The sequence below is a fragment of the Hymenobacter sp. 5317J-9 genome, from assembly GCF_022921075.1.
Lineage (GTDB): Bacteria > Bacteroidota > Bacteroidia > Cytophagales > Hymenobacteraceae > Hymenobacter.
In genome coordinates, this window is the sequence record NZ_CP095050.1 from 5,037,100 (window position 1) to 5,094,770 (window position 57,671).

Below are 57,671 nucleotides of genomic sequence, written 5' to 3' on the forward strand. Positions count from 1 at the left end.
GGCGGGCAGCGGCGCCGCGGCGGCCGCGCTGCTCGGGCACATCGCCCAAAGCCGGTGTGGGGTTGTCGGCATCGCCGGGGCCGGGGCTGGTCATTTGCTCGGGCGGGCGGGGGCCGCCGGGGGCCGCGCCGGCAGGCCGGCGGCCGTCGCGGGGCGCCCGGCCTTCGCGCGGCTCACGGGGCGGACGGGCCTCGCGGCCTTCGCGGGGCTCGGCGCCAGGCTCACGAGCGGCGCGGGGTTCACGGGGCTCGCGTGGGGCGCGGGTTTCGGCCGCGTCGGTGGCGGCGCCTTCGCGGGCCTCGGGCTTGCCTTTTTTGCGCTTCGAGCGCTTACTGCTCGACTTGATTTTGTCGTCGAGACGGTCGAGCGAACCTTCCACAATGGCCGACACTTCGGGCTCGGGGGCTTCTTCGCGGGGCGGCAGCAGGCTTTCGATGATTTCGCCGCGCTTATTCAGGTCCAGCAGTTCGCGAACGCGAGCCGTGTCCAGCATCACCCAGTTGTTGTCGCCTTTGAAGGCAAACCACATGCGGCGGCGGAAGATGTCGGTTTTCTGCAGGTAGGCTTCGCCCTTGCTGGTTTTCAGCGGGCGCTGCACCTGCGGAATGTCCTTCAGAGCGTCGAGATAGGCGTCGAGCTCGTAGTTGAGGCAGCACTTGAGGCGGCCGCACTGGCCGGCCAGCTTCTGCGGGTTCAGACTCAGGTTTTGGTAGCGGGCGGCCGTGGTGCTCACGGTTTTGAAATCCTGCAGCCAGGTAGAGCAGCACAGCTCACGGCCGCACACGCCGATGCCGCCGATGCGGCCGGCTTCTTGGCGCAGCGAAATCTGGCGCATCTCAACGCGCACCCGGAACTCATCGGCCAGGCGGCGAATGAGCTCGCGGAAATCGACCCGGTCTTCGGCCGAGTAGTAGAACAGGGCACGGGTGCGGTCGGCCTGGTATTCCACGTCGCTCAGCTTCATGCGGAGGCGCAGCTCGCTCACCACGGCACGGGCCCGGAACATGGTGCCGTTTTCGAGGTCGCGCACGGCTTCCCAGCGCTCCACGTCGTCGGGGGTGGCGATGCGCAGCACGTTGCGGATTTCCTTGGCGTCGGTCGCAATCTTCTTTTTGCGCATCTGCAGGCGCACCAGCTCGCCCTTCAGGCTCACGTGGCCCAGGTGCCAGCCGGAGCCGGCCGCCTCCACCACCACGGCGTCGCCGGTGACGAGCGGCAAGCGCTGCTCGTTGCGCATAAACTCTTTGCGACCGCCTTTGAAGCGGATTTCTACGATATCAAAGCCCGCAAACGAGTCGGGCATTTCCACATCCTGGAGCCAGTCGAAGACATTGAGGCGGGTGCAGCCGCCGGAGCTGCAGCCTCCTTTGGAGCCGCAGCCGCCGACTTTGGTGCCGCAGCCACCGCCGGAAGAACATGAAGTACAAGCCACTAGTCAGAAAGTATATAGTTGAGCGGAAACAGGTTTTCCGCGGAAATTCGGTTCCTAGCAAAGATACGTATTTCGGCAAGGGCACCCCGGAAGTGCAGGACTGGCAAGGAAAAAGGGCCCTGCCAATATTGAAAATGCACTTGGACTTTGCAGGATTCAACTCTATCTTGCTTTTAGCACTTTACGCATAAACGTGTAAGATTTTGGCAAAGCAACCAGCGTGGTAAAATCATAAAGTGAGGATTCGATGAATAGAGGCGGTTTTTTGCAATTATTCCATTTTTCAGAATTGAATCCCATTGGCATTTACAATTATTCTGCTCTTATTTGGCCCATCCTTCAACCATTTTTCACAACTACCAACCCCGTTTACCCTATGAAACTACAAAACGTACTCTCCGCCGCTGCCATTTGCGTCGCTTCGACGTTGGCACTTTCCTCCTGCTCCAAAGAAAAAGAGCAGGCCGTTGCCACCCCCGCCGCCGTTTCGCAAGAGACGCTAGGCCAAATAAAAGCCTTGGGCTTTGGCACCCAAGACGTGCGCGCCGTCGACGGTGGCTACGTGGTGGAAGGCGACATGCTGCTGACGCCGGAACTACTGGCCAGCGCCCCCGGCTACTCTACCCTGCGCGTGGGCGACGAAGAGCAGTACCGCACCACCAACCTGGTGACCGGCCTGCCCCGCGTACTCACCGTGAGCATCAGCAGCTCGTTCAACACCTACTATGTGCAGGCCATCGACGAGGCCATCCGTCGCTACAACGCCGCCAACCTGCGGGTGCAGTTTCGTCGCGTGAGCTCGGGTGCCCAGATGCCGGTGAAATACTCTTCGAACTTAGGCACGGGTGTGCTGGGCCAGTCGGGCGGCTTCCCCAGCGGCGGCAATCCCGCCCCCGGCTTCACGCTGGTGCCCAACGTCATCAACAGCACCAACGTGAACTACATCGCCACCATCATGGCGCACGAGATGGGCCACTGCATCGGCATGCGCCACACCGACTACTACAACCGCGCCTACAGCTGCGGCGGCAGCGCTTCCAACGAAGGCGCCAGCACGGTGGGCGCCATCCTGATTCCGGGCACGCCCTCCACGGCCGAGCCCAACTCCTGGATGCTGGCCTGCGTGGGCAACGGCGTCAACCGCCCCTTCACGGCCAACGACCTCACCGCCCTCAACTACATCTACTAGCCGCAGGCAGGTAGGTCATTTCCAACACATTTAATTGAAGAGCCTCGACTCTTATAGGTCGGGGCTCTTTTGTTAAATCAAAGGGGATAACCATCAATTTTTCGAATAATTACTGCTTTCGTCTTCAAACTTTCCACCACCATTTCCAACAAACTTATGCTGACAAAAAACCTGTTTGCTGCCGCCCTTTGCCTCACTTCGGTGTTCGCATTTTCCTCCTGCTCGAAAGAGAAAGAGTCGACTCCCAAAACCGAAGCCCTCTCTGCGGAAGTAATGGGCCAAATCAAAGCGTTGGGCTTTAGTGCCGACGATGTGCGCGCCGTGGACAAAGGCTACGTAGTGGAAGGCGACATGCTGCTGACGCCGGAGCTGCTGGCCAGTGCCCCCGGCTACGGCACGCTGCGCGTGGGCGACGAGGAGCAGTACCGCACCACCAACCTGGTGGGCAGCCTGCCCCGCACGCTGACCGTGAGCCTGGCCAGCGGCTTCCCGGCCGCCTACAGCACGGCTATCGACGAAGCCATTGCTCGCTACAACGCGGCCAACCTGCAGCTTCACTTCACCCGCGTTTCGAGCGGCGGCGACTTGCCGGTGAAGTATTCGGCTGACCTGGGTCCGGGCGTGCTGGGCCAGTCGGGTGGCTTCCCCAGCGGCGGCAACCCCGCCCCCGGCTTCACGCTGGTGCCCAACGTCATTAACAGCACCAACGTGAACTACATCGCCACCATCATGGCCCACGAGATGGGCCACTGCATCGGCATGCGCCACACCGACTACTACAACCGTCAGTATAGCTGCGGCGGGCGCAAAGCAAATGAAGGGGCCAGCACGGTGGGCGCCATCCTGATTCCGGGCACGCCCTCCACGGCCGAGCCCAACTCCTGGATGCTGGCCTGCGTGGGCAACGGCGTCAACCGCCCCTTCACCGCCAACGACCTCACCGCCCTCAACTACATCTACTAGCCTCAAGCAAGTAGCAGATACAAAAAGCCCCGACTCATTGCTGAGTCGGGGCTTTTTGCTGTGGGTCCGCCGCCGGTTTTGGCGGGTCTACTGAATGACCACCCGCAGGGTTTGCCTGGGCGAGTTCTCTTGCTGCATCTGCAGCAGGTAGAGTCCGGGCTTCAGCCCCTCGGTTTCAATTTGGTTAATCAGGCCCTCGGCCGTGGCCGTGCGTTGGTAACGGCCCAGCATGTCGTAGAGGCGAATGAGCACGGGGGTGGCGCTGTTGGCCACCACGGTGAGCGGCGCGCCAGCCGGCACGGGGTTGGGGTAGGCCTGCAGCTGGCCCGCGCCCAGCAAGTAGGCTTCTTCGGTGCCGCTATAGAACTGCTGGCCGGCCACGTTGTCGAGGCGCACGCGGTAGAGGTAGCGTCCCGCGGCCGGCGGCACGTCGGTGAAGGTGAAACGGGGGCTAGTGAGCGGGGCGATGGTTTGCACGGCTTCGTAGCCCCCCGAGCCCATGCGCTCCAGCGTGGCCGAGCGCAGCCGGAATACGGTGCCCAGCTCCACATCGAAGCGAAGCGACGCATCGACCAGCTGCCGGGGCAGAAACGAGCGAAAGTAGCATGCCGTGCCCTGGGTGGCAAAGTCGATGGTGGAACCGGGCTGCGCTATTGCGCCGCGCAATAGTGGCGCCACGGCGTAGTAGCGCGTTTGCGCCATCTGGGTGCGGCTGAGGACCAGCGCGGTATCGGTGCTTAGCTGCGCCAGGGGCACCAGCGTGGTGGCGCCCAGTTGGTACACCTGGTAGCCGGTGGCCCCGGGCACGCGGCGCCATTGCAACAAGGTTTCATCGGGGCAGGTGTAGCCTACCTGCACCGCGGGGGGCTGCACAATGGCGAAGGTATCGGAGGCAAAATCATGGTTTCCAACTACAAATCGCAGTTGCGCCAACGTGGTGGTATCGGGTACGGCCCAGGTGTAGCGGTTGGGCGCGAGGGGCACTGCAGCGCCCACGGCCCGCCACTGCGCGCGGCCAACCGGGCGATATTCAAGGCGGCCGGTGGCGGTGGTTGAGCCATTCCAGTACCAGAGCAGCGTGGCAGCTGCGCCGGGCCTCACATTGAGGGCGCGCTGCGGGCTGCGCCATTCCAGCGCCGTCGGGGTGGCTTCGTAAGCCAGGCTGAAGGCCTGCGGACCCTGCGGCACGGCAAAGCCGCGCACGTGCAGCTCGTAGGTGCCGGCCGTGGGCACAGTCAAGGTGATTTGCTCGGCGTTGTTGAGGTGGTCAGCCCGGCGGCGGGCCGGGAGTGTCAGCGAGTCGAGTCGCGGGAAACTGCTGAGGGCCCACGGCAGCCAGCGCTGGCCCGTGCTGGTTGAGACCAGCTCCAGGTCGAGGTCGTTCACCAACGCTTTGGCGGCGTTGGCAGCGGCTTCGGGGTCGTTCCAGACTAGGGTGGCTTTGAACTGCTGGCCGGCGGGCACCGACACGGTGAACACCTGCTCGGCGCCCTGGGCCACGCTGCCACTGAAAAACTGGTTGCCGCGCATGGTGGTCAGCGCGCCCAGCGCATCGGCCTGCCCGTAGCCGCTCACAAAATCGACTTCGGGCCGGCCCAGGTCGTCGGCGCTGTTCAGGAGCACGGCTTTCACGAGGGCGGCGGGGGGCAGCGCGCCGCTGTGCTGGTCGCGGTAGGCCTGCTGGAGTAGCACGCCGATGCCCGACACCAGCGCGGCGGCCTCGGAGGAGCCGCCTTCGCCGTAGGCCACCAGTTCGGGCTTGAGGCGGCCGTCGTAGGCCGGACCGCGCGAACTGAGGTTGGCCACCTGCCCGCCGGGGTCGGTGGCGCCCACGGTGAGGGTGTTTTTCGACATCTTGAACTGCCCCGTGACGTTGGCCACGCCCGCCAGCCCGGCGTAGGGGCCGCTGGGGCTGGCGGCCGTGCCCACGTTGCCCGACGAAAACACGTGCAGCAGCGTGGGATATTGCCGCACCTGCCGGTCGTATTCCAGCGACTCGATGCCGTAGTAGTTCTCAATGGCCACGCCGTAGGAATGGTTTTGCACCGACACGCCGGCCGCCGCCAGCTGGGCGCCGTCGTCGGGCAGCAGGCGCGCAAAATCGGAAGTGGTGAGGCGCACCTGCCGGGCCACACCGCGGCCCAACGGGCTGGAGTTGCCGGCGCCGCCGATGAGCGTGGCCATTGCCGTGGCGTGGTCGGAAAAAGGGGCCGGAAACGCAGTTGGGTTGATGACCCGACCACTAAAATCAATGTCGTTGGGGTCGAAGGGCAACTCTTTCACCGATACGGCCAAGCCCTGGCCGGCCAGCTGCGGAAAGCGCGAATGCACAGCCGCAATGGCATTTACCGATAAGTCGGAATTATTGAGCTGGCGCTCCTCGTGGGCCGGGCGGTCGGCCACGTCCACAAATTCCACGAAGGGGCTGGCGGCCAGCTGCTGCACGGCGGCCGGGCTGAGGCCGCTCACGGCCAGCGTACGGGGCGAGGCGCCGGGTTGCGATACCTGGGCCGTGAGCCGAGACTGGCGCAGCCACTCCCGAAAAGCGGCGGGGTCGGTGACGCGCACGCGCACCGCGACTTGGGCTTGGCCGGTTTGGCGCCCGGCGGGTACCAGCAGCCCGGGGGCGAGTTTGGCGCGGCCGGGAGCAGGCGCTGGCTTTTGGGCCAGCAGCAGCTGAGGCGGCAACAGCAAGGCCAGCAACACGTGCCAGCCGCGGCGGCGCCACCTGGGCAACGGCATAAAAACCCGGGCTGGCCGGTGGTTAGCTTGCCTCATGCACTTGACTGAATTGGGTAGAGAATGCAGCTACAAACGCTTCCGTTCAAAGGTAAACGCTAATGCCTGGACTGTGTTGGCGGGCAGCTTTGGGCCCGACAGCACACCGCCTATTTCACCACCCGCACCGTGGGGCCATCGGTGATGAACAGAGTGCCGCCGGCATCTACGGCAATGCCATACGGGCCGCTGAACCGTGCTTCCGGGCCGGGGCCGTCGAGGTGGCCGGCCCGCAGGACCGAACCCGCCAGCGTCGACACTTCGCCCGAAGGCGAGATGTTGCGAATGGTGGCATTCAGGTGGTCGGCCACGTACACGTTGCCGCTGTTGTCGACGGCCAGCCCGGTGGGAAACAGAAAGCGGGCGCTGCTGCCCGGCCCATCGGCGGCGCCGTGCTTGCGGGCCACGCCGGCCAGGGTGCTCACGGCGCCATCGGGCGTGATTTTGCGGATGGTGTGATTGCCGTTGTCGGCCACGTACACATTGCCCGCGGCATCGACGGCGACGCCCGCCGGATGGAAAAACCGGGCGCTGGGCCCTGCCCCGTCGGTACTGCCTTTTTGCCGGGCCGCCCCGGCCAGGGTGGTCACGCCGCCAAGTGGGGATATTTTGCGAATGGTGTGGTTGTCCGTATCGGCCACGTACACATTGCCTGCGGCATCGGCGGCCACGCCGTGGGGCAAGTTGAACCGGGCCGCAGCCGCGCCATCGACGGCGCCTTTAACGCCCGCCGTGCCAGCCAGGGTACTCACCTCCCCTGCCGGAGAAATCCTGCGGATGGTGTGGTTGTCGGCATCGGCCACGTACAGGTTGCCGCCGGCGTCCAGCGCCAGGCCCACCGGGTGGAAGAAGCGGGCCGAAGCTGCGGGGCCGTCGGCGCGGCCTTGGTTTCCGGCGGCGCCAGCCACCGTGGTCACGGCACCCGCCGGCGTGATTTTGCGCACGGTCATGTTTTCCGCGTCGGCCACAAACAGGGTACCGTCGGGGGCCACGGCCAGGCCCATGGGGGCAGCAAACCGTGCCTCAGCACCCACTGCGTCCACGCTGCCTTTGCTGGCGGGCGCGCCGGCCAGGGTGCTTACCACGGCCCGCGACGAATAGGGCACCTCTTTAACGGGCACAAATACCACGCGTTGGGCCCGGGCACCAGCAACCGGGAAAGCCAGCAACACCACCCATCCCCAACGTAACCAACAAGGCAGCATGAAAAGGCAGAAATGCACGTGAGTCTCAAAGGTATGGCTTATACCAAAAACGCCCCGACCGGTTTGGTCGGGGCGTTTTTGGCAAAGAATCGCAGCGCGCCGCTTATGCGCCCGGCTTCAGCACCACTTTGGTGCAGTTGTCCTTTTTGTGGCGGAAGATGTCGTAGCCGTGGGGGGCTTCCGAAAGCGGCAGGCGGTGCGAGATGATGTCGTCGAGCCGCACGTCGCCATCCGACACGTGCTTCAGCAGCTTGTCGATGTGCTTGTGGGCGGGCGCCTGACCGGCCTGGATGATGATGCCCTTGTCGAAAATCTGGTGGATAGGGAAGTTGTCGTAGGGCGAGGAGTACACGCCCAGGATGGACACGAACCCGCCGCGGCGCACGGCGCTGAAGCAGGCTAGCATCACCTTATCCGAGCCTTTTTCAAGGTTGATGACGGCCTTGGCGCGGTCGCCGAGGCTGCGGTCGGGCTCGAAGCCCACGGCTTCCACCACCACGTCGGCGCCGTAGCCGCGCGTTTTGCTCCGGATTTCGTCCACCACCTGGTCGTGGCTTTCCCAGAGGATGCCTTCGGCGCGGGCGGCCTTGGCGGCCAGGTTGAGGCGGTACTGCTGGGTGTCCACAATCATGACGCGCGAGGCACCGCGCAGCCAGGCCGACTTAGCGGCCATGATGCCCACCGGGCCGGCACCGAAAATGGCCACCGTTTCGCCGCCTTTCACGTTGGCCCAGTCGATGCCGGAATAGCCCGTGGGGAAGATGTCGGTGAGGAAAAGTACCTGTTCGTCGGTCAGGTTGTCGGGCACTTTGCGGGGGCCGTAGTCGGCGTAGGGCACGCGGGCGTACTCGGCTTGGCCGCCGTCGTAGCCGCCGTACAAATCCGTGTAGCCAAACAACGCGCCGCCTTTTTCGGTCATCAGGCCGCCTTCGGGGCCGTAGTGCTCGGGGTTGGAATTTTCGCAGTGGCCGGGCAGGTCGTGGTTGCAAAACAGGCAGTGGCCGCAGGCAATGGGAAACGGCACCACCACCCGGTCGCCGCGCTTGAGGTTGGTCACGCCCTTGCCCACTTCCTCCACAATGCCCATGAACTCGTGGCCCAGCACCATGGGCCGGGGCTGCGGAATGCTGCCGTTGTAGATGTGCAGGTCGGAGCCACAAATGGCCGTGCTGGTAACGCGAATGATGGCGTCGCGCGAGTCCTGAATTTCGGGGTCGTCAACGTTGTCGACCCGCACGTCGCGGGCACCGTGAATGCGTAGCGCTTTCATGAAAAGGGATTTGGAAGTGGAAAGGAAGAACTCCTGTTCCTAACGGCCTCGTTTTCGTGGGGTTGCTCCCTCCCCCGTCGGAAGACAGGTTAGCCTCGGCCATGCTGCGGCTACTGCACCTGATATACTGCCACTCCCGCCGCCGTGAAAATATAAGCGTACGTTTCGCCCACCAGCACCTGGCGCACGGCGGCCGGGTCGAGGCCGGCGGGCAGGGCCACGCGGCGCTCGGCTAGGGTGTAGAGGTTGAAAAAGTGTAGCGCCCCGGCGTCGAGGTAGTACAGCTCATCGCCTCTGAAGCCTATCATGCTCAGGCCGGTAAAGGGCAGCTTTTTCTTGTAGCTGCCGAAATTATCGAACACGTAGATGCCCGTGCTGCGGTCCACGAGGTAGAGATTGTTCTGGTACTGGCGCAGGAAGCGGAAGTCGGGCCGTGAGCGCCCAATCAGCAAATCGAGCGGAGTATTCTGCAGCAGGCGCAGGGAATTGGGGTCGAATTGGCGCAGCACGAGGTTGCTCTCATCGAGCAGCCAGATGCGGTTATCGGGTGCCAGCGTGGCCGCCCGAATGGTGCCGTCCACGTAGTCGGCCAGCCGCACTTCGGCAATGGGCGCCAGAAACCGGTCGAGCAAAACGAGCTGCTGCCGGTCGTCGTTGAAGACGAGGGTAGTGGTCACGTTCCAGGCTTCTACCTGGGCGGCGTGGCCGGGCTGGGCAGGGGCGTAGGTGTTCAGCAGCAGGCCTTCGGGGCCGAACTGGCGCAGGTTGTTGTCGGCATCGGCCACGTAGAGGGCGCCGCGCCGGTCGAGCGAGGCCGCGCCGGGGGTGGGCAGTTTGATGTCGCGCAGCAACTTCCAGGGAGTGCCGGCGGAGGCGACTCCCACCACCGGGGCCGGCGCTGGGACCGGCTGCACTGGGGAGACCACCTGTTTGGAAGCCGGAGCCGTGGAAGCGGCAGATGGCACGGTGACCTGGGCATGGGTGGAAAAGGCACAAAGCACTAGGAGCATTAAAATCCCCCCGCTACCAGAACGGTCATGCTGAGCTTGCCGAAGCATCTCTACCGCGCGAGTAATGTAGTTACTGCTGCGGGAGAGATGCTTCGGCAAGCTCAGCATGACGTTCTCATTATTCTTCATTCCCTACTGCTCAAAATGCCGCAAAGCCAATTCGTTGCCGTCATACACGCCATAGCTGCAATAATTGACCCATTCGCCCAGGTTGACGTAGCGGCTGCCCGCGGCCACTGCCACATCGAGCGGCAGGTGCCGGTGGCCGAACACGTAGTAGTCGTGGTGCAAACGCGTTTCGACCTCGCGGCAGTATTGCAGCAGCCACTCCTCGTCGCCGAAGTATTTGGTGTCGTCCTTGCCGGCCTGCATGCGGCTGCGGCGGCTCCAGCGGTTGGCCATGCCAATGCCGAAATTGGGGTGCAGCCGCGCAAACAGCCACTGCGCCAGCGAAGAGGTGAACACCCGCTTCAAGGCCTTATAGCTGTAGTCCTTGGGCCCCAGCCCATCGCCGTGCCCAATGTGAAACATCTGGTTGCCAATGCGCTGCGACACTTCCCGACGCAGCACCGGAATGCCCATTTCCTGGGTAAAGTAGCCGAACATCCACATGTCGTGGTTGCCGGTGAAGATGGTGATGGGAAGGCCGGCGTCGGTTAGCTCCGCCAGCTTGCCCTGCAGCCGAATGAAGCCCCGCGGCACGGCGTGCCGGTACTCAAACCAGAAATCGAACAAATCGCCCAGCAGGTAGATGGCCGCCGCGTCGCGGGCCGCTTCATCCAGCCAGCGCACAATGCGCTTTTCCCGCTCCAGGGAAGCCGCCGCGTTGGGTGCCCCCAGGTGAAAATCGGAGGCGAAGTAGACTTTTTTGCCCGGCGGCAGGGCCAGGTCGGGCAGCGTGAGGGCTTGCTTCATGTAGTAATGAGGAGTGAAGAAGGAAGAGTGAGGAATTGCGGCAAAAGCAATTCTTCATTCCTCATTCTTCCTTCTTAAGTAAGCGCAGCGTCGTCGTCTTCCAGTAAAAACAACGCAATGCGGCGCGGACCGTGGGCGCCCAGCACAAGGGTCTTTTCAATGTCGGCGGTGCGGCTGGGGCCGGTGGTGAGCGACACCATGGAAGGCAGTTGCGCGCCGTAGCGGGCCTGCATCACGCGCAGGGCATCGCCGATTTCGGCCACCACCTGGCTGGGGCGGGCCAACACCAAATGCTGGTCGGGGTAGATGCTCAGCCGCCGCCCGCTGCCCGTGGCCGCCGATACCAGCACGCTGCCCGTGCGCGCCACCAGCGCCTCGCAGGAAGTCAGGCTCAAGTCGGCTTGCTCAATGAACTCGGTTTCATCGGCCCGAAACGCCACGCCGGCCTTATAGAGTAGCGCCTGCAGCTCGGGCTCCCACACAAACGGAATGCCCACCTGCTGCCGCTGGCGAAAGCCGGCCAACTGCGCCGCCAGGTGCGGCAGCGACTCGCAGTAGTAGAACTCCCCGCCCACCCGCTGGAAGCTTTCGGCAAAAGCCACCACGGGGTCATCGCCGCCCAGCGGCGGGTGCACCGGCGCGGCAAAGTCGGGCCGGGGTGGCAGTTGGGCAGGGCCGGCCGCCAGCCCCTGCCGGATGCGGGCCAGCACGGCCGCCCGGGCTCCGGTGGCAGAATTTTCTGAATCCATGGCGCAAAGCAAGCTGAAACGGCGAAGATAAAGCCGGGCCGGCCTCCCGGTTCTGGGTCAGGTAACCTTGGTTGGGCGTCGGGCATCTGCCCGACCGGCGCAGCACCGCTTGCGCGCTTACTTTTACTCGCTGCTCAAAACGCCTTTTTTCTACTCACTTCCATGACTACACTTTTACGCTCGGCGCTGCTTGCTTGCTTTGGACTGCTTCTGTTGCCGCTATACGGTGCTGCGCAGCAAGTTTCGGGCACTGTTTCCAGCGCTACCTCGCAACAGCCGTTGCCCTTCGTCAACATCGGCCTGCCGGCGCGGGGCCTCGGGACGGTGGCCGACGAACAGGGCCGCTATCAGCTGCGCTACAACCCTGCTTACGCCGCCGATACCGTTCGGATTTCCAGCGTGGGCTTTGAGCCGCGGCTGGTCACGTTTGCCACCCTGCTGGCCGCGCCTAATGTGGCCCTCACGCCAGCCGCCGTGTCGCTGACCGAGGTGAGCGTGCTGGCTAATAATACTAAGCTGCGCACGCACACGCTGGGGCTGGCCAAACCGTCGTCGCACTTCGACATGCACATGTCTTCCAACGAGTTGGGCACCGAGCTGGGCACCATCATTCGCCTGGCCCGGCGGCCGGCACTGGTGCAAACTCTGCACATAGCCGTGGTAAAAAACGAGGCCGGGCCCCTCACCTTCCGCCTCAACCTCTACCGCCTCGACGCCAAAGGCCTGCCCACCAACGACAAGCTGCTGAGCCGCGACGTGCTGCTCACGGCTTCCGCAACGCCCGGCGTGCTCACCGCTGACCTCACGGCCGACCACCTGGTGCTGGACCAAGACTTTCTGCTGGCCGTGGAGTGGGTGAAAGGCACCGACGCGGCTGCTACCGACCTCACCAAGCGCTTGGGCTTTGGCGGCTCCCTCAGCTACGGCTACGATATTTTCATGCGCCGTACCAGCCAGGCCGCCTGGAAAAAGCCCACCTTCAAAAGCAACATGCCGCTGCTGGGCCTGCGTCCGCAAGTGGCTTTTTACACTACCGTGCGCGACTAAACGCTTCACATATGGCCGCAAAAAAGCCCGCTTCTGCAATCAGAAGCGGGCTTTTTTTCTTAGAAGACGTGAATGACTACGCGCCGGCTACGGCATTGCCGCTGGGAGCCGACGCTTCGTTGTTGCGGTCGTCGTTCAAGCCGGGCAGGTTCAGGTCGGGCAGGTCGTTGCCGAGCTTGCCGCCGGCGGTCTGCTCACCTTTCACTTCGCTGGCGGTTTCGCTGCGGTCGGTGCCGGCCATGTGGGCCTGGTAGTTGGTCTGGGTAGCGAAGGGACGCGGGCCCACCAGGCGGGTCAGGTCTTCCTGTTGCAGCACCTCTTTCTCCAACAGCTCCTTGGCAATTACCTCCAACTCGTGGCGGCGCTCGGTTAGCAGCTCTTTGGTGCGGGTGTAAGCTTGGTCGATGATGGTGCGCACTTCCTCGTCAATCATCTGCGAAGTGGCTTCCGAGTACGGCTTTGAGAAACCGTATTCGTTCTGGCCTTTCGAATCGTAGAACGACACGTTGCCAAGCTTGGCGTTCATGCCGTACATCGTCACGATGCTGTAGGCCATCTTGGTGATGCGCTCCAGGTCGCTCAGGGCGCCGGTCGAGATTTTGCCAAACACCAGCTCCTCGGCGGCGCGGCCACCCAGGGCCATGCACATTTCGTCAATCAGTTGCTCGGTGTTGTACAAAAACTGCTCCTTGGGCAGGTACTGCGCGTAGCCGAGGGCGGCCACCCCGCGGGGCACAATGCTCACCTTCACCAGCGGGTCGACGTGCTCCAGGAACCAGCCTGCGATGGCGTGGCCGGCTTCGTGGTAGGCCACGATGCGCTTTTCGCCGGGCGAGATGATTTTATTTTTCTTCTCCAGGCCCCCAATCACGCGGTCGATGGCGTCGGTGAAGTCCTGGTCGGTGATGAACTTTTTGTCGCGGCGGGCGGCGATGAGGGCGGCCTCGTTGCAGACGTTGGCAATCTCGGCGCCGGCAAAACCGGGGGTCTGCGCCGACAGCCGGCGGGCGTCCACGTCGGGTCCCAGCGTCAGGGGCTTGAGGTGCACGTTAAAAATCTCGGTGCGGCCGTTAATATCCGGCTTGTCTATGCTGATTTGGCGGTCGAAACGACCGGGACGTAGTAGGGCCGAGTCGAGGGTATCGGGGCGGTTGGTGGCAGCGAGGATGATGACGCCCGAATCGGTGCCAAAACCGTCCATTTCCACCAGCAGCGAGTTCAGGGTGTTCTCGCGCTCGTCGTTGCCACCGGGCACTGAGCCACGCGAGCGGCTGCGGCCCACTGCGTCAATCTCGTCGATGAAAATGATACAGGGCGCCTTGGCTTTGGCTTGTTTAAACAAGTCGCGCACGCGGGCCGCGCCAACGCCCACGAACATCTCCACGAAGTCGGAGCCCGACAGCGAGAAGAACGGCACGTCGGCCTCGCCGGCTACGGCTTTGGCCAGCAAGGTTTTACCGGTACCGGGAGGGCCTACGAGCAGGGCGCCTTTCGGAATCTTGCCGCCGAGGATGGTGAACTTGCTGGGGTTCTTCAAGAACTCCACAATCTCCTGCACTTCCTCTTTGGCTTCTTCGAGGCCGGCCACGTCTTTGAAGGTAATTTTCACCTTGTCGCCGCCTTCAAACAGGGCGGCGCGGCTCTTGCCGATGCTGAAAATCTGACCACCGGGGCCACCGGCGCTGCCCATGCGGCGCATCAGGAACCAGAACCCGACTATCATCAGCACGATGAAACCGTAGTTCCAGATGTAGTCGCCGGGGCTGTTGCGCTCTTCAATGTTGAGGGGCAGGCGCTGGCCGGCCGCCACGTCTTTTTGCAATTTGTCGAGGTCTTCCTGGAAGAGCTTGGCATCGACCACGGGGAAATAAAACTGCGCCCCACCCGTGCCGCTGGCCCCAAAGGGCGTGCGGCGCGTGAGCTCCTGCTTGTATTTCTCTTGGGCTTCGGGCTTCAGCTTCACTTCCACCAGCTTTTGGTTGCTGATGATGGTAATTTCCTTCACGTCGCCGGCGGCGAGCATGTTTTCGAAGCGCTGCTGGTTGATTTTGGCCGGCGCGTTCATGCTGTTCATCACCAGTACGCCGAACACGAACACGAGCAAGCCGGCCAGTACCCACAGCTGCAGGCCCGGCCGCGGATTGGGCGCCGGCGTCAGGGGCTTCTTTTTCTTGTTGTTGGGATTTTTATCCGACATGAAAATAGCTACTTTAAAATCAGGTATAACCACGAGCCTAACACTGCCTCAGAAGCAAATGTTCGGCCAGGCAGAAGACGCGGAAGGGGCGGTTTTATTTTGGGCGAAGTTGGATTTTCAAGAAAAAGAGAACGTCATGCTGAGCGCAGCGCAGCGAAGTCGAAGCATCTCTACTACGGAAGTAATCCAATCATCAGGATTAGTTACGCGGTAGAGATGCTTCGGCTGCGCTCAGCAGGACGTTCCTATATTCGTTTTACGCCCCAGGCCAATCCTTACGCCGGCTCTTCCTCCACGTAGCGGATGTCGGCGTCGCCCCACAGTTCTTCGAGGGCGTAGAACTTGCGGCGGTCGCGCAAGAACACGTGCACCACCACGTCCACGTAGTCGAGCAGCACCCACTCGCGGTTGGTACGGCCTTCGGTTTGCCAGGGGCTTTCGCCGGTCACTTTTTCAATCTCCTCTTCCACCGAGCGGGCCACGGCGTCGAGCTGGGTATCGGAATTGGCCGAGCAGATGATAAAATAATCTGCCACGGCGTTTTTGAGTTCTTTTAAATTCAGCACCACGATGTCGGACGCTTTTTTGTCCTGCATCCCGCGGATGACCAAATCTGCCAATGTGTCTGAATCCTGCCGGACCAACGTGCTTTTCATATTGTGGTGTTAGGTGTGAGCTTTGCAGCTGAAAGTCTACGAAGTTAACGATACGCGAAAGAAGGCCGTGGTTGTCACCCCTCAAACCTTGTTCACGGGCCAACAACTCCTCTGGTTGCCGGCCTGTGCCTCGACCAATTCGGAGGCCCAGGCATTGATTGTCCAAAACCGGGCCAGTGAGGGCTGCACCGTGATTACGGACTTTCAGTCGGCTGGCCGGGGCCAGCGCGGCAACCAGTGGGAAGGTGCCGCCGCCGAAAACCTGATGCTTTCGGTGGTGTGGCAGCCCACGTTTCTGGCGGCCGCGCAACAGTTTCAACTCAGCCAGGCCGTGGCCCTGGGGGTGCACGACTGGGCCGCGGCCCTGCTGGGCTCCGACCCGAAACTGAAGCTAAAGTGGCCCAACGACCTGTATTACGGCGACCAGAAGCTGGGGGGCATCTTGATTGAAAACACCCTGAGCGGGGCAAAGATTCAATATAGCATCATTGGTATCGGCATGAATATCAACCAGCAAGGGTTTGCCGTGCCCACGGCCACCTCGCTGGGCCTGCTCACGGGCCGCGCCTACGACCGCGCCGCGCTGGCCGCCCGCCTGCTCGAATGCCTGGAGCGGCGCTACCTGCAGCTGCGCGCCGGGCAGGTGGGCGCGTTGCGCCAAGCCTACCTGCACGCCCTGTACCGCTACCAGGAAACACATTCTTTTCTCATTGACGGGCAGGAAACGCAGGGGCAGATAGTGGGCGTGGAAGACGATGGCCGGCTGGCCGTGGCCGTGGGCGCGGAGCTACGACGGTTTGGCATGCAGGAAATCCGGCACCTGTAGCAACCGCGGCGGTCGTGGCCTATGCTTCTTGTAAGTCCGCTGGGAAAGTCATCTGGCCGTCTTGCTTCAGCTGCGCGCTGCAGGACGCGGTGGGGTATAATGGATGCGGGCGAGATAACCAGTGAAATGACTGAGAATAAGGGTGAATGCGATAACGAAACTGCTATATTCGCTTCATTATCTCCTAACTCTTTTCCTATGGAACATTTCTACTCGTTGTGCCCCCGATTTTCTTTCCACAGGAAAGCCGTCTGTTTACTAAGCGTCGCGCTTAGTTGCTTGTGGTCCTCAGCGCCTGCCCTTGCCCAGGATTTAAACGCGCATAGCCTGCCGCAGTGCTATACCCAGTTTCCGGCGCATCGTGGTCAACAATAGCAGTTGCGAGCAATTTCCGGAGTACAGCCCGGTTGCGTATCAGGAACAAAACTTGCCGGCTATCCCCATTAAAACTGTCCGAATCATGTTTCACGTCTTCCAAAAGGATGACGGTACCGGCAACTGGCAGTCCCCTTCCCAGGATGGCGGGGCCGACGAAGCCTTGTTGCGCGGGTTGGTGTACGGCCTGGCGCGTTTTCCGGCCGGCACCGGGGCCGGAGGACGGGACATTCGGGGCATTAACGGCATTTATTCGCAGCTCGACAACCGCGTAACCACCCTTACGCCCAACCCGGCGGCCGTGCCCGCAACGGGCGTTGCCGCCGATACGCGCGTGCGCTTTGCGCTGGAAGGCATACGCTACTACCGCAACACCGTGGCGTGGGATTTGTCGAACAACAGCCTTACGGGCTGCGTCAATTTGAGCGGCACTTCCCACTGTCTGTCGAGCTACTACGACACCTTCGTGGCCAACAGCAACACCACGCAGGACCAAACGCACACCGCGCTGACGCCGGACGAGAAAGAGCACGTCATCCACCTGTTTTTCGCCGAAAACCCCGGCCTCCCCAGTACCCGGGCCGACCAGTTTGGCAACCTCGTGAGTCATTACGGGTTTGGGGGCGCGGCCAATAATGCACCTGGCTCTTTTGCCTACCTGCGGGGTAGTTACTGGACGTTGAATAACCACCCCCTGTGGTCGGCTAACGGTGTGCGCAACGTCAATCCGCAAGATGCTTTTCGGCAAGTTGAGTATGTGCTGGCGCATGAATTGGGACATTGCCTGGGATTGGGGCACACCTTCGACGGCAGCGAAGCCTGTAGCGGCACCCAATTCAACGACCCACCTACCGTGGCCCCGCAAGGTGCCACTAATAATGTGATGGATGCGGCCTACTTGCCGGGGTTTTCCATGTCGCAATGCCAGATTGGGAAGATGCACTATTATCTGGGTCACGCCGGGGAATCCTTGCTCGACCAAAAAGTGGTATTGGACTATTGCCAACAGGTGCCCGGCGAGGACGTGACCATCGGCGCGGGCCAGCGCGTGGTGTGGAACAGCGCCCACAACCTGCGCGGCAACCTGTACATCGAAGCGGGTGCTTCGCTCACCGTGCGCTGCCGGGTGGGCTTTGCGGGCCCGGTGGCCAAAGTAGTGGTTCGCCAAGGCGGCGAGTTGATTCTGGACAACGGCACGCTCGGCAATTACGCCACCAGCGCGGCGCTGGAATGCGGCGATGACCTGCGGCTGTGGCTGGGCGGCGACGGCACCGACGGCGACAATAGCGGCCTTATCAGCATTCGCAACGGCGGGGGCTTCACCTCCCAACACTTGAGTGCCACGCTGACCGCCGGCGCAACCCTGCACGTGGGCCCGGTGCCGGTGGTGTTGGATGCTTGCCAGGTGCTCACGCAAGCCGGCAGCTACCTGTGCGTGGAGTCGGGCGCCACCTTTGCCCTCGAGCGGCAAGCCCGATTCACCATCGACCCCAACACTATTCTGGGCTTGCGCCCGACGGTTCACCTGCAAGCCGACTGCCAAAGCAGCCTGTGTGATATATTGAGCCAGTCGCTTGCCTTCACGGCGTCTACCCGCCTGCGTTCCGGCACGGTGCTCGGGGTGTGCGCCGGCTCCGACGTGGCAATGGCCATCCGCGGCCCCCAGGACGGCAACGCCACCACCGATGTAACCTGGTATAAGAATAACGTGGCCGTAGCCAGCGGCTTCGATTACGTGGATGCCCCCGCCGGCCCGGGCCCCGTGGCCTACCGGGTCGAGGTGAATTTCAACAACGGTTGTCCCCCAGTTGCCTACTCATTCTCCCAGCCCATCATCCCCATGCCCACCATCAGTCTGCAGGCCAACACCGCCACGATTTGTGTAGAGGGCAACACCGCGGCTTACGGTGCCGACGGCCAGTTTAGCCTGAACAGCCTGACCAGCACCTTACGCGACCCGAACGACCCGGCTAATCAGAACGTGGTGGCCGTGTGGCGCGACCCAGCGGCGTCCGGGGTGCTGACGGCGGTAACGCCCCCGCCGGGAAATACAACTTTTTACCGGTTAAACACGGTTGCCTTGCGGGCCAAGGGGCTGGCTTCTTACCAGTTGGAACTGTGCAACCAATCGGCTAGCTCGGGGCGCTGCCTAGCCTGCGCCACCGTTACCCTCAACCTGCGGACGTCCGTGTTTTCCGTGACCCCGCCCGCCGCGTCCTGCGCCGGCCAACCCGTGACGCTCCATGCCAGCGGCCCAAGCGGCACCACCTACACCTGGAACCCCGGCAACTTGCAAGGGGCCACCGTCACGGTGGCTCCTACCAGCACCACCACTTACACCGCAACGGCTACCGCGGGTGGCTGCTCGGCCATCCAGCCAGTCACCGTGACCGTGCGCCCGGCTACTTGCCTGAGCTGTTTGAGCAGCTACGTCGACGTGAACAGCGCGGGCACACGCTTTACGTCCTACACGTTCGCGCCGGGAAAAACCTATGTGTTCACCAGAGACACCGAGTTGGCCAACGGCTCGTTTGTGGTGCCGGAAGGTGCAACGCTGCTCTTCGAAGCGAAAGTGACCCTGACGTTGGCCGACGGCGCCCAACTGGACCTGCGCGGCGGACGCCTCACCGCCACCTGTGATGAGATGTGGGGCGGCATCGTGGCCGAAGCCAGCAGCGCCGGCGTAGTAGCCCAGCAGCCCCCCACCGTAGCGTATTCTGAAATTAGCCATAGCCGCAATGGCCTGCGCATTTATGGCGCTGCCGGCTCCGCCGCCCAGCCCGCGCTGCAGCTCGACTACGTGGCGTTCCGGCACAACGGCTTGGGCGTGACGGTGAGCAACGAGGCATCGGAAATGCCCTTTGCCGGGCTGATTGACCATTGCCTGTTCGATTCAGACCCCCGGCAGATGCTGACGCCCTGGCAATATGTATCGGCCCGCGACCTGCACGTGAGCCAGCGGCATCTTTCCCTGGCCGGCAACTGCGCCGGCCTGACCCTGCGCAACAGCACCCTCGACCATGCCCTGCTAGGCGTATGGGCGCCGGTTTCGGCGCCGTTCTCGGCCGACCACAACGTGTTTCGCAATTTCTACGTGGCGGGGGTGTACGCCCACGACCTGCTGCCGGCCGGCACGCACCTGACGATGAACGAGTTTGAGTACCCGCCCGCGGCCAACGACATCGTGGCCAGCCACAGCCCGCAGCTGCGGGACCTGTTTGCCACGGACCTGGCCGGCGAAGGGCCCACTTCTATGCTGCGCGAGGGCGTGTGCGTGGGCATCTTCGGGCCCACCGTCACGCAGCCTGGCTTGCCCGTCTTCACGCTGGAAGGCAACAACTTTCGGCAGAACACGCCGCTCGCCACCTATGATTCGCAGGTTCCTTATCCGCAGCATGGGGTCATTATCACGGGCGGCATCGTGCGCCACAACACGTTTCGCAACCTGCAAATAGCGTACATGAGCGGCTCGACGCAGCAAGGCGGGGAAGTGCGCGACAACCTGTTTTACAGTTGCGTGTATGGGGTGTACTTCACCAACACTCAGAACCATTCGCTGAGCGCAACCGGCGGCGCCGTGGTAAGCTGCAATACCTTTGAGCGTTTGCCTAACCTGAGTGGCACCAGCATGGGCATCGTGCGAGACTTCTGCCAGGCTTACTATAGCAACGACCCGTGCACGCAACTCAACATCAGTACGGAACGGGTTCCCGGAAGCCCGGGTCAAACAAGGCCAATTTTGCAAAAAAATTGGTTCGTAGGAACGGCAAGCGGCAACGACCATTTTTATCACATCTACAACTCAGAGACGAACGCACCGATTGATTATTGGACGTTTGACGACATCGCTCCTTCCATCATTGGAAACGGGGGGCAGATTCTTGTACGAACTGTCAATCAACTGCTCACTCCTTCATCCTCTGGTGTCCCAGGCAATGATTGTGCTTCTGAAGGCTATCAGTACGGTTTGCAGGGCATTGTCGGTCCTTCGTCTCCGAAGGCGCCTGCAACGAGTGCCGTTGCAGGTGCATTTTTAGACCAGAACGCGCCCAATCCTTGCAACGGCACCACCTCGATAAGCTACCGAACGCCGCCCAGCAGCGCGGAAGCAGAGTTAGTGGTCAGAAATTATTACTCGGGGGCGGTAGTGTTGCGCCAACCCGTGCCGGCCGGCGAGCATACTGTAGAACTGAACGTGGCCAAGCTGCCGCCCGGCGGCTACCACTATGCGCTGGAAATCGGTGGCCGCCCCGTAGCCCACCACAACCTATTGGTGCAATGAGCCGGCTCGCACGTTTTTGCCAGTGCCTGACCGTGGTCGGGGGCTGGTGCTTTGTGCTGGCCTACGCGGCCCTAGCGCAGCCCGCGCTGGTGAGTGAGCGCAAAAATCGCCCCCGCTTTCAGCAACTGGAGGGCATAAAATCCTTTGAGTTGCCCGGCCATCGGTTTTTGCACTGCAGTAATACGTGGGTGAACGGACTGGTAAACGGACAGGGCCGAAGCAAAATAGAGCTGACCTTGACGGTGAGCAAGGCAAACGGCGACACGGTGCGGTATCAACGCCTGAACCGCAATCAGCTCAACGGCGGCGATTATATGACCGATGCCGTGCTAGGCCCGGACCAGAATTTAACAGTGCTCTGCAACCACCTTACGCCGAACGCCAACCCGACCCTGCCCGGCAGCTGGACGTACTCGCTCATTCAACTCGACACGCTGGGCCAGGTGCGCTGGCAGCAGTTCTACCCCGTCACCCCCGTCAGCACGGTGGCGGCGGCCAGCGCCCTGCTGCAGGTCCCCGATGGCTTCCTGGTGCTGGTCAGCCCGGTGTCGCCGGCGAGTACGTCCACGGCTACCTACACCCAGGGCGGGGTGGCCAAGTTTGACCGGCAGGGCACCCCGCTCTGGCAGCGCACCTGGCCCAGCCGGGGCTACGGCGGGGTGGGCAGCCTGGGCGGGCTGGTGGCCCGGCCCGACGGCTCGTACTTGGCCACGGGATTCGCCGACAACGGCACCATCTACAACGGCGGCGCGACCTCGCCCCGCCTCGACTATTGGCTGGTGCAATTTTCCCCGCAGGGCGATACCATCCGCACGGCCCGCTTCGGCGTGTCGCCGCAGTTCGAAACCGGCTACGCCGTGTTCAACACGGCCAACGGCGGGGCCGTGGTCAGCGGGGTGCGGCGCCTGCCCACCAGCGCCAACAATGACGCCGTGCTGCTGCAGGTCGACAGCCTGCTACGCCCGCAGTGGAGCTACATTCAGCCCAACCCCAGCGGCTATAGCGAATATTTTAACATTGTGCAGCCCATGCGCAGCGGTAACATCGTCGTTGGGGGTGGGCGTTACGTCTACCTGACGGGGGAAAATTATGGGTACTTAGCCGCCTTCTCGGCCGGCGGCGTGCCGCGCTGGTCTTGGCAACATCATTACGCCAACAATCCGCAGAATCTGACGGGGTATTCCACGATGATAAGCCGGCCCGACAGCTCGGCGTACTTGGCCGGCGGTTTTTTAGCCAATTCTTCTGCCACCACAGGAGAAGACTTGTTCACACACGTGGCCAACGTAGGAGCGCCTTACGTGGCGGACCTGTGCCGGGTGCGGCCGCAGGCGCTGGTGGGCTACGCCTTCACGGCTGGGGGCGACAGCCTGCGGCTGGTAAGCCTGTCCACGGCGGGCCCACGCTATGCCGCGCTGGCGCTGTGGCGCTGGGACTTCGGCGACGGCACCTTCTTCGACGGGCCCGCCCCGCCGCCGCACCGCTACGCCCCCGGCACCGGCGCGGGCACGGCCGTGCGCCTGACGGTGACCAACAACTTGGGCTGCACCAGCACGCAGGCCGTGTTTCCGTTTGCCCTGGCCGCGGCCGGGGCCAGGGCGCTGGTCGCCGGGGCGCGGCTCTGGCCCAACCCCACGGCCGGGGCCGCCACGCTGGAAGTGCCCGGCCTGCGGGCCCAGCCACCAGTGCCGGTGGAGGTGCTCAACGCCTTGGGGCAGGTGGTGCGGGCGCGGGTCGTGCCCGTGCGCGGGGGCGTGGCGCGGGCCGAACTGAATTTGACCGGCCTGCCGCCGGGCGTGTACGCCGTGCGCCTGCGCGCCGCGGAGGGCGCCGTGGTTAAGCGCTTTGTGCGGGAGTAGGCCAGCCGGCGCAGCTTAAAAGAAAGAGCCGCCTTCTCATCTTCTTAAACTTTCCAGACGGCTTACTATTCAAATTCATCAACAAAATATTCAAAGACTCAGGCAACCGGCCTGTCCTTTTTGCCGAGTTGTTTTTGCGGACGCCATACAACTTTTGGCAGTTTCGACAGTCCATCAAACCGAAACGACTGGCCCGGCGTTGGTTGCAGAACCCGGCACGGTGCTTGTCTTTGCCATTATCAACGCTTACCTTACCCATCACCTCACGCTTTTCTGCTTACCCGCATGAAACTTTTTACTCGAATCATGGCAGTGGCCGCCATTTTGGCCATGCCCCTGGCGCCGGTGCTGGCCGCCAACATCACCATCACGGTGGGCGACAACTACTACCGTGGCCCTGGCAACACCACCCAGGATTTCGACATCCGGACCATCAATGTGGGCGACGTAGTGACCTGGAATTTTGTGGGTCAATCTAGCCACCCCACCGCTTCTGACAACGGCAAGTGGGTCACGTTCACAACCAACCGCAGCATCACGTTCAACACGGTTGGTTCGTATCCCTATCACTGCGACGCCCACGGTGCTCCCGGTGCAGGTCAATACGGCGTGCTAACGGTGGTGGTGCCCACCGCCACCGCCAAGCTGGATGCCAGCGCCGCCGGCATTAATCTGAGCGTGTACCCCAACCCCAGCCACGGGCAAGTGACGGTGAAGCTGGACCAGAAGCCCGGCGTGGATTACAAGCTGCGCCTGAGCAACATCATCGGCCAGGAAATCCGGACCGTGGCCCTCAAGCCCGAGCTGACCGCTGCCGGCCTGTCCCTCGACCTAAGCGACCTGCGCGCCGGCATGTACGTCTACAGCCTGCTGGCCGACGGCAAGGTGGTGAGCACGAAACGACTTGTGTTGCAGAACTGAGGATTATTCCCCTGAATTTAGAACCAGAAAGCAGCCATTGGCTGCTTTTTGTGTTTCTGGGCTATATCGGCGGCGGGTTCGTGCGCAGTGCAACCGTGCATTGCCTACTTTTGCCCTTTAACTGATTTGCCAGCTTCTTTTTCCGGCCGCGTTTTGCTGACGACGGGCGGCGTTGTGTGCCTCATTCGAAAGTATGCGTTCCTTTAAAAGCCTGAACAACCTGGTCGGCTGGCTCGTGTTTGCCATTGCCGCCGTCACCTACCTGCTCACCCTGGAGCCCACGGCCTCGTTCTGGGACTGCGGCGAGTTCATTGCCTGCTCCTACAAGCTGCTGGTGCCGCACCCTCCGGGGGCGCCCACCTTCCTGCTACTGGGCCGCATCATGTCGCTGTTTTCGTTTGGCGACGTGACCAAGGTGGCCGTGCTCATCAACGCGCTTTCGGGCTTGAGCAGCGCCTTCACCGTGCTGTTTTTGTTCTGGATTATCACCCGCATGGCCCGCAAGCTGGTGCTGCGCGAGGCTGTGGGCAACAGCAACCTGCGGGCCGAAGCCATCGAGCCCAACGGCTACCAGCGCCTGCTCATTCTGGGCGCGGGCGCAGTGGGCGCGCTGGCCTTCACCTTCTCCGATTCCTTCTGGTTCAACGCCGTGGAGGGCGAGGTGTACGCCATGTCGGCCCTTTGCACCGCCGCTGTGGTGTGGCTGATGCTGAAGTGGGAAGCCCACGCCGACGAGCCCGACTCGGACAAGTGGATTGTGCTCATTGCCTACGTCATCGGCCTCAGCATCGGCGTTCACTTGCTGAACCTGCTGACCCTGCCTGCATTGGGCTTCATCTATTACTACCGCCGCACCGCCAACCCCAGCATGAAGGGCGGCATCCTGGTGATGGTGGTGAGCATGATTATCGTGGGGTCCATTCTGGTGGGCATCATTCCGGGCCTGCCCACGCTGGCGGGCAGCGTCGAGGTGTTCTTCGTGAACACCATTGGCCTGCCGTTCAACTCGGGCCTGTTCGTGTTCCTGATTGTTTTTATCGGCCTGATTTGGTTCGGCTTCCGCCTTTCGTACCAGCGCCGCAGCCAACTGCTGAACACGGCCATGCTGTGCTTCGTGTTCATCCTGATTGGGTACTCGTCGTACCTGATTGTGCCCATCCGCAGCTCGTTCCAGCCCACCATCAACGAAAACGACCCCGAGGATGTGCTGAGCTTCGTGAGCTACCTCAAGCGGGAGCAGTACGGCTCGCGCCCGCTGCTCTACGGCCCGCAGTTCAACGCCCAGCCCAACGGGCAGGAGCCCGGTGCCCCTCGCTACGCCCGCGACACCAAAACCGGCAAATACAAGGAGCTGCCCCCGCAGCCTGAGTACACCTACGCCGACGAGGACAAGATGCTGATTCCGCGCATCTACAGCTACGAGCCCGACCAGATTGCCAACTACAAGAAGTGGGTCGACATTCAGGACGGCGTGAAGCCCACCATGGGCCAGAACCTGGGCTTTTTGTTCCGCTACCAGATGGGCCACATGTTCTGGCGCTACTTCATGTGGAACTTCGTGGGCCGCGAGTCCGACATTCAGCAGGCGGGCGTGGTCACGCCCTTTAGCCCGGGCAAGGGCACGCTGCCGGCCCGCATCGGCGAGAGCCCGGCCCACAACAACTTCTTGGCCCTGCCGCTCATTCTGGGCCTCATCGGCCTGTTTTTCCAGAGCCGGCGCGACAGCAAGGACGCCTGGGTGACGGGCCTGCTCTTCATCATGACGGGCCTGGCCATCGTGTTCTACCTCAACCAGCCGCCGCGCGAGCCGCGTGAGCGCGACTATACCTTCACCGGCGCCACGTTTGCCTTCTCCATCTGGATAGGCCTGGGCGTGCTGGGGCTGGCCGAATTGTTTGGCAAAGCCGTGAAGGCCGACGGCCTGCGGGCCGGCCTGGCCCTGGTGGTGGGCTTGCTGATTCCGGGCATCATGGCGGCCCAGGGCTGGGACGACCACGACCGCAGTAACCGCTACAATTCCGTGGACTCGGCCAAAAACCTGCTGAATTCCTGCGCTCCGAACGCCATCCTGTTCACCAACGGCGACAACGACACCTTCCCGCTGTGGTACGCCCAGGAGGTGGAGGGCGTGCGCACCGACGTGCGCGTGGCCGTGCTCTCGTACCTGAACACCGACTGGTACATTGCCCAGATGAAGCGCCGCGCCTACAAGTCGCAGCCCTTCCCCATCAGCATGGGCCCCGAGTCTTACGCCCAGGGCACCAACGACATGCTGCCCTTCGCCGCCAACCCGGCCGTGCAAAGCGTGAACCTCAAAGAGTTCATTCAGCTCATCAGCTCCAACAACCCGCTGCTGCAGGTGCAGTACCAGGAAGGCGGCCCGAGCATGAACTCCTTCCCGACCCCCAACTTCTACCTGCCCATCGACACGGTAGCAGTGCGCAAGCTCGGCATCATCCCGAAGGACCGCGAAAACCAGCTCGTGAGCAAGATGGAGTGGAGCATGGGCAAACGCGCCATTGAGAAGAAAAACCTGGTGATTCTGGACATGATTGCCAGCAACAACTGGCAGCGCCCCATCTACTTCAGCAGCACCGTGGCGCCGAGCGACTACATGAACCTGCAGCCCTACTTCCAGCTCGAAGGCATGGCTTACCGCCTGCTGCCGCTGAAGGACCCGAACTACGACCCCCGTTCCGGCGACGAGGGCTTTGTGGAAAAGGACCTGACCTACGAGCGCCTGCTGAAAACCTTCAGCTACCGCGGCCTGCAAAACCCGCACATCTTCTACGACGAGAACAACCTGCGCTTCCCGGCCAACTACCGCGACAAGTTTGCCCGCCTTTCGCAGGCCTACCTCTCCAGCGGCAACGTGGCCAAGGCCAAGGAAGTGGCCGACAAGTGCCTGGAGCTGATGCCCGACAACACGATTCCCTACGACTACTATTCGCCGCAGCTGGTGCCCGCCCTGGTGGCCGGCGGCGAAAAAGCCAAAGCCGACCAAATCCTCGACACCATGACGCGCCGCTCGGAGCAGATGCTGGCCTACTACAGCACCAAGCCCGACGCCAGCCTGTTTGAGGACGACATGCGCGGCTACCTGCTGGGCCTGCAAAGCGTGTACCGCGCCGCCGAGCTCAGCGGCGACAGCGTGCGCGCCCAGAAGGCCTACGGGCTGATGAACCAGTACTACCCGCGGTAGGTGCATGAGTGAAGGAGTGAAGGCCGGTCCGCAAGTAGCGGGTCGGCCTTTTTTCTTTTAGGCCACTAATTGTTTCGCCGTAACAATGGCCGCGCTTGAGCGTTTGCGACGAGGAATGGCTAATTTGACGTACTCTGGCTGCCTGACCTACCTTTTTTATGGCTGTGAAACGCATTTTTGGAATTAGCCTTTTCGGGGGTGCCGTGCTGGTAACGCTGGCGGCGAATGTGTCTCGCCAGCCCCTGGCCCCGCGCCCCGACTACGCCGGCCTCTACCGCGACGTGGCCCGCCTCGACGTGGACACCCGCCGCGAGGGCGACAGCCTGCGCTTCTACCTGCGCCTGCCGCCGCCCGCCCGCCTGGGCCCCGGGCACCCCCTGCGGCTCACGGCCTGGCCCAGCTATGAGGCCCGCCAGCCGCTGTGGCAGGACAGCGTGCCGCGCCGCCAGCAGCACCCCATCCCCTTCCCCGATGGCGTGCGCCTGAGCTTCTGCGTGGCCGCGGCGCGTCTGCCGGCTGGCGCTGTGCTGCAGCTTACCACTGCCCCGCCCGATGCCAAAGACGACTACCAGGAGCCCACCACCACGGCCTGGCTGCGCCTGACGGAGGCCGTGCTGGCCCGCCCGTTTGTGCTCATCGACTCGGTGGGCCAGCCCCTGCTGCGGCGCTACGTGCAGGCCGGCGAAACCTTCGGCGTGGACAGCTACGGCCTCTACCAGCCTGTGCGCTGGAAGCGCTACGCCGTGAACCCAACCCCGGCCCTGCCGCCCATGACCAACCCGGCCGCCATGCCCGCCGGCCCCCGCACGCTGCCTGTGATGGACTCGGCCGCTACCCGCCCCGGTCAGCCCTTGCGCTTCGACGACGCGGGCCTGTACGCCCTGCGCGTGGGCGGGGCCGCGGGCAGCAAGCCCCGCACCCTGGCCGTGATGGTGGCTCCCAACCGCTACCCCGAGCTCACCACGGCCGCCGAGCTCATCGAGCCGCTGCGCTACCTCACCACCAGCCAGGAACGCAAAAAACTTACCGACGCCCCCGACCCCAAGCGCGCCGTGGACCGGTTCTGGCTCGACATCGCCCAGGGCAACCAGAAGCTGGGCAAGGAGCTTATCCGGCGCTACTACGGCCGGGTGATGGCCGCCAACGAATTATTTGCCGCCCACAAGGCCGGCTGGCTCACGGATAGGGGCCTGCTGTACGTGGTGATGGGCCCGCCGCCGAGCGTGCGACGGCTGTTTGACGGCGAAGAGCGGTGGTTTTACCCGGACGCGGGCCTGGGCGGCGGCTCGGTCACGTTCACCTTCCGGCCCCGGCCGAGTACCTTTGCCCCTGATTACTACGAATTGGTGCGCCGGCCCGAGTACGAATTGCTCTGGTATGCCGCCGTTGAAAAATGGAGAACCCCACCGACCGCCCTGACCGGCCCGAACGTCCCCAGCGACCTGCCCGCCCGGTAGCCGGCCGCCGCTTTTACGACGGCGCCAACCGCCCCGTCACCCCCAAACAGTTCCGCCCCGACCGCGGCGGCAGCGAGTTTGACGACCGTCCCGCCCGCCCCCGCGGCCGCGGCGGCTCCGACAACCGCGACGACTTCGGCGCCGACCGTCCCGCCCGCCCGGAGCGCAGCGAGTCGCGCCCGCCCTACCGCGAAGGCGGCGGGCGCGGTGGCAACGACCGGCCCCGCTATGAAAACCGCCCGGCCCAGGCGTCGAGCATCGACATGCTGTTTGGCCTGCGCCCCATTCTGGAAGCGCTGAGCGCCGGCCGCACGCTGGAAAAGATTTTCCTGCTGCGCGGTACCAAGAACAGCCTCGTTACGGACATCTCCACTGCCGCCCGCGAGGCGGGCATTCAGGTACAGATGGTGCCCGTGGAGAAGCTCGACAACCTGACGCGCAAAAACCACCAGGGCGCCGTGGCCTTCGTGTCGCCCATCGACTACGCCCCGCTCGATAACATCGTATCTGGGCTGTTTGAGGAAGGCAAAGTGCCCTTCCTGCTGCTACTCGACCGCATCACCGACGTGCGCAACTTTGGCGCCATTGCCCGCACCGCCGAGTGCCTGGGCGTGCATGCCATCGTGGTGCCCAGCCGCGGCGCGGCTCAAATCAACGGCGACGCCCTGAAAACCTCGGCCGGCGCGCTCAACATCCTGCCGGTGTGCCGCGAGGTGAGTTTGCACGAAACCGTTCGTTTCCTCCAGCAGTCGGGCATCACGGTAGTGGCCTGTACCGAGAAAGCCGATGAAGCCGTGGGCACCGCCCAGGTCGATTTCAGCGGCCCCGTGGCCGTGCTCATGGGCTCGGAAGAAGACGGCATCTCGCCCGACCTGCTAAACCTGGCCGACGTGAAGCTGAAAGTGCCCATGAGCGGCCAGATTCAGAGCCTCAACGTGGGCGTGGCCGCTGGCATCATGCTGTTTGAAGTGGCCCGCCAGCGGGTGGCAGCAGAGTAACGCACCGTGTCATTGCGAGTGGAGCGCAGCGCAACGCGGCAATCCGTCCTCTTAATGCGACCAGCCCCCAACATGTGAAAAGCCCCGGCACTGCGCAGTGCCGGGGCTTTTCGTTTTGGACAGACTTTTCACGTTAGCAGGCTGGTCGCATTAAGAGGACGGATTGCCACGGGCTGCGCCCTCGCAATGACAGGCGACTCCGCACGAGGCCAAGACAGGCCTAGTTATACCCGGCTCCCTTCTTTGCTTTCACATCGGCCACAAAGTCTTTCACGCGCTGCTCCTCGCTGCGCTTGCAGATGAGCAGCACGTTGTCGTACTCGGCCACGATGTAGTCTTCCAGGCCCTGCACCACCACCAGACGCTCCGACGGCGTTTTGATGACGCAGCCGGTGGTGTCGTAGAGCAGCACGTCGCCGCTCACCATGTTGCCATTGTCGTCGTGCTGGCCGATGCGGTGCAGCGAGTCCCAGGTACCCACGTCGCTCCAGCCGAAGTCGGCGGGCAGTACGTACACGTTGTCCGCCTTTTCCATCACGCCGTAGTCGATGCTGATGTTGCGGCAGCGCGAATAGGCTTCGCTGATAAATTCTTCTTCCTGGGGCGTGCCGAGCTGCGCCACCCCCTCATCAAATACCTCGGCAATGTCGCTCAGGTACTGGTGGAAGGCGTTGATAACGACATCGGCCCGCCACACAAACAGGCCGGAATTCCAGAGGAAGTCGCCACTTTCCACAAACATGCGGGCCAGCTCCAGATTGGGCTTTTCGGTAAAGGTTTTCACCTTGTGCAGCTCGCCGCCGGGCAGGCTCTGCTCGTCCATGTACTGAATGTACCCGTAGCCGGTGTCGGGGCGCGAGGGCTGAATGCCGAGCGTGATGAGCACGTCGTGGGCCCGGGCGGCGTCCACGGCCTTGCGGATGAGGCGACGGAATTCGTCTTCGCGCAGCACGGCGTGGTCGGCGGGCGTTACGATGATGGTGGCCTGCGGGTCGCGCTGGGCAATGCGGTAGCTGGCGTAGGCAATGCACGGGGCCGTGTTGCGCCCGATGGGCTCGCCCAGAATCTGGTCGAGGGGCAGTTCGGGCAGGTGCTCGTGCACCAGGTCGGTGTAGTCGCGGTTGGTGACCACGAACACGTTTTCGGGAGGGCACACGCCCGCAAACCGGTCCACGGTAAGCTGGAGCATGGAACGGCCAACGCCCAGCACATCATGAAATTGCTTGGGGTGGTGGGTGCGACTAAACGGCCAGAAGCGGCTGCCAATGCCGCCCGCCATGACAACGAGGTAAGTGGAATTCATTGGGGCAAAGGTAAGACCGGAGCCGAACGTGCAGCACAAGGCCCGGGCCCGCTACACGAGGCCCTCACGCAGCAAGTCGTGCAGGTGAATGAAGCCGGCAAACGCGCCCCCTTCCGTCACCACCAGCTGCGTAATGTTGCGCTGCTGCATGCGGGCCAGCGCTTCGGCGGCAAAGTCCTCGATGTCGATGGTGGCCGGGCGGGGCGTGAGGATGTCGCGGGCGCGCAGGTTTTCCAGGTCCGAGAAGCTACCCAGCATGCGGCGCAGGTCGCCATCGGTGATGATGCCAGCCAGCTGACCGGCGGCGTCCAGCACGGCCGTGGCCCCCAGGCGCTTGCCCGATATTTCGAGCAGCACTTCCTTCAGCGGGGCATCTTCCGTCACCTGCGGGCGCTGGTTCTGACGGCTGAGGTCGCCCACTTTCAGGTAAAGGCGCTTGCCGAGCGTGCCGCCGGGGTGCAGGCGGGCAAAATCAGCAGCGGTGAACTGCCGGCTTTCGAGCAGGCACACGGCCAGAGCATCGCCGAGGGCCAGCGCCGCGGTGGTGCTGGTGGTGGGTGCCAAGTTGTTGGGGCAGGCCTCTTTGGCCACCGGCGCGTGCAGGATGTAGGTAGCCTGCTGGCCCAGGTAGGAGTCGGCGCGGCTGACGAGGGCGGCCAGCGGCACGCCCTTGCGGCGCAGCAGCGGCACCAATACTTTGATTTCGGGCGTGTCGCCGCTCTTGCTGATGGCGATGACAAAGTCTTCGGGCTGAATCATGCCCAGGTCGCCGTGGATGGCATCGGCGGCGTGCATGAACAGGGCCGGCGTGCCGGTGCTGTTGAGCGTGGCCACGATTTTGCCGGCCACGTGCGCGCTTTTGCCAATGCCCGTGACCACGACGCGGCCCTTGAGCTGCAGAATGGCCTGCACGCAGCGCGCAAAGTCGGGCGTGGCGGCAATGGCCTCGGCTACGTCGTGCAGGGCGGCGGCCTCTTCGTGCAGCACCTGCCGGGCAATGGTGAGCATATCGGCGGGCGAAGGGGCGGCGCCAGGGGCAGCCGAGTGAGCGAGGTGCGAGGAAGCAGGCATGGGCAAAGCAGGAAATGACGCTGCAAAATTCGGCGATAGAAGCTAAGCCAGCGCCGCCGCCCCAACGCCCCCAACAACGGCTTTGAACCGTTCGTTTTCAACCGCTAAATGGGCCCATCCCATTGCCGTTTGCAAAAGCATTGTTCGTCTGGCATTTGCATTTTACCGGGCACACGGCCACTCATTTGGCGTTACGAAATTGTTTTCCACAATTCACGAAAAACACCATTTTTCACGTTAAAAAACAATCCTCGTGCTTATCTTCGTTAAGAACCGCGCTTCCATACGCACCTCATCTGAGCTTACGAACTATGTCAACAGTTGCCCTTCAAGAATCCCCGGTCCTCACGGCCGACTTGAAACATACACTTAAGGAAGTATTCGGCTACGGCCAGTTTCGCGGGACGCAGGAAGCTGTTATTCAGAACATACTGGCGGGGCGCAACACCTTTGTCATCATGCCTACGGGCGCGGGCAAAAGCCTGTGCTACCAGCTGCCGGCCCTGGTGCTGCCGGGCACGGCCATCGTCATTTCGCCGCTCATCGCCCTGATGAAAAACCAGGTCGACCAGCTCGGCGCTTTTGGTGTGAATGCCCAGGTGTACAATTCGACGCTGACCAAAACGGAGATGAACCGCGTCAAGAAAGACGTGATGAACGGCGACGTGCGCCTGCTCTACGTGGCCCCCGAAAGCCTGACCAAGGACGACACCATTGAGTTTCTGCTGAAAAGCACCATCAGTTTCGTGGCCATCGACGAGGCCCACTGCATCTCGGAATGGGGCCACGACTTTCGGCCCGAGTACCGCAAGATTCGCGGCATCATCGACAACCTGGGCGGCAACGTGCCCATTATTGCCCTCACGGCCACGGCCACGCCCAAAGTGCAGCTGGATATCCAGAAGAACCTGCAGATGGACGACGCTTCGGTGTTTAAAACCAGCTTCAACCGCACCAACCTTTACTACGAGGTGCGCGCCAAGCACAACACCAAGAAGCAGCTGATTCAGTACGTGAAGCAGCACAAGGGCAAGGCCGGCATCATCTACTGCCTGAGCCGCAAGAAAGTGGAGGAAATAGCCGAGCTGCTGCGCGTGAACGACGTGCGCGCCCGCCCCTACCACGCCGGCCTCGACCAGCAAACCCGCATCGACAACCAGGACGCCTTCCTGAACGAGGAGTGCGACGTTATCGTGGCCACCATTGCCTTCGGCATGGGCATCGACAAGCCCGACGTGCGCTTTGTGGTGCACTACGACGCGCCCAAATCCATTGAGGGCTACTACCAGGAAACCGGCCGCGGCGGCCGCGACGGCCTGGAAGGCAACTGCCTGATGTTCTACAGCTACGACGACATTCTGAAGCTGGAGAAGTTCAGCAAGGACAAGCCGGTGACCGAGCGCGACAACGCCCACCAGCTGCTGGCCGAAATGACGAACTACGCCGAGTCGTCGGTGTGCCGGCGCCGGCAGCTGCTGCACTATTTCGGCGAGGTGCTGGAGAAAGACTGCGGCTTCTGCGACAACTGCAAGCACCCCAAGGAGCGGTTTGAGGGCGAAGCGGCCGTGGGCCTGGCCCTGCGCGCCGTGGTGCAAACGGAGGCCCGCTTCAACCTGACGCACATCGGCCAGGTGCTGCTGGGGCTCAGCAACCCGCACATTGAGAGCTACGCCCACAACGCGCTGCCGGTGTACGGCCAGGGCAAGGAGCTGGGCGACGCGCAGTTCTGGCACTCGGTGCTGCGCCAGTGCCTGCTCAACGGCTTCCTGGAAAAGGACATCGACAGCCTGGGCCTGGTGCGCATCACCGACAAGGGCATGGACTTCATCGAGAACCCGTACTCCATCACGCTGACGCGCGACCACAACTTCGACGCCGAGCAGAAGGCCGACGAGGAAAAAGAGGAAGTGCAGCAGGCCGCCGGCCACGACGAAGCCCTGTTCACCCAGCTCAAGGAGCTGCGCAAGCAGGTGGCCAAGCAGAAGAACCTGCCGCCTTACGTCCTCTTCCAGGACCCAAGCCTGAAGGAGATGGCCACCACCTACCCCACCACCCTGCACGACCTCACGCACGTGTCGGGCGTGGGCCAGGGCAAGGCCCAGAAGTTTGGCGCGCCGTTCGTGGCCGCCATCAAGAAGTACGTGGAAGACAACGACATCGAAACCGCGGAAGACGTGGTGGTGAAGTCGGCCGTGAACCGCTCAAAAATCAAAATCTACATCATCCAGCAAATCGACAAGAAGATGATGCTGGAGGACGTGGCCTCGTCGAAGGGCATTTCGATGACGGAACTGATGGAGGAAATCGAGCACATCTGCTACTCCGGCACCCGCCTGAACCTGGATTACTACCTGAACGAAATGGTGGAGGAAGACCGCCAGGACGAGATTTACGACTACTTCATGTCGGCCACTACCGACAACATTGCCGTGGCCATGAAGGAAATGGGCGACGAGTTCAGCGAAGAAGAGCTGCGGCTGGTGCGCATCAAGTTCATCAGCGAAGTGGCCAACTAATCGGAGCTGGCATCCACGGAAGCCGCCCCAACGAAGCAACCTCACGCAAGAGGTTGTTTCGTTGGGGCGGCTTTTTGGTGCACGTCTGTCATCCTGAGCGCAGCGAAGGACCTTATCACCGAAGAACAATTTACTGTAGTCCAGACGGTGCGAGCGTGATAAGGTCCTTCGCTGCGCTCAGGATGACAGGCGCCCATAAACGACCTGCTGAAATCAACCGCCTGTTAACTTGCCAGACATTTTAACTTTTCTGCTTTAAAGTATGACGACTTCTTTTTCTTGCCGGGCGGTTCTGCGCGGCGCACTGGCGCTGCTCTCCATGAGCGCGCTTGAGGCCCACGCCGGCGGCCCGCCCGCGGCCCCCAAAGCGCCCGCCAACCCGCTGATGCCGGCTTTCAACCAGCCCATTGCGTTCAGCAAGGCTACCAAGGCCGATGTGCAGCAGGCCACCACCCTGGCCATTGCCAACACCAAAACGGCCCTGACGGCCATTTACAGCGTGCCGGCCGGCAAGCGCACCTTCGCCAATACCATGCTGCCGCTGGATGCCATGAGCGACAACTTTGGCAGCGTGGCCGGCCCCATCAGCATCTTGTTCAACGCCAGCCCCGATTCGGCGGTGCGCAACCAGGCCGAGCGCAGCCTGGCCCTTATCAGCAAGTATGGCAACGAGCTGGAGCTGGATGAAAAGCTCTACCGGGCCGTGAAGGACTACTCGAAAACCAAGGAGGCCATGGCCCTGACCGGCCCGCGCAAGAAGTTCCTGACCGAAACCGTGGACGAATACGAGCGCAACGGCTTCGCGCTGACGCCCGAGAAGCGCCAGGAACTGCAAAAGCTCAACGACAAAATTGCCGACCTGAGCCTGGCCTTTGGGGCCAACATTGCCAAAGACCGGAGCTTTTTGCTGGTGAGCGAGGCCGACATGAAAGGCTTGCCCGACGATTACGTCAAGAGCCGCCCGCGCGAGGGCGCGATGTACCGCATCAACGTGGACGGGCCTTCCTACACCACGTTCATGAAGTACGCGGAGTCGGAACCCATGCGCAAGCAGCTCTACACGCTCTACAACAACCGCGCGGCCGAAGCCAATCTGCCCGTGCTGAAGCAGCTGCTCATTGAGCGCCAGAAAAAAGCCCAGCTGCTGGGCTACAAAACCTACGCGGCCTACCAAACCAGCAGCCGCATGGTGAAAAACCCCGAAACCGTGTGGGCCTTCGAAACCAAGCTGGTGGACCGGGTGAAGGTGAAAAGCCAGCAGGACCTCGACGAGCTGCTGGCCGTGAAGCGCGCCTACCTGAAGGACGTGAACGTGAAGACGATAGCGCCCTGGGAAACGTCTTTCTACAGCAACTTGCTGATGCAGAACAAGTACCAGGTCGACGCGGAGAAAGTGAAGGAGTACTTCGAGGTGAACCATGTGGTGGATGGCCTCTTCAACACCACGCAGCAGCTGTTTGCCTTGAAGTTCAACGAGGTGAAAAACCCCTCAGTGTGGCACAAAGACGCGCGCATGTTTGAGGTGCAGCGCGACGGCAAGCTCATCGGGCGCTTCTACATCGACCTGTACCCGCGCGACAACAAGTACACCCACGCGGCTTGCTTTGGCGTGCAGTCGGGCCGCGCCACGGCCAAAGGCTACCAACTGCCCACGGCCGTGCTGCTCTGCAACTTCAACGCGCCCACGGCCGGCAAGCCGGCCCTGATGAGCCACAGCCAGGTGGTGACCTTCTTCCACGAGTTTGGCCACGTGATGCACAACCTGCTGACCACGGCCGAGTTGTCGGCGCAGTCGGGCACCAGCGTGAAGCGCGACTTCGTGGAAGCTCCTTCGCAAATCCTGGAAAACTGGGCCTGGAACTACGACGCCCTTAAAACTTTCGCCAAACACTACCAGACCGGCGAGGTGCTGCCCAAGCCGCTGTACGACAAGATGTGGACGGCCCGCAACGTGGGCTCGGGCCTGGCCGCCTCGCAGCAAATTCTATACGGCACACTGGACATGACTTTGCACGACCGTTTCGACCCGAACGGCACCGAGACGACTACCGACGTGCTCAAAAAGCTGCAAAACCAGATTACGCCCTTCGCCTACCTCGACGGCACCAACATGCAGGCCGCTTTCGGGCACCTCACGGGCTACGGCGCGGGCTACTACGGCTACATGTGGTCGAAGGTGTACGCCGAGGACATGTTCTCGGTGTTTGAGAAAAACGGCATCATGGACAGCAAAACCGGCCTGCGCTACCGCGACTACATCCTGGCCAAAGGCGGTACCGACGAGGAATACACCCTGGTGAAAAACTTCCTGGGCCGCGAGCCCAACCAGGACGCCTTCTTCAAGTCGCTGGGGCTGTAAAGGACCGACGAAGGCACGCTTCCAAACAAAAAAGGCCGCTTCCCCAAGCGGCCTTTTTTGTTTCCGGCTGCGAAGCCTGTCGAACTCTGGCCCCGGCGCCGCGTATGGCCTAAGTGCCTAGCGTGCTGCCTGGCAAATACTTAGCGAACTATATATGTGGGTTGTATTTGCGTTGCTGGCGGCGTTGGTGTCGGCTACTGTGGTCACCTTGTCGAAAGCAGGCATCAAAAACGTACCGCCCAGCCTGGCGTTTGCCATTCAGGCCGTGCTGATAATCATTGTGTCGTGGGGCACGGTGCTGTGGGAAAACCTGCTGCCCGACCTGGGCAAAATTGAGCGCAAAAGCTGGATGTTCCTCATTGCAGCCGGTATCCTCACGGCCGCGTCCTCCCTCCTGTCCTTTCGGGCCCTGTCCATCGGCGATGCCTCGCGCGTCTCGCCGCTCACCAACGTGGCCCTGGTGTTTTCGGTAACCTTAGCCGCCATTTTCCTGAAGGAGAAACTCACGTGGCAGGTGATGCTCGGCGCCGGGCTCATGGCCAGCGGGGCGCTGCTCATCGCCTTCGCCAAGCCAACTGAGAAGCCCGAGGATGCCAGCAAAAAAAATGGTCGTCCCGAGACCGGGACGACCATCTACGAATCGAAGCCAGCGGCTTAGCCCAATAGCTTACGGCGCCTGCACCAGCAGGCGGGCCGTGGCCACGGGGCGACCCTGGGCCAGCACGCGCACGGCGTAGAGGCCGGGCGCCAGCCCGGCCGGCAGGGCCACGGCCAGCTCGCCCCCCACGGGTTCGGCGGCCACCGCCGCCACGGCGCGGCCCAGCGCGTCGAGCAGCTGCACCCGCGCGGCCCCGCCCAGCGGCCGGGCCAGCGCCAGCCGCACCGTGCCGCCCGGCGCGGCCGGCTGCGGGTAGAGCACCACGGCCCCGGCCGGGACCGCGCCTGGGCGAACAGCCGACACCACGGGCACGAACTGGCTGCGGCAGGGCCGCTCGAAATAGGCCAGCCACGCCGGCTGGGCCAGCAGCTGGCCGCTCGGGCTGCGCTGCTGGCCCCGGCCGCTGACCACAATCGTGCTGTCGCCGGGCAGCAGCTGCCAGCTTTGGGGCAGGGCCGCGGTCAGCGCCTGCGAGCAGTAGGTGTCGCGTTGGGTCAGGCGGCCCTGCGCGCTCAGGTGCAGCACCTCGAACTCATTCGGTGCCGGGCGCGGCCGGGCGGCGTAGGTGAGCACGCGCAGGCTGCCGTCGGCCGCTTCCTGTACCTGGGCCGTGAACCGGTCGGTGTCGGTGAAGCCGCCCATCGGCAGCGGCGCCTCCAACAGCGTGCGCCACACCACGCGCAGGGCCGTGTCGAGCCGGGCCACGAAGCCGTGGGTGCGCGCCCGCCCGCCCAGCGAATCCAGCTGCGCCTGGCCCGACACGACGTAGCCGCTGCCGTCGCGCAGGCGCAGGGCCCCGGCCGAGGCAAACATCTGCACGAAGGCGGCGCGGCCGAAGGGCTCTATCCAGCGTGCGCGCCGGGGCTGCCCGCCCGAGTCGACCTCGAGGGCGTAGAGCTGGTAGTTGACCGAGTCGCGCTGGGCGTCGCCCAGCAGGAGCCAGCCCCGGCGCGGCGCTTCCACGATGCGCCGCAGGTAGGCGTAGGCCACGGCGGCGGGAAACTGCGCCCCGAGGCGGATGACGGGGTTGAGGTAGTTGCGCTGCCAGCGCAGCACGCCGGCCGTGTCAAGGCACACCAGCGAGAAGTGCGTGGAAACCGGCGTTTGGCCCGTGCCGCTGTTGTCGCCCAAGCCGGCGATGTAGTAGCGCCCATCGCGCGTGGCCGCATGCTGGCCTGCGTGGTCTGTTCGCACCGAAGGGGCCTTGCGCGTGCGCACCGTGTCACCGTTTCCTGTTACCCAGCTGTAGAGCCCCGTGACTCCGATTCGGTTGTTGGCTGGCTGTGTACCATAGGCAAAAAAACCGTTGCGCCAGGGAATACCCACCCAACCCCCAGCGGCATTGTTGAAGCTGCGTTGCCAGAGCAGTTGCCCTTGCAATGTATACTTCGCCCAATAGCTTATGACCGAACCGCTAGCTGAAACAGTTATTGCTTTACCATCAGTTATAAAATTCCTATACTGGCTGCTCACGTTCGTGGAATTGGGATTGCCAAATAAGTCCGTGCGCTCCCAACTGCCTATTGCTTGCCCGCAAAGCTGCAACGGCCCGGCTACCAGTAGTAATAGCCACAGCCCGTATACCCATGCCGTTTTCATGATTAATCCGTTTAACGGACCGGTTTGTTCTCACACGTTGAGACAAGCCAGCCCTGGTTTTTACCGATTAATCAACACTTTCTGCGTGGTGGTGGGCATGCCGTCCACCAGCAGCGTGGCGGCGTACTGCCCCGGCCGCAGGCCCAGCACGTCCAGGTCGGCTTCATAGCGGCCCTGCTGGTTCGCGGGCAAGAGCTTTTCCAGCATTACGCGCCCGGTCAGCAAATCGGTCAGGCGCACGCGCACCGTTTGCGTGGCAGTTCCCGCGGTGGCTTCCACGTGCAGGCGGTCGGTCGCGGGATTAGGGTAGAGGGCGCGCACCGCGCCCTGGCTTGTGGCAGCGGTTTGCGTCCCCGCAGCTTGCGGCCGCGCCGCAGCCGGGCGCAGGCCCGCGCGGGGGTAGAGGTAGTTGAACCACAGCGCCGCCATCTCGGCGGCTCCGCCCGGCGTGCGGGCCACCCGGCGCAGAGCAGCGCTGTCGAGGGCCGTTACCTTGCGGGCGGGCCAGGCGCCGGCCTTGCTGACGCGGCCCACCACGTCGAATAGCGCCAGCCGGGCCTCGGCGGCCGGGTAGCCGGCCACCCGGCCGGCCAATTGGGCGCGCAGCCGGGCCGTGGCCAGCGGTCGGCCGGCGCGGCGGTATTGCTCCAGCAGGTCGAAGCCCAGCCCAAAAAAGGCGTCGGGGTTGGCTGCGGCCAGCGTGCCCACGTAGGTTTCCAGGGTGGCGGTGTCGGGCTGTTGCGCCAGCAGCCACTGCCGGATGGCGGCCTGGTAGCGGCCCAGCCGGGGAGCGGGCGCCGCTTGGCGCCGGAGCGTGTCCATCAGCGCCTGCATGTACGCCGTTGCGTTGGCACCCCGCGCCTGCGCCCCGGTGGCAACGCCCTGCGTGGCCTGGCACAGCGTGCCCGGGCCCGTACCCAATGGAAAGGAACTGGTGGTACTGATAACAGAGCCTGTTGGGTTAAAGACGTTTGGGTCTCCATCTGTCACAGCAGTAGCCTGTTCATCAACGGAACCTTGGTAGCGGTAATAAACAAAACTCTTTCCTGCGTTGCGATTCATCAGAGAATGGTCGCCATTCAGGTAGTTGGCAAATTTATTTCCCTGGGGTTGATTAGGGTTGCCCTGTTGATTCAGGTAAGCGTCGTTTTCGATTAATATGGCGGATGAGGTGCTGGCATTGGAGCCGCTAAAATCGTTGCAGGCAATGGTGAAGTCCACGGTGTAGCCAAGGTTGGGCCGGATGCGGATGCCGTGCCAGCAATTTTGAAACACGTTGCCGGCGAGGTCACCACCGCCTTCGCTTAGGCTGAGGCCGAAAGTGAGGTTCTGCAAAGTCAGGTTGGCAAAGCCTTTGTAGGCCTGATTAAGCATGATTCCCGTTTGGGCTTTCGAGGCAGTGGCGGTGTCGTAGGCGGCAATGACGCCACCGCCAATGCTAACCGTCGCGTAGGGCGCATTCGTGATGGGCATGTTGGCGCTGTTGCCGACGATGCCGTACATCGGGTCAGTCCCCTGGGTCCACGTTGTTTGGTAGTTGCGGTTATTGATGGTGCCCGTGTTCATGTCGATGGCCGTGTGCGTGGGAAAATTCCACAGCGCACCCACGTCGTCGAGCCACACGCCGGCCCGCACGGCGCGGGTGATGCTCAGCCCCCCGTCGAAACGCAGCGGCGCTTGAAACGGGCTGTTGGCCACCAGCCCGTAAATGGCGCCTTCGATGAGGATGTTTTTCAGGGCCACGCCGTTCGTGCCGGGGTTGCCCGGGGCCACGGTGGGCGTCAGGTGCAAGGCTTCTATCGACCACGTGTCGGCGGGGTTGGCCTGGTAGGGCGGCAGCAGGCTGGGCTGGGAGAACAAGGCCACGCTTTCCAGGTACGCGCCGTGCAGGTTGTCGCGCTGGCCCTGGTCCCAGATGCCATACAGGTTTTGCTCGAAGCGACAGTCGCGGATGTCGTACTCCGTCGACGCCGGGCCGTTGGTGTCCGCCCGCGGCACGTTTACGCCGTATTCCGCGTACGCCACGGTGCAGTTCTTGCCGAGGTAGAGGTGTTGGTCGTCGCGGTCGTGCTCAAACCAGATGCCCTGCCACATGTTGGCCGCAGGCTTGGTCAGGTTGCCGTTGCAGGCAGCCGTGAACAGCGCCCCCTCGGCTTCGAGCCGGGCACCCTTGCCCAGCACGAAGGCGTAGCCGCTCACCCGGGGCCGCCCCTTGAAGACTACTATTGTGCCGTCGACGTAGAACTTCGTGCCGGGCTGGATGATGTACGTGCCGGTCTCAAAGTGCAGCGTGCCGATGACGTGGTAGGTGCCCACCGGGAACGTGCGGCCGCCGACGTAGTTGGTGAGAGCCGCCGGGTTGCCGATGACGTAGTCATACACGGGCGGCTTGGCGCAGTCGGGCGGCGAGACTGTGAGCTGCGCAACAGCGGGATGCGTCAAGCTGCTCATCAGCGCCAGAAAAAGGCAGAGAGAGAGAGAGAGAGAGAGAGAGAGAGACGCTTTGCTTGTTGGCGCGGCCCCCGGGTAGTAGTGTGCTGCATATGGAAAAGGATTAAAGTGAGAAAACAAGATAGGCTATTGCCGCCAAAATCAAGCCAGCAAGAACTTGATTTCCATCTATCTCACCTTTTCAACCGTCAGGGCTTGCCAGGGCTTACAAAAAAACCGTTCCTGTATCAGGAACGGTTTTTCATTCTGCGGGAAGATCCAGGCCCCCACTTAGCAATACTCCTCAAACGCGCCTTGCAGGTTGTTGACGATGCGCATGGCGTCGGAACCTTCGATGTGGTAGCGCTCAATCATGTGCACCAGCTCGCCGTCTTTGAACAGGGCGATGCAGGGCGACGAAGGAGGGTACGGCAGCAGGTGCTCGCGCATCTTGGCCACGGCGTCGGTTTCCATGCCGGCAAACACGGTCACGAGTTTGCCGGGCTTCTTGTCGGCGCTGGCCAAGGCCATTTTCAGGGCCGGGCGGGCCTTGGCGGCGGCGCAGCCGCACACCGAGTTAACGGCCACCAGCACGGTGCCTTCTTTGTCGGCCAGGGCCGACTCCACTGCTTCGGGGGTCATCAACTGCTCAAAACCAACCTCGGTGAGGTCCTGGCGGATGGGCGCCACCATGTATTCGGGATAAACTGCCATTGTCTGGTTAATTAAAAGGCGGCGGGGCCGCGTGAGGATGCAAAAATACGCATGCTTAAAGCATTAGGGGCGGCGGAAAGTTTCGAGGGTACCGGTTGCTTTAAACAAGAACGTCATGCTGAGCGCAGTCGAAGCATCTCTACTGCGCAGCTAAACCCTGATGATTGGTTTACTGCTGCGGGAGAGATGCTTCGACTGCGCTCAGCATGACGTTCTTGTTTGCGCCGTCTTTCTACCCTCGGCCTACGGCACTATCGTCTCGATGCTACCATCGGCGCGGCGCTTCAGCTCGGTGACTTTGATGTTGCGCAGCCAGGTTTTGCCCGAGAGCTGGGTGTCGTGGTAGAAAATGTACCACTTGTCCTTAATGGGCACGATGGAGTGGTGGGTGGTCCAGCCCTGCACGGGCTCCATGATGACGCCCTGGTAGGTAAAGGGGCCGGTGGGCGTAGAGCTGGTGGCGTACACCAGCAGGTGGGTATCGCCGGTGGAATAGGAGAAGTAATATTTGCCCTGGTACTTGTGCATCCAGCCGCCTTCGAAGAAGCGCCGCTTGGTGTCGCTGGCCAATAGCGGCTTGCCGGCTTCATCCATGATGACCAGTTCTTTCACGGGGCCATCGAAGTGCTTCATGTCGGCCGAGAGCTTGGCCACGCGGGCGCTGAGGGCGGGCACGTCGCCGCTGGGCTCTTTTTCGGGCGCGTTGGCGTCGTAGGTGCCTTTTTGCCAGCGCTGGAGTTGGCCGCCCCAGAGGCCACCGAAGTACATGTAGGCGCTGCCGTCGGTGTCCTGAAACACGGCCGGGTCGATGCTGAAACTACCGGCAATGGGCGCGGGGTCGGCCTTGAAGGGGCCAGCGGGCGTTTTGCTGGTGGCCACGCCGATGCGGAAGACGTCCTGCTTGTCCTTCACCGGGAAGTAGAGGTAATAGGTGCCGGCCTTGAAGGCGGCATCGGGCGCCCACAGCTGGCGGCCGGCCCAGGGAATATCCTTGATGTCGAGCCCCACGCCGTGGTCCGTCACCTTGCCACCGATGCTGTCCATCGACAGGATGTGGTAGTCGCGCATGGCGAAATGGTCGCCTTTGTCGTTTTCCGGAATGCCGGCCTCGATGTCGTGCGAGGGGTAGATGTAAATCTTGCCCTCAAAAAGATGCGCCGACGGGTCGGCGGTGTAGATGTTGCTGATGAGGGGCTGCGACAGCGGCTGCTTGGCGGCCGGGGCTGCGGCGGTATCGGCTTTGGGCGCCTCAGAAGTGGTGGTGGTTTCCTGGGTGGAGCTGTTGCTTTGGCAGGCCCCGAGCAGAGCCAGCGAAGCGGCTAGTACGGGCGCCAGGCGCTGCGTTTTGGAGGAGGTGAGCATGAGGGAATTTTGGGGTGTGAGCAGGTTTTCGAAGGCTGTCAAAAACGAATTGACCGCCGGGGCTAGGCCAGGGGTTTTAGCGACTGCCGCGTAAATATAGAAGCACAACCTGTGCGTGCAACCATCTGATTGATAACGCTTTTTAACTCAAAACTACCGCAACCGTTTGTGATAGGCGGACAAAACCCAACGGGCGGCAACGCGTTTAGCAACGGCCGGCGCATAACTATTTTGACGCCCAACGCTTTTACCAAACGGCCGCCGTGAGCAGGCCTTTCCCCTCTCCTTTTCCTACTTTTTATGGATACCGCACAAGCCACCACTTTTCGCCGCATCTTTCAGGTGATTGACGGCAACCGAAAGGCCGTAGGCGACGGCTTCCAGGTGACCAGCCCCATGCCGGGGCCGCGCATCCGCCAGCTCAGCCCCTTCCTGCTCATCGACCACATCGGGCCCATGGCCATTGCGCCCAGCGACCAGCCGCTGGGCTCGCCGCCCCATCCCCACCGCGGCTTCGAAACCGTGACCATTATGTATCAGGGCGTGCTGGCCCACCGCGACACGGCTGGCCACCAAGGCAACATCGGCCCCGGCGACGTGCAGTGGATGACGGCCGGCGCCGGCCTCCTGCACGAGGAGATGTACGAGAAGGAGTTCACCCGCCGCGGCGGCACCCTGGAAATGGTGCAGCTCTGGGTAAACATGCCCAAAAAGGACAAAATGGCGCCCGCCAACTACCAGGACATTCCTTCCTCGGCCATCAAGACCTTGCCCACGCCCGACGGGCAGGGCACCATCCGCGTCATCGCGGGCAGCTACGAGGGCGTGACCGGCCCCGCCGGCACGTTCTCGCCCCTGACCATGCTCGACGTACACCTGCCCAAGGGCAGCGAGTTCACGCTCAAGCTGCCGCAGGACTACAACGTTGGCCTCTACATTGTGAAGGGCGACGTGCTGCTGCACGGCAACCGCCCGGCGGCCACCAAGCAGCTGGTGGTGCTGGGCTGGGATTCAGAAGAAGCCCACATCACCGCCACCGAAGACAGCATCGTGCTGGTCCTGGCCGGCGAGCCCATTGAAGAGCCGCTGGCCACCTACGGCCCCTTCGTGATGAACACCAACAAGGAGCTGGTGCAAGCCATTGCTGACTATGAGAGTGGGGCCATGGGCAAGTTTGAGGACGACGAGTAGAGCTAAATCGCAATTCGGAGCATAAAAAAGAGCGTCATGCAGAGCGCCAGCGAAGCATCTCGCGTGCAGCAGTAATCCAATCGACTGATTTACTGCTGCACGCGAGATGCTTCGCTGGCGCTCTGCATGACGTCTTGATATTCAAGCGTCGGCGCTACCGGCTGCTGTAGCGCTGGCCGAAAAAGTCGCCCTTGTTCCACGTCGGGCGCGCGGGGTTCTGGGCTACCTGATAGCCGATGAGGAAGCAGAGCTGCACGTATTTCTTGGCGGCATCGAAGTCGAACTGGCCGTTGATGTCGTCCTGCGGCTTGTGGTAGGTGACGGCGCGCCACTTCTGCACTTCCTCGCTGAGGTTGTTTTTGCCGTCGGCGGTTTTGTTGCCGTATTTGATGTGCAGGGCCGGAATGCCGGCCGTCACGAAGCTGTACTGGTCGCTGCGGATGAAGCGGTTTTGCTCGGGCTCGGGGTCTTCTTCCAGGGTTACGTTCATGTAAGCGGCCGCCTTTTTTACCGGTTCGATGAGCGTGGAATGCGGCGCGCCCAGCGCCACCACGCTCAGCAGCGGGGCAATGAGCGTGGGCATGTCCATGTTCACGTCGGCCACAATCCGGGCCTTGGGCACCGTGGGATTGGCCGCAAAGGCTGCCGAGCCCAGCAGGCCCAGTTCCTCGCCGGTCATGAACACGAAGAGCATCGTGCGCTTGGGTTTCTCCTTCAGCTTGGAGTAGATTTTGGCGATTTCGAGCACGCACGACACACCCGAGGCGTTGTCGTGGGCGCCGTTGTTGATGGAGTCGCCCTTCACCGGGGCCGTGATGCCGAGGTGGTCGAGGTGGGCGGAATGCACCACGTACTCATCTTTCAGCTTAGCGTCGGAGCCAGTAAATTTGCCCACCACGTTGTAGCTCTCAATGTCCTGGTAAGTGGATTGGGCGCTGGCCGTCACGGTGACTTTCAGCGCGGCCGAAGCCGGCTTGCCGCCTTTGATGGAGGCAAACACCTGCACGGTATCCAGCGACGCGGTTTGCAGGAAGCGCTGCAGCGTGGCGGCGCTCACGGCCCCATAAAACTGCTGCTTGCTGCCCGCGGCGAAGGTGCGCGACACCGCCACCTTGCCATTGGGCCCCAACACGCTGTAGGTACCGGTTTTGATATTGGGCAGGGGGCCGGCGTGGGCCGAGGCCAGCATCAGGCCCACGGCGCCGTGCTGCACGGCCGCCTTCAGCAGCCCCGCCAAATCCTGGCTGGCCGAGGCTACCGTGGAAGCAAACGTGCGAGGCGCCCCACGCACTATCACCACGATTTTGCCCTTCACATCAAGGCCTTTGTAATCGTCGTAGCCCAGTTCAGGCGCGCTGATGCCGTAGCCGGCGAAGGCCAGCGGCGCGTTCGTGACGATGGTGGCCGGCAGCTCGGGGCTGGGGTATACCACGTAGTCCTGGCCCAGCGTCAGCGGGATGGCGGCGCCTTTGGCATCGCGGGCCGCGAACGTGGCGTCGCCCTTCAGGAAAGCCCGGCGCAGGCGCACTTTCTGAATGTAGGTGCCGCCTTCACCGGCGGGCTGCGCGCCCAGGTCCTTGAGCTGCTTGGTCACGTAGTCGACGGCCATTTGGTAGCCGGGCGTGCCGGCTTTGCGGCCCTGCAGCTTGTCGTCGGCCAGGTAGGCAATGTGGGCTTTGATGTCAGTCGGTTGCACCTGGTCGAGGGCCTGCTTGACGGGCGCGGGCACTATGAGCGGGGCTTGCGCCTGGGCACGGGCGCTGAGCAGCAACGACGCGGCAGCGCTTACTAAAAGAAAGTTTTTCATGGATAAATGGTGTAGAGACGCAATATCTTGCGTCTCGTCGTTGAACGACTTGTGCCTGCATGGCGCGAACGAAACCCGACAATCCTTGAGACGGCGCGGACGACGAGACGCAAAATATTGCGTCTCTACCTCGTTCAGGATTGAGACGCAAATATGCGTCTCTACAGCGCCAGAATCTGCTTCAATTCCGCATCGGTCACCGTGAGCAGGCCTACTTTGGGCAGGCGTTGGGTGAGGGTGCGCCAGTTGGGCTCCTGCTTGAAAATGGGTCGCAGCAAGGCCATGGCCGCCGGCACCTGCTGCTTGTTGGCCAGCGTGATGGCGTGCCAGTACTTCATTTCCAGGTTTTGCGGGAACATCCTTTCGGCGGCTTGGTACTCGTTGATGGCCAGGGGCATGTCGTTTTTCTCCACGGCCAGGTCGCCGGCGTTCATGTGGTCGTAGGCGCGCTGCAGGCTCAGGAGGCGGTGCAGCTCGGGCAGCGGCGCGGCGCTGTCTTCCACGCGCAGGTCAATGAGGCGGTCGGCCCAGGGGCCTTCGGTGGCGGTGCCGCGCACCACGAGTAGGGCCGCCGACTGCCGGCCGCGAATGTCGCCGCCGGCGGCCTGGGCAGCATCCAGGGCAGCCAGCGCCCGCTCGGCCAGGGGCAGTTTGGCGTTTTGCCCGTAGGCTTTGGCCATGGCGGGCCACACGGTGGCGTTGAGCATCATGTTAGCCTGCACCGAAAACTGGTTGCCCTGCTGGTGGCCGGCCATGTCGACGCACTTCTTGCCGGTGTGCGTGGCCACGCGGCCTTGGTTGTCGAGGATGGCGACCTGGCGCACCTCGCGGGCTTCATCATTCGAGAGCAGCTCATCCAGCGCCTGCTGGGCCGATTTTCCGATTTTCAGCAAAGCCAGACCGCGCAGGCCGAATGACTTGTTGGTAAACGACTGCGTGGCCACCACGCCCACGCCGGCCTCGCCCCAGCTTACCGACGTGCCCACCGAAAACCAGTGGCTTTGCACGGCCACGGCCATTTCACCGGTGGCGGGGTCGCGCGCCACAATGCTGAACGTGTGCGCGAACGGGTCGGTGGCAGAATACATCTGGGCGGCGGCGGGCAAGCGCAATAGCAGGACCAGAAGAACGAGTAAGGAGTAACGGTTGAGCAACATAGGTGGGAATTTGATGAGAATGAGTGAGTGCCGAACGAGGAAAGCCGGCCACACATCTGCGGCTAGCAACACGCCCTAAAGATTGTGTTAGCCCAAAAGTTTTGGGGTGCAACTTCGGCCAGAAAAGCCAAAACGCTGCAGAATTTGCAAAAAATCATCACTTTTATTCCACATTATTAATCACCTTTGGGCATTCACCCTTCAAAATATCATTGCATGAAAACTGCCACTCGTTGCCTGTTGACAGGCCTGATTTCACTGGCCCTTGCTTCGGCCGGGCGCGCCCAGCAGTTCACGCCGCAGGTGCAGGAATTCATCAAGGTGAACGCGCCCACGGTGGCCCTCGTCGATGCCAAGATGATTGACGGCACCGGCCGCCCCGCCCAGCTGCACCAAACCGTGCTGCTGCAAGGCGGTCGCATCACGCAGGTGGGGCCGCTGAAAAAAGTAAAGGTGCCGGCCAGTGCGCAGGTCATCAATTGCGCGGGCAAAACGTTGATTCCGGGCTTGGTGATGCTGCACGAGCACCTCTACTACACCATGCCCGCGGGCCCGTTTTTCAACATCGCCCAGATGCCCTACTCCTTCCCGCGGCTGTACCTGGCCGGGGGCGCCACCACCATCCGCACGGCCGGCAGCATCGAGCCGCAGACCGATTTGGCCATCAAACGCCTGATTTCGGAAGGCAAGGTCATCGGGCCCGACATGGACGTGACCGCGCCCTACATGGAGGAGCCCGGCATGGACATTCCGGCCCTGAACACCATCAAAGGCCCCGAGGACGCGGCGGCCAGCACCAAGTTCTGGGCCGATAAGGGCTGCACTTCATTCAAGATGTACATGCACGCCACCCGCGCCGACCTGGCCGCCGTGGTGCGCGAAGCCCACGCCCGCCAGCTCAAAGTAACCGGCCACCTGTGCGGCATCAGCTACCGCGAGGCGGCCGAAATGGGCATCGACAATCTGGAACACGGCTTCATGGCCAGTTCCGACTTCGTGCCCAACAAAGCCGCCGACGCCTGCGACTACCCCGCCGCCCGCCAGAGCCTGCTGCGCCTGCCCCAAAACAGCCCCGACATGGCCAGCCTCATCAAGTTTCTGGTGAGCAAGCACGTGGCCCTCACTTCCACGCTCACCGTGTTTGAGCCCTACACGGGCCGCGAGGTGGTGCTGGGAGGCGGCCTCGAATCCCTGATTCCGCAGTTGCAGGAGCGCGAGCAAACCACTTGGCAGCAAAACCAGCAGCGCGACACCGCCAGCGTGCGCCTCTTCAAGAAGAACATGGCCTGGGAAAAGCAGTTTCACGACGCCGGCGGCCTGTTGGTGGCCGGCACCGACCCCACCGGCGCGGGCCGCACCATTGCCGGCTACGCCAACCGCCGCCAGCTGGAGCTGCTGGTTGAGGAAGGCTTCACGCCGGTACAGGCCATCAAAATCGGCACCCTGAATGGCGCCATCTACCTGGGCCGCGACAAGGAAATTGGCACCATCGAAGCCGGCAAGCAGGCCGATTTGGTGCTCATCAACGGCGACCCGGAGCAGGACATCCAGCAGGTGCGGCGCATGGAAATCGTGTTCAAGAATGGCGTAGGCTACGACTCGCCCAAGCTGTTTGAGTCGATGAAAAGTAAGGTGGGGCTGAACTAGGGCCTTGGCCAGGGAGTGAGCTCACGCTCAGACGCAAGTCGATAATTAGGCGCACCTTTGTGGTTCTGCTTACCTAACTGTTATTTTTTTATCGACTGCCAGAGGCTTGTAAACAGGCTTTCGGTGCGGGCCATCGCCGCACTTCTGCGCTTTTAAAAAACCGGGAATGCAAGCCATTCAATCGATTGCGAAACCCCAGAAAGCAATTGGTTTTTGCAGAGCCGGCCCGGCTGCCAGCTCGAATTTTCACCCGGAACCATCCTGATTTTCTTATCGTTGAATCATCTTGGCCTGATTTTTTACTTATCTTCAGAATATCAGGCATTCACCCCCGGAGCCTAAGTCCCCCATCGAAAGCCGCCTGGTTGGCGGCTTTCCTGCCGGCAGCTCCTCTTCAACGACACCTCCCATGACTTCGCATACTTCCTTCTCCGAGCCTTTCGTTCCGCAGTTCCAAATCCAGAACCCCGGCCTACGCCAAACCCACGAGCTCAAAACCTGGCCATCGTGCTTTGCCGCCGTCAAGGCTGGCAACAAACCGTTTGACGTGCGCGAAAACGACCGCAGCTTTCAGGTCGGCGACATGCTGATTCTGCGCGAATTCGACCCCGACAGCGGGCAATTCACCGGCCGCACCGCCACCCGCTGGGTGAGCTACGTGCTCGAAGGCGGCGCTTTCGGCGTGCAGCCCAACTGGTGCGTGCTGGGCTTTAGCGAGCAAGCGCCCATTCCGGCCGGCATCACCGATATCCGACTGTGGTAAAGGAGGGCCGTCTGTCCTCCCTCCTTACCTTGCGGCGTGTCCGATTCTGCCGCGCCCGTCATTCGCGTTTCTCAGCTTAGCAAGCGCTACGGGGCGCAGACCGTGGTGCAGGACGTGTCGTTTGCACTGGCCGCCGGCGAAACGTTGGTGCTGCTGGGCCCGAGCGGCTGCGGCAAAACCACCCTGCTCAAAATGCTGAACCGGCTCATTGAGCCCGATGGCGGCAGCATCCACATCAACGGCGAAGACGTGCGTGCCCAGCGCCCCGAGGAGCTGCGGCGCGGCATGGGCTACGTCATTCAGCAGGTGGGCTTGCTGCCGCACTACACCGTGGCCGAAAACGTGGCCGTGGTGCCGCGCCTGCTGGGCCAGGCCCCGGCGGCCATTGCCGAGCGCACCACGGCGCTGCTCACGCGTCTGCACCTGCCGCCGGAGCGCTACGCCGGACAGTACCCGCACCAGCTGTCGGGCGGGCAGCAGCAGCGCGTGGGCCTGGCCCGTGCGCTGGCCGCCGACCCGCCCATTATCCTTCTGGACGAGCCCTTTGGCGCCCTCGACCCCATCACGCGGGCCAGCATCCGGCGTGAGTTTCGGGAGCTGGACGAGCTGCGCCGCAAAACCGTGGTGCTCGTGACCCACGACGTGACCGAGGCCTTCGAGCTGGCCGACCGCATTTTGCTGCTCAATGCCGGCCAGCTGCAGCAACTGGGCACGCCCCGCGAGCTGCTGTTTCGGCCCGCCAACGACTTTGTGCGCCGCTTCTTCGCGGCCGAGCGGCTGGGGCTGCAGCTGCGCACCCTCACACTGGGCGACGTTTTCCCCAATTACGAGGCCAGCATTGTGGATAAGTTGATAACCGGCAGCACCGGCGAAGCCACCGACGTTTTCACCACCGCGACTACCGTGAATGAAGCGCTGGAAGCGCTAACCAGCGGCGCGGCGCCAAACGCCGCGGCCAGCTTCACCGTGGCCCAACTCATGGCTGCCTTCGGCGAAGCCCTGCAACGAGAGGAGGACGCATGGAAACGCTAAGCGCGCTGCTCACTTTCTGGCAGGAGCAGGCCGGCAAGCTGGGCGAACAAACCCTGCAGCACATCGGCCTCACGGCGGGCTCGCTGCTGCTGGGGGTACTGTTGGGCGTACCGCTGGGGCTGTTTTTGTCGCGGCGGCCACGCTGGGCTCCCGCCGTGCTGGGCCTGGCGGGCATCCTCCAGACGGTGCCCAGCATTGCCCTGCTCGGCTTCCTGATTCCGCTGTTGGGCATCGGGCCGAAGCCGGCCATTTTTGCCCTGTTTCTGTACTCGCTGCTGCCCATCATTCGCAACACGCTGGCGGGCATTCAGGGCGTGCCGCCGGCCGTGGTGGAAGCCGCCCGCGGCCTGGGCCTCACCGACGCGCAGGTGCTGCGGCGCGTGGAGCTGCCGCTGGCCTTGCCGGTGCTCATGGCCGGCATCCGCACAGCTACCGTGATAAACGTGGGCGTGGCCACCCTGGCGGCCTACGTGGCCGCTGGCGGGCTGGGCGAGTTCATCTTCGGCGGCATTGCCCTCAATAATCCGGTGATGATACTGGCCGGGGCGCTACCGGCTGCCGGGCTGGCGCTGGCTTTTGATGTGCTGCTGGGCGGCGTGCAGAAACTGAGCACCCGCCGACTAAGGCAGGTGGGCACCGCGCTGCTGGTGGCGCTGCCGCTGCTGGGTGCGCTCTACCTGCTGCCGCGGGCCACGGGCAAGCTGCTGGCCGGCTTTAGCCCCGAGTTTGTGGGGCGGGCCGACGGGCTGCCCGGCCTCACCAAAACCTACCGCCTACACCACCTGCCCAGCGTAGTGCTGGCCCCCGCGCTGGTGTACGAAGCCGCCCGCAACGCCAACGTGGACGTCATCGACGGCTACAGCACCGACGGCCGCATCCGGGCCTACGACCTGTGCGTGCTGCGCGACGACCGCCGGGTGTTTCCGCCCTACTACGCCGTGCCGGTGGTGCGCCCCGCGCTGCTGCGCAAGCACCCGGAGCTGGCGCCCGTGCTGGCCCAGCTCGACGGGCTGATTTCAGACACGGCCATGACCAACCTGAATTACCGCGCCGACTACCTGCACCAAGCCCCCAAGGCCATTGCCGAGGCCTACCTGCGGCGGCGCGGGCTGTGGCGCGACGCTCGCCCAGCCGTGCCCGGCGCACCGGTAGTGAAGCTGGGCTCGAAGATTTTTGCCGAGCAATACATTCTGATTGAGATGTACGCCGCCCTCATCCGCGGCAATACCGACCTGGCCGTGCAAACCAAAACCGGCCTGGGCGGCACCACCATCTGCTTCGAGGCCCTGCGCACCGGCGCCATCGACCTTTATCCCGAATACACCGGCACTGGCCTGCTGGTACTGCTGCAGCCCACACCGGCCGTGGTCGACTCATTGGGCGGGCGGCCGGCGGCGGTGCTGAGCTACGTGCGGCGGGAGTTCCAGCGGCGCTACCAGTTAGACTGGCTGGCCCCGCTGGGCTTCAACAATACCTATGCCCTGCTGATGCGGCAACGGCAGGCGCAACAGCTGGGCATTGCCAGCGTGTCGGATTTGGGCAGGTACCTGCGCGAGTAGCGTGGACGCTGCGAGTCCGCGCGTGGTGGAGCGTTCATCCGGGCGCGAACTCGCAGCGTCCACGCTACTTTCGCTGCATGAATCTCGCCCTTGCCACCGACGCCGACGTACCTCGCCTCACCCGCCTCGTGAACCGCGCCTACCGCGGCGACTCCTCCCGCCAGGGCTGGACCACCGAGGCGCACCTGCTCGACGGCCAGCGCATCGACGAAGAAGGCCTGCGCGAGATGCTGGCCGCTCCCGGGGCCGCCATCCTGATGTGTCTGGGCGAAAACGATGAGTTGCTAGGCAGCTTCTACGCCCAGGCCACGGGCCCGAAAGTATACCTGGGCATGCTGGCCGTGGAGCCCCAGGGCCAGGCCCGCGGCGTGGGCAAATTCCTCATCCGAGCTGCCGAAGACTACGGCCGCCAGCACGGCTGCACCGTGAGCAAGATGACCGTCATTTCGGTGCGCCACGAGCTCATTGCCTATTACGAGCGCCAGGGCTACCGCCAGACCGGCGCCACCGAAGCCTTTCCTACCGACCCACGCTTTGGCATTCCCAAGCAGCCGCTCACGCTGCTGGTGCTGGAAAAGCCCTTGACATAGAAGGCAGCCGCCTGCTCATGAAAACCCTGGCTGACATGGTATTACTCGGCGACTCGCGCCTGTACGAGGTGTGCGAGCCGGTGACGAAGGCCGACCTGCCGCTGGTAGCCGGCTGGGTGGCTGACCTGCACAACGTAATGAACGAGGTGCGCGTCCGCTACGGCTTCGGCCGGGGCATTGCGGCGCCGCAGTTGGGCATCATGAAGCGGCTGGTGTACCTCAACCTCGACCGGCCCCTGGTGCTGCTCAACCCCGAGCTGACCGACGCCAGCGAAGAGCTGTTCGAGCTGTGGGACGACTGCATGAGCTTCCCCAACCTGCTGGTGCGCGTGCGGCGGCACCAGTCCCTGACCGTGCGCTACCGCGACGAGCACTGGCAACCGCAGGTGTGGCCCGTGCAGGATGCCCTCTCAGAGCTGTTGCAGCACGAGTGCGACCACCTCGACGGCGTGCTGTGCACCATGCGCGCCATCGACTCGCAGTCGTTTCGCTGGCGGCCCTAGTCCGGCGGGCTAGTCCCGATAGTTGAGGGCGGGCTTGCGGTCGCCCAGCAGGGGGTTGTAGACATAGCTGCCCACTTGCTGCCTGAGTTCGGCTTGGGCCTTGGTGAGCAGGTCGGGGTTAGTGAAGAGGTCGATGCCGGTCAGGGCCATGGTTTTGGCGGCCACCATCATGCCTTTGCTGCCGATTTCCTTGCCGCTGCAGGCCACGGCCTGCCAGCTGTGCGCCGGCGTGCCGGGCACCCAGGTGGCGGCCGTCAGGCCCACAGTGGGCACCACGTAGCTCACGTCGCCCACGTCGCTGCTGCCGCCGGCGTCGCGCGGCTGGTAGGGCGCCACTTCGGCGGCCTGCGCCACGGGCGGTGCGGGCACGCCCAACGACTCCTGAATGCGCTTGCCGAAGGCCGCTTCCTCTGGGGTATAGCTCACGCCGCCCACCTGCTCCAGATTGCGCTGCAGGGCCCGGGCCAGGGTTTCGTTCACCAGCAGTTCGTGCGTGCCGCCGATGATTTCGTAGTCCATGGTGGTGCCGGTGCCCAAGGCGGCGCCCTCGGCGGCTTTCACCACGCGCTCGAACACGGCCTGCACGGTGGCGCGGTTGGGGTGGCGCACGTAGTAGTACACTTCGGCGTAGTCGGGCACCACGTTGGGCGCCTTGCCGCCGCTGGTGATGACGTAGTGAATGCGCGTTTCCTGGGGCACGTGCTCGCGCATCATGTTCACCATATTATCCATCGCCTCCACGCCGTCGAGGGCGCTGCGGCCCCGCTCGGGCGAGGCGGCCGCGTGTGCGGCAATGCCGTGGAACCGGAATTTGGCCGACTTATTGGCGATGTACTGGCCGGTCATGGCGGCGTTGCCGTTGCTCGGGTGCCAGTGCAGCACCGCATCCACGCCCTTGAACAAGCCAGCCCGCACCAGGTACACTTTGCCGCTGCCGCCTTCCTCGGCCGGGCAGCCGTACACCTTCACGGTGCCGCGCAGCTTGCCTTCCTTCAGCAGCTTTTTCAGCTCGATGCCCGCCGCCACGCTGGCCGTGCCGAAGAGGTTGTGCCCGCAGCCGTGGCCGGCGTCCTGGCCGGCAATGGTGGTTTTCTCGGCCACCGCCTGCTGGGCCAGGCCCGGCAGCGCGTCGTATTCGGCCAGGATGCCGATGACCGGCTCGCCGCTGCCGTAGGTGGCCACGAAGGCCGTGGGCATGTCGGCCACGCCGGCCTGCACCGTAAAGCCGTTTTTGCGCAGCTGCTCCTGCAAAAGGGCCGAGCTTTTGGTTTCCTTATAGCCCACTTCGGCAAAGCCCCAGATGCGCTGGGCTACCTGCTGGTACTCGGCGTAGTGCGACTGCAAATCCTGCAGGGCTTCGGTTTTGAGGGCGTCGGCGGGCGGCAGGGCCGGGCGGAAGGCCAGCAGCAGGCCAGCGCCTAGCAGGGACAAGGTAACGGTGGTTTTCATAAGGGACTTGGACAAAATAGCAACACTAGCGGCCCGCATGGGACGCCGGCGCCAGGCGGCGCAACGGGCTGTTGGGCAACAGGTACGGCTGAATTTCGGCGAAGGAAAAGGCCGGCGCGAAGGCATCGGTGTACATTTTGGAAATGAAGCTGCTCATGGCTTCGTACTGCACCGGGAAGGCAAACCGCACGGAATCGTCGAGCAGATAGCTGCCGTTGTAGGCATCGAACGTGGCGCGCGTGTAGCGCTGCTCGCGCAGGCCGGCCACGTCTTCTTCCAGCAGCCCACCGCTTTCGCCTTCCTGGTTCGAGTAGTCGTTAAGAAAGTGCTGGAGCTGCACTTGCAGCCGGCGGTTGGCTTCGGCCACCAGGGCCGGCACCTTTTTCGGGTCGATTTCTCCTTCTACCAGGATGCCGTCGCCGGTGCGCAGGTCGTACACGCTGTGGGTGACGCCCGGCGTTACGCTGGCGCCCACCATCTCGCTGTGCAGCAGCACGCTGAGCAGGCAGTTATCGGTGTATTCGGCGGTCAGCATCTGGGTACCAGGGTCGCCGTTGTCGTCGGCCACCAGCATGCGCAGCTGCACGCGCAGCATCTGGCTCACGGCTGCGCTGGGCACCGTGATGGCTAGCTCTTCGGAGTCGGGACTGGTGATGCGCACGCGGCAATCAGCGGCGGGCGGCGGGGTGTAGGGCAGCAGCGTCACGGGCAGCTGGCGCGGCCGGGCGGGCGGCAGCGTGCGCCAGGTGCCCGCCAGCGAGCCATCGGGCTGCAGTGCTAGCAGGAACTCGGCCGTGGGCCGGTCGGGGTGCTTTTGGTTGGTGAACTCGCGCAGCCGCCACTGGCCGGAGGGCCGACGCTCGCCCAACAGGGCAATGCCGCTGCCGCTGCGCGGCTCGTAGTAATAGTCCCCGTACACGGTGGTGTCGAAGGGCACCAGGCACAGGCGCACGGCCAGCTTACCGCCCAGCGTGCCGGCGTAGAAGGTTTGCAGGGTGTCTTTGCCAGCTGTGGCGGCAGATGCCGACGCTGTCGGCGCGGCATTCTGGCTGACGACAGTCGGTGCTTTCTCAGAGGTAGAAGGACCCGAGCAGGCCGCCAAAAGGACCGCGCCAACCAAGACGAGAAGCTGGCCAGCGCCAACCACTGCGTTCGGCCGCTGCCGAACGCCACGATGATAATTTTTCAAGTGCAGCAGGAAAAAGGCACCGCAAGGTATTCCCGTTTTAGCGCACCAACTTCTCAGCTCGAAACAGGTCGTCGGCGGCCTGCAGAAGCTTGGCGCGCAGCTTGGGGTTGTAGTCGGGGTGCGCGGTCAGGAAGCTTCGCACGGTAGCGGCGGCCGTGGGCGTCTGGTAGCTGCCCAGCGTGGCCTGCAGCCAGGAATAGGGGAAGAAAATGTCGCCGGTAAGCTGAATTTCTTCCAGCAGGTCGAGGCTGGCGGGCAGGTATTTTTCTGAGGTGGCCTGCCGCAACGGGTGGTGCAGGTAGCCCAGGGCCGAAGTCACCCAGGCTTCCTTGTCGCGGCCTTTTTCGTCTTTCAAACTGGCAAAAAAGGTGTCGCGCGTGGCCGCGTCGGGCGAGAGGGCGGGCATGAGAAACTCCAGCCGCTGCTTGCGGTCGGCGTTTTTGATGCGGGTGAGCTGCTGGGGCAGGATGGGCTGCGCGGCCGGGTAGTCGCGCACGGCCAGCGCCAGGGCCAGGGCGGTGTAGTCGTCCTCGGTCAGCTTCACGCCGGCGGGCGCTTTCTCGGCTTGCCAGATGTCGTAGAGGCGGGCCTGCGCGGCCTTGGTGAGGGCCACGGATTGGTACGTCTTAAACAGCAGTTTTTTGGAATTCGCCGCCGGGTTTTTCAGCATGGCGGCCCACAGGTCCTGCTCCAGCCCGGGCCCCACGGCCGCCCGCCGAGCCGGGCTGAGAAACTGCCAGAAAATGGCGCTGGCCTGGCCCGTGAGCAGCTTCAGGTTCAGCTCTTCGGGTTCGCGGGTGAGGGCCTGGCGATACATCGTGAGCAGCTCCAGCGGCTTGATGGCTTGCCCGTTGAGCATGTTTTCGTAGAGGTTGACGTAGGCCGCGGCGCGGGCCACGGGGCTTTTTATTTCGGTGAGGTCCGGCAGCAGCGCTGGCGCCACCGGAAACACGCCGTAGCCCACGCCCGTGGAATTGAACACGATGCGCTTCGGCAAAAACGGAATGCGGGTGCCCTTCTCGGCTCCGTCCATCTTCACCGTCACCTGCTGCTGCTCGCCGCTGGCCGATTCAACCAGCACCTCAAACTCCTGCGGCCACAGGCGGTCGGAGCCGTCTTCGGCCGCTTGCGTCACGTACAGGCCGTAGCGCTGGTCGTGGCCGCCGCTGATGCGGTAGCTGAATACCGGCCGGCCGGGCTGGTTCACCCACACCTGGTTCCAGGCCTGCAGGTCGGCGGGCGTGCGGGCGTCGAGGATGCCGATGAGGTCGGGCCAGGTGGCGTTGCCGTGGGCGTACTTGCGCAGGTACTCCTGCAGGCCGGCCTGGAAGGCCTCGGGGCCCATCAGCCGCTCCAGCTGCCGCATCATAATGGGCGCTTTGTGGTAAATGATGTTGCCATAGAGCGAGCCCGCGTCCTGCAGGTTGGCCAGCGGCTGCCG

41 protein-coding genes (2 of these 41 only partly in view) are annotated in these 57,671 nt (G+C 63.1%); 21 read left to right on the top strand and 20 right to left on the bottom strand.

What is annotated here, in order from left to right; genetic code table 11:
• Positions 1 to 1,432, bottom strand: partial view of a regulatory iron-sulfur-containing complex subunit RicT gene (gene ricT, locus MUN81_RS21130; protein ID WP_245114054.1) — the 5' portion only. 293 nt of this gene lie to the left of the window's left edge; 1,432 of the gene's 1,725 nt are visible here — the first part of the coding sequence; the start codon lies at positions 1,430 to 1,432; its stop codon lies off the left edge, out of view.
• A 376-nt stretch (positions 1,433 to 1,808) separates the two neighbouring features.
• Here ricT and MUN81_RS21135 point away from each other — a divergent pair, with 376 nt between their 5' ends.
• The gene (locus tag MUN81_RS21135; RefSeq protein ID WP_245114055.1) at positions 1,809 to 2,621 is read left to right on the top strand and encodes a M57 family metalloprotease; all 813 of its coding nucleotides are present in this window, start codon (positions 1,809 to 1,811) and stop codon (positions 2,619 to 2,621) included.
• A 156-nt stretch (positions 2,622 to 2,777) separates the two neighbouring features.
• Positions 2,778 to 3,584 carry a M57 family metalloprotease gene (locus MUN81_RS21140; protein ID WP_245114057.1) on the top strand — a complete coding sequence of 269 codons (807 nt, stop codon included), beginning with the start codon at positions 2,778 to 2,780 and terminating at the stop codon, positions 3,582 to 3,584.
• 87 nt (positions 3,585 to 3,671) lie between these two features.
• On the opposite strand, the gene MUN81_RS21145 is transcribed toward MUN81_RS21140, so the two are convergent.
• The 6 genes from MUN81_RS21145 to MUN81_RS21170 form a co-directional block, all read right to left on the bottom strand.
• A complete protein-coding gene (locus tag MUN81_RS21145) occupies positions 3,672 to 6,326 on the bottom strand; it encodes a S8 family serine peptidase (protein ID WP_245114058.1) in 2,655 nt (884 codons plus the stop codon).
• Between the two features lie 146 nt (positions 6,327 to 6,472).
• Positions 6,473 to 7,483, bottom strand: a complete 1,011-nt coding sequence (locus tag MUN81_RS21150; RefSeq protein WP_245114059.1) for an NHL repeat-containing protein — start codon at positions 7,481 to 7,483, stop codon at positions 6,473 to 6,475.
• Positions 7,484 to 7,670: 187 nt separating this feature from the next.
• Positions 7,671 to 8,837, bottom strand: a complete 1,167-nt coding sequence (locus tag MUN81_RS21155; protein ID WP_245114060.1) for a zinc-dependent alcohol dehydrogenase — start codon at positions 8,835 to 8,837, stop codon at positions 7,671 to 7,673.
• Between the two features lie 110 nt (positions 8,838 to 8,947).
• Positions 8,948 to 9,802 (bottom strand): hypothetical protein, encoded by an 855-nt coding sequence (locus MUN81_RS21160; RefSeq protein ID WP_245114061.1) that lies wholly within the window; start codon positions 9,800 to 9,802, stop codon positions 8,948 to 8,950.
• A 177-nt stretch (positions 9,803 to 9,979) separates the two neighbouring features.
• A complete protein-coding gene (locus MUN81_RS21165) occupies positions 9,980 to 10,762 on the bottom strand; it encodes a UDP-2,3-diacylglucosamine diphosphatase (protein ID WP_245114062.1) in 783 nt (260 codons plus the stop codon).
• Positions 10,763 to 10,836: 74 nt separating this feature from the next.
• On the bottom strand, positions 10,837 to 11,511 hold the full coding sequence (locus MUN81_RS21170) for an LUD domain-containing protein (RefSeq protein WP_245114067.1): 675 nt from the start codon (positions 11,509 to 11,511) through the stop codon (positions 10,837 to 10,839).
• Positions 11,512 to 11,673: 162 nt separating this feature from the next.
• On the opposite strand from MUN81_RS21170, the gene MUN81_RS21175 reads away from it, so the two are divergent.
• Positions 11,674 to 12,558, top strand: coding sequence for a carboxypeptidase-like regulatory domain-containing protein (locus tag MUN81_RS21175; protein WP_245114068.1), 885 nt, complete (start codon positions 11,674 to 11,676; stop codon positions 12,556 to 12,558).
• 76 nt (positions 12,559 to 12,634) lie between these two features.
• Here MUN81_RS21175 and ftsH read toward each other — a convergent pair whose 3' ends face one another.
• Entirely contained in the window at positions 12,635 to 14,755 is a 2,121-nt protein-coding gene (gene ftsH, locus MUN81_RS21180) for an ATP-dependent zinc metalloprotease FtsH (protein WP_245114069.1), read from the bottom strand.
• Here ftsH and MUN81_RS21185 point away from each other — a divergent pair.
• Complete coding sequence (locus MUN81_RS21185) at positions 14,754 to 14,969, top strand: hypothetical protein (RefSeq protein ID WP_245114071.1); 216 nt, start codon at positions 14,754 to 14,756, stop codon at positions 14,967 to 14,969. The two genes, ftsH and MUN81_RS21185, sit on opposite strands and share 2 nt — an antisense overlap.
• Before the next feature lie 61 nt (positions 14,970 to 15,030).
• On the opposite strand, the gene rsfS is transcribed toward MUN81_RS21185, so the two are convergent.
• Positions 15,031 to 15,411 (bottom strand): ribosome silencing factor, encoded by a 381-nt coding sequence (gene rsfS, locus MUN81_RS21190; protein ID WP_196295769.1) that lies wholly within the window; start codon positions 15,409 to 15,411, stop codon positions 15,031 to 15,033.
• A gap of 88 nt (positions 15,412 to 15,499) precedes the next feature.
• On the opposite strand from rsfS, the gene MUN81_RS21195 reads away from it, so the two are divergent.
• The 7 genes from MUN81_RS21195 (at position 15,500) to rlmB (ending at position 29,331) form a co-directional block, all read left to right on the top strand.
• A complete protein-coding gene (locus MUN81_RS21195; protein WP_245114077.1) occupies positions 15,500 to 16,237 on the top strand; it encodes a biotin--[acetyl-CoA-carboxylase] ligase in 738 nt (245 codons plus the stop codon).
• 460 nt (positions 16,238 to 16,697) lie between these two features.
• Positions 16,698 to 20,894: a zinc-dependent metalloprotease gene (locus MUN81_RS21200; RefSeq protein WP_245114078.1), complete on the top strand. Its 4,197-nt coding sequence runs from the start codon at positions 16,698 to 16,700 to the stop codon at positions 20,892 to 20,894.
• Positions 20,891 to 22,753, top strand: a complete 1,863-nt coding sequence (locus MUN81_RS21205) for a T9SS type A sorting domain-containing protein (RefSeq protein WP_245114080.1) — start codon at positions 20,891 to 20,893, stop codon at positions 22,751 to 22,753. The genes MUN81_RS21200 and MUN81_RS21205 overlap by 4 nt, the downstream gene beginning before the upstream one ends.
• Before the next feature lie 285 nt (positions 22,754 to 23,038).
• On the top strand, positions 23,039 to 23,674 hold the full coding sequence (locus tag MUN81_RS21210) for a T9SS type A sorting domain-containing protein (protein ID WP_245114082.1): 636 nt from the start codon (positions 23,039 to 23,041) through the stop codon (positions 23,672 to 23,674).
• A 193-nt stretch (positions 23,675 to 23,867) separates the two neighbouring features.
• A complete protein-coding gene (locus tag MUN81_RS21215) occupies positions 23,868 to 26,876 on the top strand; it encodes a DUF2723 domain-containing protein (RefSeq protein ID WP_245114084.1) in 3,009 nt (1,002 codons plus the stop codon).
• A gap of 164 nt (positions 26,877 to 27,040) precedes the next feature.
• Positions 27,041 to 28,333 (top strand): GWxTD domain-containing protein, encoded by a 1,293-nt coding sequence (locus MUN81_RS21220; RefSeq protein WP_245114085.1) that lies wholly within the window; start codon positions 27,041 to 27,043, stop codon positions 28,331 to 28,333.
• On the top strand, positions 28,270 to 29,331 hold the full coding sequence (rlmB, locus tag MUN81_RS21225; RefSeq protein WP_245114086.1) for a 23S rRNA (guanosine(2251)-2'-O)-methyltransferase RlmB: 1,062 nt from the start codon (positions 28,270 to 28,272) through the stop codon (positions 29,329 to 29,331). Before MUN81_RS21220 ends, rlmB begins: the two co-directional genes overlap by 64 nt.
• 220 nt (positions 29,332 to 29,551) lie before the next feature.
• On the opposite strand, the gene MUN81_RS21230 is transcribed toward rlmB, so the two are convergent.
• Together MUN81_RS21230 and MUN81_RS21235 are read right to left on the bottom strand one after the other, a co-directional pair.
• The gene (locus tag MUN81_RS21230) at positions 29,552 to 30,634 is read right to left on the bottom strand and encodes a mannose-1-phosphate guanylyltransferase (RefSeq protein ID WP_245114088.1); all 1,083 of its coding nucleotides are present in this window, start codon (positions 30,632 to 30,634) and stop codon (positions 29,552 to 29,554) included.
• A gap of 51 nt (positions 30,635 to 30,685) precedes the next feature.
• Positions 30,686 to 31,642 (bottom strand): KpsF/GutQ family sugar-phosphate isomerase, encoded by a 957-nt coding sequence (locus MUN81_RS21235; RefSeq protein ID WP_245117429.1) that lies wholly within the window; start codon positions 31,640 to 31,642, stop codon positions 30,686 to 30,688.
• A 374-nt stretch (positions 31,643 to 32,016) separates the two neighbouring features.
• Here MUN81_RS21235 and recQ point away from each other — a divergent pair, with 374 nt between their 5' ends.
• From recQ to MUN81_RS21250, 3 genes are all read left to right on the top strand, one after another.
• Complete coding sequence (recQ, locus tag MUN81_RS21240; protein ID WP_245114090.1) at positions 32,017 to 34,221, top strand: DNA helicase RecQ; 2,205 nt, start codon at positions 32,017 to 32,019, stop codon at positions 34,219 to 34,221.
• Positions 34,222 to 34,483: 262 nt separating this feature from the next.
• Positions 34,484 to 36,580: a M3 family metallopeptidase gene (locus MUN81_RS21245; RefSeq protein ID WP_245114091.1), complete on the top strand. Its 2,097-nt coding sequence runs from the start codon at positions 34,484 to 34,486 to the stop codon at positions 36,578 to 36,580.
• 154 nt (positions 36,581 to 36,734) lie between these two features.
• The gene (locus MUN81_RS21250; RefSeq protein ID WP_245114092.1) at positions 36,735 to 37,238 is read left to right on the top strand and encodes an EamA family transporter; all 504 of its coding nucleotides are present in this window, start codon (positions 36,735 to 36,737) and stop codon (positions 37,236 to 37,238) included.
• Between the two features lie 9 nt (positions 37,239 to 37,247).
• Here MUN81_RS21250 and MUN81_RS21255 read toward each other — a convergent pair whose 3' ends face one another.
• The 4 genes from MUN81_RS21255 to MUN81_RS21270 all read right to left on the bottom strand — a co-directional run bounded on the left by MUN81_RS21255 (position 37,248) and on the right by MUN81_RS21270 (position 43,343).
• Positions 37,248 to 38,432 (bottom strand): hypothetical protein, encoded by a 1,185-nt coding sequence (locus tag MUN81_RS21255; RefSeq protein ID WP_245114093.1) that lies wholly within the window; start codon positions 38,430 to 38,432, stop codon positions 37,248 to 37,250.
• Positions 38,433 to 38,897: 465 nt separating this feature from the next.
• Positions 38,898 to 41,288: a hypothetical protein gene (locus MUN81_RS21260; RefSeq protein ID WP_245114094.1), complete on the bottom strand. Its 2,391-nt coding sequence runs from the start codon at positions 41,286 to 41,288 to the stop codon at positions 38,898 to 38,900.
• A 270-nt stretch (positions 41,289 to 41,558) separates the two neighbouring features.
• Positions 41,559 to 41,981: a BrxA/BrxB family bacilliredoxin gene (locus MUN81_RS21265; protein WP_190927064.1), complete on the bottom strand. Its 423-nt coding sequence runs from the start codon at positions 41,979 to 41,981 to the stop codon at positions 41,559 to 41,561.
• A gap of 243 nt (positions 41,982 to 42,224) precedes the next feature.
• Positions 42,225 to 43,343 (bottom strand): glycoside hydrolase family 43 protein, encoded by a 1,119-nt coding sequence (locus MUN81_RS21270; RefSeq protein ID WP_245114095.1) that lies wholly within the window; start codon positions 43,341 to 43,343, stop codon positions 42,225 to 42,227.
• A gap of 300 nt (positions 43,344 to 43,643) precedes the next feature.
• On the opposite strand from MUN81_RS21270, the gene MUN81_RS21275 reads away from it, so the two are divergent.
• Positions 43,644 to 44,534, top strand: coding sequence for a pirin family protein (locus MUN81_RS21275; protein ID WP_245114097.1), 891 nt, complete (start codon positions 43,644 to 43,646; stop codon positions 44,532 to 44,534).
• Positions 44,535 to 44,688: 154 nt separating this feature from the next.
• On the opposite strand, the gene MUN81_RS21280 is transcribed toward MUN81_RS21275, so the two are convergent.
• Positions 44,689 to 46,341, bottom strand: a complete 1,653-nt coding sequence (locus tag MUN81_RS21280; RefSeq protein WP_245114099.1) for a M28 family peptidase — start codon at positions 46,339 to 46,341, stop codon at positions 44,689 to 44,691.
• 161 nt (positions 46,342 to 46,502) lie between these two features.
• A complete protein-coding gene (locus MUN81_RS21285) occupies positions 46,503 to 47,498 on the bottom strand; it encodes a DUF1028 domain-containing protein (RefSeq protein ID WP_348533149.1) in 996 nt (331 codons plus the stop codon).
• Between the two features lie 216 nt (positions 47,499 to 47,714).
• Between MUN81_RS21285 and MUN81_RS21290 the strand changes: the two genes are divergently transcribed.
• The 6 genes from MUN81_RS21290 to MUN81_RS21315 all read left to right on the top strand — a co-directional run bounded on the left by MUN81_RS21290 (position 47,715) and on the right by MUN81_RS21315 (position 53,592).
• On the top strand, positions 47,715 to 49,145 hold the full coding sequence (locus tag MUN81_RS21290; protein WP_245114100.1) for an amidohydrolase family protein: 1,431 nt from the start codon (positions 47,715 to 47,717) through the stop codon (positions 49,143 to 49,145).
• A gap of 409 nt (positions 49,146 to 49,554) precedes the next feature.
• Positions 49,555 to 49,908, top strand: coding sequence for an ASCH/PUA domain-containing protein (locus MUN81_RS21295; protein ID WP_245114101.1), 354 nt, complete (start codon positions 49,555 to 49,557; stop codon positions 49,906 to 49,908).
• Positions 49,909 to 49,944: 36 nt separating this feature from the next.
• A complete protein-coding gene (locus MUN81_RS21300) occupies positions 49,945 to 50,940 on the top strand; it encodes an ATP-binding cassette domain-containing protein (RefSeq protein ID WP_245114106.1) in 996 nt (331 codons plus the stop codon).
• Complete coding sequence (locus MUN81_RS21305) at positions 50,928 to 52,499, top strand: ABC transporter permease/substrate-binding protein (protein WP_245114108.1); 1,572 nt, start codon at positions 50,928 to 50,930, stop codon at positions 52,497 to 52,499. The genes MUN81_RS21300 and MUN81_RS21305 overlap by 13 nt, the downstream gene beginning before the upstream one ends.
• A gap of 77 nt (positions 52,500 to 52,576) precedes the next feature.
• Positions 52,577 to 53,089 (top strand): GNAT family N-acetyltransferase, encoded by a 513-nt coding sequence (locus MUN81_RS21310; protein WP_245114110.1) that lies wholly within the window; start codon positions 52,577 to 52,579, stop codon positions 53,087 to 53,089.
• Between the two features lie 17 nt (positions 53,090 to 53,106).
• The gene (locus MUN81_RS21315; RefSeq protein ID WP_245114111.1) at positions 53,107 to 53,592 is read left to right on the top strand and encodes a peptide deformylase; all 486 of its coding nucleotides are present in this window, start codon (positions 53,107 to 53,109) and stop codon (positions 53,590 to 53,592) included.
• 9 nt (positions 53,593 to 53,601) lie between these two features.
• On the opposite strand, the gene MUN81_RS21320 is transcribed toward MUN81_RS21315, so the two are convergent.
• The 3 genes from MUN81_RS21320 to MUN81_RS21330 form a co-directional block, all read right to left on the bottom strand.
• The gene (locus MUN81_RS21320; RefSeq protein WP_245114112.1) at positions 53,602 to 55,041 is read right to left on the bottom strand and encodes an amidohydrolase; all 1,440 of its coding nucleotides are present in this window, start codon (positions 55,039 to 55,041) and stop codon (positions 53,602 to 53,604) included.
• Positions 55,042 to 55,066: 25 nt separating this feature from the next.
• The gene (locus MUN81_RS21325) at positions 55,067 to 56,161 is read right to left on the bottom strand and encodes a hypothetical protein (protein ID WP_245114113.1); all 1,095 of its coding nucleotides are present in this window, start codon (positions 56,159 to 56,161) and stop codon (positions 55,067 to 55,069) included.
• A 106-nt stretch (positions 56,162 to 56,267) separates the two neighbouring features.
• Positions 56,268 to 57,671, bottom strand: partial view of a M1 family aminopeptidase gene (locus MUN81_RS21330; protein WP_245114114.1) — the 3' portion only. The gene runs 1,230 nt beyond the window's last position; only the last 1,404 of its 2,634 coding nucleotides appear in the window; its start codon lies beyond the right edge, outside the window — the gene reads right to left on this strand; it ends in the stop codon at positions 56,268 to 56,270.

Bases quoted from the DNA above. Each gene is read 5' to 3' on its own strand.
- MUN81_RS21135 (WP_245114055.1), top strand. From the start codon at position 1,809: ATGAAACTACAAAACGTACTCTCCGCCGCTGCCATTTGCGTCGCTTCG.
- MUN81_RS21140 (WP_245114057.1), top strand. From the start codon at position 2,778: ATGCTGACAAAAAACCTGTTTGCTGCCGCCCTTTGCCTCACTTCGGTG.
- MUN81_RS21145 (WP_245114058.1), bottom strand. From the start codon at position 6,326: ATGCCGTTGCCCAGGTGGCGCCGCCGCGGCTGGCACGTGTTGCTGGCC.
- MUN81_RS21155 (WP_245114060.1), bottom strand. From the start codon at position 8,837: ATGAAAGCGCTACGCATTCACGGTGCCCGCGACGTGCGGGTCGACAAC.
- MUN81_RS21165 (WP_245114062.1), bottom strand. From the start codon at position 10,762: ATGAAGCAAGCCCTCACGCTGCCCGACCTGGCCCTGCCGCCGGGCAAA.
- MUN81_RS21170 (WP_245114067.1), bottom strand. From the start codon at position 11,511: ATGGATTCAGAAAATTCTGCCACCGGAGCCCGGGCGGCCGTGCTGGCC.
- MUN81_RS21175 (WP_245114068.1), top strand. From the start codon at position 11,674: ATGACTACACTTTTACGCTCGGCGCTGCTTGCTTGCTTTGGACTGCTT.
- MUN81_RS21185 (WP_245114071.1), top strand. From the start codon at position 14,754: ATGAAAATAGCTACTTTAAAATCAGGTATAACCACGAGCCTAACACTG.
- ftsH (WP_245114069.1), bottom strand. From the start codon at position 14,755: ATGTCGGATAAAAATCCCAACAACAAGAAAAAGAAGCCCCTGACGCCG.
- rsfS (WP_196295769.1), bottom strand. From the start codon at position 15,411: ATGAAAAGCACGTTGGTCCGGCAGGATTCAGACACATTGGCAGATTTG.
- MUN81_RS21200 (WP_245114078.1), top strand. From the start codon at position 16,698: ATGTTTCACGTCTTCCAAAAGGATGACGGTACCGGCAACTGGCAGTCC.
- MUN81_RS21205 (WP_245114080.1), top strand. From the start codon at position 20,891: ATGAGCCGGCTCGCACGTTTTTGCCAGTGCCTGACCGTGGTCGGGGGC.
- MUN81_RS21210 (WP_245114082.1), top strand. From the start codon at position 23,039: ATGAAACTTTTTACTCGAATCATGGCAGTGGCCGCCATTTTGGCCATG.
- MUN81_RS21215 (WP_245114084.1), top strand. From the start codon at position 23,868: ATGCGTTCCTTTAAAAGCCTGAACAACCTGGTCGGCTGGCTCGTGTTT.
- rlmB (WP_245114086.1), top strand. From the start codon at position 28,270: ATGGAGAACCCCACCGACCGCCCTGACCGGCCCGAACGTCCCCAGCGA.
- MUN81_RS21230 (WP_245114088.1), bottom strand. From the start codon at position 30,634: ATGAATTCCACTTACCTCGTTGTCATGGCGGGCGGCATTGGCAGCCGC.
- MUN81_RS21235 (WP_245117429.1), bottom strand. From the start codon at position 31,642: ATGCTCACCATTGCCCGGCAGGTGCTGCACGAAGAGGCCGCCGCCCTG.
- recQ (WP_245114090.1), top strand. From the start codon at position 32,017: ATGTCAACAGTTGCCCTTCAAGAATCCCCGGTCCTCACGGCCGACTTG.
- MUN81_RS21245 (WP_245114091.1), top strand. From the start codon at position 34,484: ATGACGACTTCTTTTTCTTGCCGGGCGGTTCTGCGCGGCGCACTGGCG.
- MUN81_RS21250 (WP_245114092.1), top strand. From the start codon at position 36,735: ATGTGGGTTGTATTTGCGTTGCTGGCGGCGTTGGTGTCGGCTACTGTG.
- MUN81_RS21260 (WP_245114094.1), bottom strand. From the start codon at position 41,288: ATGAGCAGCTTGACGCATCCCGCTGTTGCGCAGCTCACAGTCTCGCCG.
- MUN81_RS21265 (WP_190927064.1), bottom strand. From the start codon at position 41,981: ATGGCAGTTTATCCCGAATACATGGTGGCGCCCATCCGCCAGGACCTC.
- MUN81_RS21270 (WP_245114095.1), bottom strand. From the start codon at position 43,343: ATGCTCACCTCCTCCAAAACGCAGCGCCTGGCGCCCGTACTAGCCGCT.
- MUN81_RS21275 (WP_245114097.1), top strand. From the start codon at position 43,644: ATGGATACCGCACAAGCCACCACTTTTCGCCGCATCTTTCAGGTGATT.
- MUN81_RS21280 (WP_245114099.1), bottom strand. From the start codon at position 46,341: ATGAAAAACTTTCTTTTAGTAAGCGCTGCCGCGTCGTTGCTGCTCAGC.
- MUN81_RS21285 (WP_348533149.1), bottom strand. From the start codon at position 47,498: ATGTTGCTCAACCGTTACTCCTTACTCGTTCTTCTGGTCCTGCTATTG.
- MUN81_RS21290 (WP_245114100.1), top strand. From the start codon at position 47,715: ATGAAAACTGCCACTCGTTGCCTGTTGACAGGCCTGATTTCACTGGCC.
- MUN81_RS21295 (WP_245114101.1), top strand. From the start codon at position 49,555: ATGACTTCGCATACTTCCTTCTCCGAGCCTTTCGTTCCGCAGTTCCAA.
- MUN81_RS21305 (WP_245114108.1), top strand. From the start codon at position 50,928: ATGGAAACGCTAAGCGCGCTGCTCACTTTCTGGCAGGAGCAGGCCGGC.
- MUN81_RS21310 (WP_245114110.1), top strand. From the start codon at position 52,577: ATGAATCTCGCCCTTGCCACCGACGCCGACGTACCTCGCCTCACCCGC.
- MUN81_RS21315 (WP_245114111.1), top strand. From the start codon at position 53,107: ATGAAAACCCTGGCTGACATGGTATTACTCGGCGACTCGCGCCTGTAC.
- MUN81_RS21320 (WP_245114112.1), bottom strand. From the start codon at position 55,041: ATGAAAACCACCGTTACCTTGTCCCTGCTAGGCGCTGGCCTGCTGCTG.